This is a genomic window from Peptococcaceae bacterium (assembly GCA_024655825.1).
In the GTDB taxonomy this organism is placed as follows: Bacteria; Bacillota; Peptococcia; order DRI-13; family PHAD01; genus JANLFJ01.
The window spans coordinates 1-56996 of record JANLFJ010000020.1 but is presented as its reverse complement, the minus strand read 5'-3'; the positions used below and the strand labels follow the sequence as shown (position 1 = coordinate 56996).

At 48.7% G+C, this 56996-nt stretch carries 58 protein-coding genes, 1 pseudogene and 2 riboswitches; of the genes and pseudogenes, 8 read left to right on the top strand and 51 right to left on the bottom strand.

What is annotated here, in order from left to right; translation table 11 throughout:
* From NUV48_09305 to NUV48_09200, 22 genes are all read right to left on the bottom strand, one after another.
* Positions 1 to 481: DUF4372 domain-containing protein (locus tag NUV48_09305; protein ID MCR4442333.1), on the bottom strand; the 481-nt coding region annotated here is incomplete at its 3' end.
* 304 nt (positions 482 to 785) lie between these two features.
* A complete protein-coding gene (gene dctP / locus NUV48_09300; protein ID MCR4442332.1) occupies positions 786 to 1898 on the bottom strand; it encodes a TRAP transporter substrate-binding protein DctP in 1113 nt (370 codons plus the stop codon).
* 103 nt (positions 1899 to 2001) lie between these two features.
* On the bottom strand, positions 2002 to 3159 hold the full coding sequence (locus tag NUV48_09295) for a UxaA family hydrolase (protein MCR4442331.1): 1158 nt from the start codon (positions 3157 to 3159) through the stop codon (positions 2002 to 2004).
* A 53-nt stretch (positions 3160 to 3212) separates the two neighbouring features.
* On the bottom strand, positions 3213 to 3515 hold the full coding sequence (locus NUV48_09290) for a UxaA family hydrolase (GenBank protein MCR4442330.1): 303 nt from the start codon (positions 3513 to 3515) through the stop codon (positions 3213 to 3215).
* 42 nt (positions 3516 to 3557) lie between these two features.
* Positions 3558 to 4841, bottom strand: coding sequence for a TRAP transporter large permease subunit (locus NUV48_09285; GenBank protein MCR4442329.1), 1284 nt, complete (start codon positions 4839 to 4841; stop codon positions 3558 to 3560).
* A gap of 44 nt (positions 4842 to 4885) precedes the next feature.
* Complete coding sequence (locus tag NUV48_09280; protein ID MCR4442328.1) at positions 4886 to 5413, bottom strand: TRAP transporter small permease subunit; 528 nt, start codon at positions 5411 to 5413, stop codon at positions 4886 to 4888.
* 116 nt (positions 5414 to 5529) lie between these two features.
* Positions 5530 to 6381 (bottom strand): 3-hydroxybutyryl-CoA dehydrogenase, encoded by an 852-nt coding sequence (locus NUV48_09275; protein ID MCR4442327.1) that lies wholly within the window; start codon positions 6379 to 6381, stop codon positions 5530 to 5532.
* Positions 6382 to 6404: 23 nt separating this feature from the next.
* The gene (locus NUV48_09270) at positions 6405 to 7589 is read right to left on the bottom strand and encodes a thiolase family protein (GenBank protein MCR4442326.1); all 1185 of its coding nucleotides are present in this window, start codon (positions 7587 to 7589) and stop codon (positions 6405 to 6407) included.
* A 352-nt stretch (positions 7590 to 7941) separates the two neighbouring features.
* Positions 7942 to 9375 (bottom strand): 4-hydroxyphenylacetate 3-hydroxylase family protein, encoded by a 1434-nt coding sequence (locus tag NUV48_09265; GenBank protein ID MCR4442325.1) that lies wholly within the window; start codon positions 9373 to 9375, stop codon positions 7942 to 7944.
* A gap of 71 nt (positions 9376 to 9446) precedes the next feature.
* On the bottom strand, positions 9447 to 10004 hold the full coding sequence (locus NUV48_09260; protein MCR4442324.1) for a C-GCAxxG-C-C family protein: 558 nt from the start codon (positions 10002 to 10004) through the stop codon (positions 9447 to 9449).
* 20 nt (positions 10005 to 10024) lie between these two features.
* Entirely contained in the window at positions 10025 to 11206 is a 1182-nt protein-coding gene (porA, locus tag NUV48_09255; protein MCR4442323.1) for a pyruvate ferredoxin oxidoreductase, read from the bottom strand.
* 1 nt (position 11207) lies between these two features.
* Complete coding sequence (locus tag NUV48_09250) at positions 11208 to 11459, bottom strand: 4Fe-4S binding protein (GenBank protein MCR4442322.1); 252 nt, start codon at positions 11457 to 11459, stop codon at positions 11208 to 11210.
* A gap of 39 nt (positions 11460 to 11498) precedes the next feature.
* Complete coding sequence (locus tag NUV48_09245; protein MCR4442321.1) at positions 11499 to 12380, bottom strand: thiamine pyrophosphate-dependent enzyme; 882 nt, start codon at positions 12378 to 12380, stop codon at positions 11499 to 11501.
* A gap of 20 nt (positions 12381 to 12400) precedes the next feature.
* Complete coding sequence (locus NUV48_09240) at positions 12401 to 12958, bottom strand: pyruvate ferredoxin oxidoreductase subunit gamma (protein MCR4442320.1); 558 nt, start codon at positions 12956 to 12958, stop codon at positions 12401 to 12403.
* Between the two features lie 12 nt (positions 12959 to 12970).
* Positions 12971 to 13708 carry an SDR family oxidoreductase gene (locus NUV48_09235; GenBank protein ID MCR4442319.1) on the bottom strand — a complete coding sequence of 246 codons (738 nt, stop codon included), beginning with the start codon at positions 13706 to 13708 and terminating at the stop codon, positions 12971 to 12973.
* A gap of 94 nt (positions 13709 to 13802) precedes the next feature.
* Positions 13803 to 14570 carry a glucose 1-dehydrogenase gene (locus tag NUV48_09230; protein ID MCR4442318.1) on the bottom strand — a complete coding sequence of 256 codons (768 nt, stop codon included), beginning with the start codon at positions 14568 to 14570 and terminating at the stop codon, positions 13803 to 13805.
* A 41-nt stretch (positions 14571 to 14611) separates the two neighbouring features.
* The gene (locus NUV48_09225; protein ID MCR4442317.1) at positions 14612 to 15919 is read right to left on the bottom strand and encodes a TRAP transporter large permease subunit; all 1308 of its coding nucleotides are present in this window, start codon (positions 15917 to 15919) and stop codon (positions 14612 to 14614) included.
* 82 nt (positions 15920 to 16001) lie between these two features.
* The gene (locus NUV48_09220; GenBank protein MCR4442316.1) at positions 16002 to 16433 is read right to left on the bottom strand and encodes a TRAP transporter small permease; all 432 of its coding nucleotides are present in this window, start codon (positions 16431 to 16433) and stop codon (positions 16002 to 16004) included.
* A gap of 106 nt (positions 16434 to 16539) precedes the next feature.
* A complete protein-coding gene (gene dctP, locus NUV48_09215; protein ID MCR4442315.1) occupies positions 16540 to 17661 on the bottom strand; it encodes a TRAP transporter substrate-binding protein DctP in 1122 nt (373 codons plus the stop codon).
* A 17-nt stretch (positions 17662 to 17678) separates the two neighbouring features.
* The gene (locus NUV48_09210; protein MCR4442314.1) at positions 17679 to 18863 is read right to left on the bottom strand and encodes a UxaA family hydrolase; all 1185 of its coding nucleotides are present in this window, start codon (positions 18861 to 18863) and stop codon (positions 17679 to 17681) included.
* Positions 18864 to 18883: 20 nt separating this feature from the next.
* Entirely contained in the window at positions 18884 to 19219 is a 336-nt protein-coding gene (locus NUV48_09205) for a UxaA family hydrolase (protein ID MCR4442313.1), read from the bottom strand.
* A gap of 23 nt (positions 19220 to 19242) precedes the next feature.
* Complete coding sequence (locus NUV48_09200) at positions 19243 to 20433, bottom strand: UxaA family hydrolase (GenBank protein ID MCR4442312.1); 1191 nt, start codon at positions 20431 to 20433, stop codon at positions 19243 to 19245.
* A gap of 572 nt (positions 20434 to 21005) precedes the next feature.
* Here NUV48_09200 and NUV48_09195 point away from each other — a divergent pair.
* Positions 21006 to 21788: an IclR family transcriptional regulator gene (locus NUV48_09195; GenBank protein MCR4442311.1), complete on the top strand. Its 783-nt coding sequence runs from the start codon at positions 21006 to 21008 to the stop codon at positions 21786 to 21788.
* 210 nt (positions 21789 to 21998) lie between these two features.
* On the top strand, positions 21999 to 22808 hold the full coding sequence (locus NUV48_09190) for a BsuPI-related putative proteinase inhibitor (GenBank protein MCR4442310.1): 810 nt from the start codon (positions 21999 to 22001) through the stop codon (positions 22806 to 22808).
* A gap of 240 nt (positions 22809 to 23048) precedes the next feature.
* Here NUV48_09190 and NUV48_09185 read toward each other — a convergent pair whose 3' ends face one another.
* The 6 genes from NUV48_09185 to NUV48_09160 all read right to left on the bottom strand — a co-directional run bounded on the left by NUV48_09185 (position 23049) and on the right by NUV48_09160 (position 28169).
* Complete coding sequence (locus NUV48_09185; protein MCR4442309.1) at positions 23049 to 23360, bottom strand: polysaccharide deacetylase family protein; 312 nt, start codon at positions 23358 to 23360, stop codon at positions 23049 to 23051.
* A gap of 24 nt (positions 23361 to 23384) precedes the next feature.
* A complete protein-coding gene (locus tag NUV48_09180; GenBank protein ID MCR4442308.1) occupies positions 23385 to 24320 on the bottom strand; it encodes a protease complex subunit PrcB family protein in 936 nt (311 codons plus the stop codon).
* A gap of 145 nt (positions 24321 to 24465) precedes the next feature.
* A complete protein-coding gene (locus NUV48_09175) occupies positions 24466 to 24708 on the bottom strand; it encodes a MoaD/ThiS family protein (GenBank protein MCR4442307.1) in 243 nt (80 codons plus the stop codon).
* Positions 24705 to 26426 (bottom strand): aldehyde ferredoxin oxidoreductase, encoded by a 1722-nt coding sequence (locus tag NUV48_09170; GenBank protein MCR4442306.1) that lies wholly within the window; start codon positions 26424 to 26426, stop codon positions 24705 to 24707. The genes NUV48_09175 and NUV48_09170 overlap by 4 nt, the downstream gene beginning before the upstream one ends.
* A 104-nt stretch (positions 26427 to 26530) precedes the next feature.
* On the bottom strand, positions 26531 to 27448 hold the full coding sequence (locus NUV48_09165; GenBank protein ID MCR4442305.1) for a SufD family Fe-S cluster assembly protein: 918 nt from the start codon (positions 27446 to 27448) through the stop codon (positions 26531 to 26533).
* Entirely contained in the window at positions 27435 to 28169 is a 735-nt protein-coding gene (locus tag NUV48_09160) for an ATP-binding cassette domain-containing protein (GenBank protein ID MCR4442304.1), read from the bottom strand. The genes NUV48_09165 and NUV48_09160 overlap by 14 nt, the downstream gene beginning before the upstream one ends.
* A 196-nt stretch (positions 28170 to 28365) precedes the next feature.
* Here NUV48_09160 and NUV48_09155 point away from each other — a divergent pair, with 196 nt between their 5' ends.
* Positions 28366 to 28671 (top strand): metalloregulator ArsR/SmtB family transcription factor, encoded by a 306-nt coding sequence (locus NUV48_09155; protein MCR4442303.1) that lies wholly within the window; start codon positions 28366 to 28368, stop codon positions 28669 to 28671.
* 34 nt (positions 28672 to 28705) lie between these two features.
* On the opposite strand, the gene NUV48_09150 is transcribed toward NUV48_09155, so the two are convergent.
* The 14 genes from NUV48_09150 to NUV48_09085 all read right to left on the bottom strand — a co-directional run bounded on the left by NUV48_09150 (position 28706) and on the right by NUV48_09085 (position 44574).
* Positions 28706 to 29446: a ZIP family metal transporter gene (locus NUV48_09150; GenBank protein MCR4442302.1), complete on the bottom strand. Its 741-nt coding sequence runs from the start codon at positions 29444 to 29446 to the stop codon at positions 28706 to 28708.
* A gap of 3 nt (positions 29447 to 29449) precedes the next feature.
* Positions 29450 to 30097 carry a TrkA family potassium uptake protein gene (locus tag NUV48_09145; protein MCR4442301.1) on the bottom strand — a complete coding sequence of 216 codons (648 nt, stop codon included), beginning with the start codon at positions 30095 to 30097 and terminating at the stop codon, positions 29450 to 29452.
* 14 nt (positions 30098 to 30111) lie between these two features.
* Positions 30112 to 31482 (bottom strand): TrkH family potassium uptake protein, encoded by a 1371-nt coding sequence (locus tag NUV48_09140; GenBank protein ID MCR4442300.1) that lies wholly within the window; start codon positions 31480 to 31482, stop codon positions 30112 to 30114.
* A gap of 205 nt (positions 31483 to 31687) precedes the next feature.
* The gene (gene pyk, locus NUV48_09135) at positions 31688 to 33439 is read right to left on the bottom strand and encodes a pyruvate kinase (GenBank protein MCR4442299.1); all 1752 of its coding nucleotides are present in this window, start codon (positions 33437 to 33439) and stop codon (positions 31688 to 31690) included.
* 83 nt (positions 33440 to 33522) lie between these two features.
* On the bottom strand, positions 33523 to 34446 hold the full coding sequence (locus NUV48_09130; GenBank protein ID MCR4442298.1) for a 3-keto-5-aminohexanoate cleavage protein: 924 nt from the start codon (positions 34444 to 34446) through the stop codon (positions 33523 to 33525).
* 78 nt (positions 34447 to 34524) lie between these two features.
* Complete coding sequence (locus NUV48_09125; protein MCR4442297.1) at positions 34525 to 35628, bottom strand: C4-dicarboxylate TRAP transporter substrate-binding protein; 1104 nt, start codon at positions 35626 to 35628, stop codon at positions 34525 to 34527.
* A gap of 42 nt (positions 35629 to 35670) precedes the next feature.
* On the bottom strand, positions 35671 to 37008 hold the full coding sequence (locus NUV48_09120) for a TRAP transporter large permease (GenBank protein ID MCR4442296.1): 1338 nt from the start codon (positions 37006 to 37008) through the stop codon (positions 35671 to 35673).
* Entirely contained in the window at positions 37005 to 37547 is a 543-nt protein-coding gene (locus tag NUV48_09115; GenBank protein MCR4442295.1) for a TRAP transporter small permease, read from the bottom strand. Before NUV48_09115 ends, NUV48_09120 begins: the two co-directional genes overlap by 4 nt.
* 71 nt (positions 37548 to 37618) lie before the next feature.
* Positions 37619 to 38299 (bottom strand): cyclase family protein, encoded by a 681-nt coding sequence (locus tag NUV48_09110; protein ID MCR4442294.1) that lies wholly within the window; start codon positions 38297 to 38299, stop codon positions 37619 to 37621.
* A 391-nt stretch (positions 38300 to 38690) separates the two neighbouring features.
* Positions 38691 to 40526, bottom strand: coding sequence for a sigma 54-interacting transcriptional regulator (locus tag NUV48_09105; protein MCR4442293.1), 1836 nt, complete (start codon positions 40524 to 40526; stop codon positions 38691 to 38693).
* A gap of 130 nt (positions 40527 to 40656) precedes the next feature.
* Positions 40657 to 41631 (bottom strand): cyclase family protein, encoded by a 975-nt coding sequence (locus NUV48_09100; GenBank protein ID MCR4442292.1) that lies wholly within the window; start codon positions 41629 to 41631, stop codon positions 40657 to 40659.
* 23 nt (positions 41632 to 41654) lie between these two features.
* Positions 41655 to 42878: an acetate/propionate family kinase gene (locus NUV48_09095; GenBank protein ID MCR4442291.1), complete on the bottom strand. Its 1224-nt coding sequence runs from the start codon at positions 42876 to 42878 to the stop codon at positions 41655 to 41657.
* A gap of 42 nt (positions 42879 to 42920) precedes the next feature.
* Positions 42921 to 43817, bottom strand: coding sequence for a bifunctional enoyl-CoA hydratase/phosphate acetyltransferase (locus NUV48_09090; GenBank protein ID MCR4442290.1), 897 nt, complete (start codon positions 43815 to 43817; stop codon positions 42921 to 42923).
* 271 nt (positions 43818 to 44088) lie between these two features.
* On the bottom strand, positions 44089 to 44574 hold the full coding sequence (locus tag NUV48_09085) for a YhcN/YlaJ family sporulation lipoprotein (protein ID MCR4442289.1): 486 nt from the start codon (positions 44572 to 44574) through the stop codon (positions 44089 to 44091).
* A 172-nt stretch (positions 44575 to 44746) separates the two neighbouring features.
* Here NUV48_09085 and tmk point away from each other — a divergent pair, with 172 nt between their 5' ends.
* Both tmk and NUV48_09075 read left to right on the top strand, forming a co-directional pair.
* Positions 44747 to 45394: a dTMP kinase gene (tmk, locus tag NUV48_09080; protein MCR4442288.1), complete on the top strand. Its 648-nt coding sequence runs from the start codon at positions 44747 to 44749 to the stop codon at positions 45392 to 45394.
* A gap of 601 nt (positions 45395 to 45995) precedes the next feature.
* On the top strand, positions 45996 to 46382 hold the full coding sequence (locus NUV48_09075; GenBank protein MCR4442287.1) for a M23 family metallopeptidase: 387 nt from the start codon (positions 45996 to 45998) through the stop codon (positions 46380 to 46382).
* Between the two features lie 23 nt (positions 46383 to 46405).
* On the opposite strand, the gene NUV48_09070 is transcribed toward NUV48_09075, so the two are convergent.
* From NUV48_09070 to NUV48_09055, 4 genes are read right to left on the bottom strand one after another with little or no spacing between them, the layout of a single operon-like run.
* Positions 46406 to 47581: a Do family serine endopeptidase gene (locus NUV48_09070; GenBank protein MCR4442286.1), complete on the bottom strand. Its 1176-nt coding sequence runs from the start codon at positions 47579 to 47581 to the stop codon at positions 46406 to 46408.
* Between the two features lie 56 nt (positions 47582 to 47637).
* Positions 47638 to 49059: a HAMP domain-containing histidine kinase gene (locus tag NUV48_09065; protein MCR4442285.1), complete on the bottom strand. Its 1422-nt coding sequence runs from the start codon at positions 49057 to 49059 to the stop codon at positions 47638 to 47640.
* Between the two features lie 10 nt (positions 49060 to 49069).
* Positions 49070 to 49753, bottom strand: a complete 684-nt coding sequence (locus NUV48_09060) for a response regulator transcription factor (protein MCR4442284.1) — start codon at positions 49751 to 49753, stop codon at positions 49070 to 49072.
* 10 nt (positions 49754 to 49763) lie between these two features.
* Complete coding sequence (locus tag NUV48_09055; GenBank protein MCR4442283.1) at positions 49764 to 50492, bottom strand: aspartate/glutamate racemase family protein; 729 nt, start codon at positions 50490 to 50492, stop codon at positions 49764 to 49766.
* Positions 50493 to 50841: 349 nt separating this feature from the next.
* Here NUV48_09055 and NUV48_09050 point away from each other — a divergent pair, with 349 nt between their 5' ends.
* On the top strand, positions 50842 to 51504 hold the full coding sequence (locus NUV48_09050; GenBank protein ID MCR4442282.1) for an SOS response-associated peptidase: 663 nt from the start codon (positions 50842 to 50844) through the stop codon (positions 51502 to 51504).
* A 15-nt stretch (positions 51505 to 51519) separates the two neighbouring features.
* On the opposite strand, the gene thiE is transcribed toward NUV48_09050, so the two are convergent.
* The 4 genes and pseudogenes from thiE to thiS form a co-directional block, all read right to left on the bottom strand.
* On the bottom strand, positions 51520 to 52164 hold the full coding sequence (thiE, locus tag NUV48_09045) for a thiamine phosphate synthase (protein MCR4442281.1): 645 nt from the start codon (positions 52162 to 52164) through the stop codon (positions 51520 to 51522).
* A gap of 183 nt (positions 52165 to 52347) precedes the next feature.
* A complete protein-coding gene (thiH, locus tag NUV48_09040) occupies positions 52348 to 53451 on the bottom strand; it encodes a 2-iminoacetate synthase ThiH (GenBank protein ID MCR4442280.1) in 1104 nt (367 codons plus the stop codon).
* Positions 53452 to 53482: 31 nt separating this feature from the next.
* Positions 53483 to 54241: pseudogene (locus tag NUV48_09035) on the bottom strand (thiazole synthase).
* Positions 54242 to 54245: 4 nt separating this feature from the next.
* Positions 54246 to 54446 carry a sulfur carrier protein ThiS gene (thiS, locus tag NUV48_09030; GenBank protein ID MCR4442279.1) on the bottom strand — a complete coding sequence of 67 codons (201 nt, stop codon included), beginning with the start codon at positions 54444 to 54446 and terminating at the stop codon, positions 54246 to 54248.
* Between the two features lie 72 nt (positions 54447 to 54518).
* Positions 54519 to 54621: riboswitch (TPP riboswitch) on the bottom strand.
* Between the two features lie 167 nt (positions 54622 to 54788).
* A riboswitch (Lysine riboswitch) is annotated at positions 54789 to 54974 on the top strand.
* Between the two features lie 84 nt (positions 54975 to 55058).
* Here thiS and NUV48_09025 point away from each other — a divergent pair.
* Both NUV48_09025 and NUV48_09020 read left to right on the top strand, forming a co-directional pair.
* Positions 55059 to 55214 carry a hypothetical protein gene (locus NUV48_09025; GenBank protein ID MCR4442278.1) on the top strand — a complete coding sequence of 52 codons (156 nt, stop codon included), beginning with the start codon at positions 55059 to 55061 and terminating at the stop codon, positions 55212 to 55214.
* A 130-nt stretch (positions 55215 to 55344) separates the two neighbouring features.
* Positions 55345 to 55776 carry a thioesterase gene (locus tag NUV48_09020; GenBank protein MCR4442277.1) on the top strand — a complete coding sequence of 144 codons (432 nt, stop codon included), beginning with the start codon at positions 55345 to 55347 and terminating at the stop codon, positions 55774 to 55776.
* An 18-nt stretch (positions 55777 to 55794) separates the two neighbouring features.
* On the opposite strand, the gene NUV48_09015 is transcribed toward NUV48_09020, so the two are convergent.
* Complete coding sequence (locus tag NUV48_09015) at positions 55795 to 56832, bottom strand: nicotinate phosphoribosyltransferase (protein ID MCR4442276.1); 1038 nt, start codon at positions 56830 to 56832, stop codon at positions 55795 to 55797.
* Between the last annotated feature and the right edge of the window lie 164 nt (positions 56833 to 56996).

Genomic DNA, 56996 nt, shown 5'->3' with positions numbered 1-56996 from the left:
CAAAAAATCTAAGACCCAGATGTATCTTGATACCACCTTTGGTCTTTCTAAACTTAGCCCAAAGGAACTGGGAAAGACATAAGCTGATGGTCGTGGAATCAATTAGACGAAGACGTCCTAACCCTTGGCTAACGGTATCAACACCAATTTCTTTTCCGGCTTTAGCTTTGACGTCATTAAACAGCAACTGTAGAACTTTTGTTGGCAGTTCCCTTAGCTTGCGGGAAATCTGGGAAGCGCTGATGGAATCAAGGCCAATTGCTTCGCTAATCTTATCGTCATCTAGACTATGGCTGATATCCCGTAAACCATGGTGCTGTTCTAATTGAGCGTGAGCTATAAGTTCAATGAGTTGTAAGGTGTGCAGTTTCTTGGCGTATTTATCAACCTCCATTTGTTCTACTTGCGTCAGAAATTTTTCAGTTGAGATTGGTCCAAATAGTTGATGAAATGTGGATATTGTGGTATCCTTGCCTTGCATTTTGTTCTCCTTTATTTTAGAGATTTGGGCAAGAACTACCTTGTATCTCTATTATAAAGGATTTTTCTTGTTCTTCGCAATTATTGGCAAGTATCGGTCATTATTCTTCGATTATCTCGTGTATTCGTTGGTTGACAAACAGATTTTAATTTATTGCAACGCTAGTGAATTAATATAATTAATCAATCTCAGCAATACCAGCAAATAGGAGGGGTTATCAAAGACCCCCCCTTGGTTTAACTGTATAAATATTTACTATATTATTAAATTGACATTTGCCCAAGATCGGTCATATTGTGTCTTTCTAATTAAATAAACTGTATTTGGGTTGCAGGCTGTCCTCACGGTTTTTCCACTTCTTGATGAAATCAAGCTGATTGTCATATATTTTTTTGAAGGCAGCATCTTCTTGGGCATATTTTTCCATTATGGCTTTAGCCCGGGCGGCAATTTCTTTCTGTATGTCATCCGGAAGAACGAATATTTTTGTGCCATAATCCTTGTATTTTTGTAAACCATTAACATCCGCATATGAAAACTCAAGATAATCGCGCAGAGAAGCAGCCATAGCTTCATGTTTTAACAATTCCTTAAGGTCATCTGGAAGCTGGTCCCACTTGTTTTTATTGACTATGAGCAGGTTGCTGCTCAGAGGAGAATGAATCCCCGGTACGCCAATATACTTGGTAACTTCATGGAATCCCATATCCCAGTCGACACCAGGACCGCAGTATTCAAAAGCGTCAACAACACCGCGCTCCATGGCCTGATAAATCTCGCCGCCAGCCACGGTAATAACGGAAGCTCCCAGGCTCTTCATGACTTCGCCCCACAGTCCCATCGTGCGAAACTTCAATCCCTGGAAATCCTTCAGGCTTGTTATCGGTTTGTTGGAATGGCAAAACAGCTCGGCCGGAGCAGCAGTAACAACACCAATAACCTCAGCATTAAAGTCTTTGTACAGATCATTGGCCATAGTCATGCCGTCTCCCTTGTAAAACCAGCCAAGGTACTCAATGGCATTTGGTCCTCCCGGTGTGCCTGATGCGCCAAAAAGCAGCGCTTTTGCCCCCAGACGGCCTTGATCCATGGATGGATTAGGAGCCGCAATATCCAACACTCCTCCCTTAACGGCGTCCGTTACTTCATGGGCAGGCACTATGGCACCTCCGGCCTGCACATCGATAATAAGCCTTCCCCCGCTTGATTCTTTTACCGCTTGAGCAAATTGCTGCGCGCAGGTCATGTACGGGGTCCCTGCAGCAGCTGAAATCTGCATGGTCAACTTATAAGTTTTTGCCGCAGGCTCCTTTTCTCCGGTCTTGGCAGGTTCTTCTTTTTTAACTGAACACCCCGTAAGAACCATTGAAAAAACAAACAAAACAATGAACAAGGAACCCATTATTCTTTTTTTCACAGCTACCACTCCCCTTCATTTTAAAATGATTCTTCAGTGAACAACATTTTTTGTTACTCCTCGTTCATTTCTCCTGTATTAATCCATGGCATACCCCCTCTTTTTACATATGTACCCCGATATTCCAAATGCTTATGTTTCCATAACCAAAAACCTCGGCCTTCGACATTTTCCCCGAAGCCACTTCAATGATTTCATTAAGAATTATTTCCCCCCCTTCCTGGATGGTCATCCTCCCTTTGATAATCGCGTCAACACTCACATCTATATGGTCTTTCTTTACTTCAGCGGTTTTTGGATTACCGGTAACCTTGATGACCGGAGAAATACGCGTTCCTGCCGGCGAGCCGCCCCCTGTGGAAAAAACAATAACCTGGGCTCCTGCGGCATTTAGCCCGGTAAGCGCTTCCGGAGTCCTGCCGGGGCCATCCATAAAGAAGAGTCCTCTCCCGCAGGGAATTTCACCATACCCTATCACCCCTTGCAGCTGTTTACTCCCGGCTTTTTTGATGGCTCCCAATGATTTTTCTTCAATGCTTGTTATGCCCCCTTTGATGTTACCGGGTGCTGGATTAGCCCCTCTGATATCCATTCCGGATGCTTTTACCCTTTTTTCACAAAGCTCCACATAATGATAAAGCTTTTTTTTCACTTCTTCATTAATGGCCCTTTTGCTCAAAATGTGTTCCGCTCCGATTACTTCCGGCGTTTCTCCAAAAATAACCGTCCCTCCGGCTTCGATTATTCTATCCGCTGCAATTCCTGTTGCTGGATTGGATGAAATCCCAGACGTTGTATCGGTTAAACCGCACTTTATCCCTAAGGTTAAATTGCATAAATCACACGGTATTCTTTTAATTTTGGATACTTCATGTATCATATTTTTTAAGATGATATTTCCCCTGGCTATAGCCTGAAGATTTGCGCCTTCATCTTGAACCACCAAGCTTTCTACAACCTTACCTGTCTTTGCTATTTCATTCGCCAGGTAATCAGCCGTAATGGATTCACATCCCAATCCAACCACTAGTATGGCTGCAATATTGGGATTCTTCCCCAGCCCAACCAGAGTTCTCGCTGTCTGTTCTTTATCTTCCCCCAGCTGAGCGCATCCCTCCCTATGGTTCAAAACCAACACCCCCGGGTACATTTGTCCCAGGCGGTTAACCACATCATTTGCACACCCTACTGCCGGAAGAACCGCCACATAATTTCTGAATCCAAACTGACCATTGGCACGCTGATAACCCATCAGTTCCATGTTTTTCACTCCCGCAGCACATAATCTTCAGTGTTTAAACACATTCTGCCTGTTCAATCGTCTTTTGCCTCACTGCGTCCCCTCTGGCTGTCAACGTTGTGAACATGAACATGCTCACCCTTTTTGATATCTTTCGAAGCCTGCCCGATTATCTCGCCGTATTTGATGATCGGTTCGCCTTTGTCAATATCGCCAAGCGCGATTTTATGCCCAAATGCTATATCATCCTGAACTTTTAGAATGATTTTTTCTTTATCTGATTGCGCCTGGATAATCATCCCTTTCTTTACGTCGTCCAGCAATGTAGCCACATTATCCTTGGAATCAATAATTATTGCTTTTCCTTTGCTTTCCATTTCAAACCCCTCTTTTTTCTTGAATTATTCATACCATATGACTTAATTAAACTTTAAATTAGGAAGCCAAAGTATAATATTGGGAAAGGCTATAAAAAGAATAATAGCGATGGCAATCAGGCCCAAATATGGTATTATGCCTGAGATAATATCTTTAGTCGCAATACCCCACTCATCCTTGACAATTCCTTTCAGATAGAAAATGGCATAGGCAAACGGCGGAGTAATGAACGAGAACTGGAGATTGACGATAATCATCATCGCAAACCAGATAGGATCAAATCCCAGCACCTTAGCCAGAGGCGTAACAATGGGCACCATGATGAAAATTATCCCCAGCCAGTCAATGAACATCCCCAGCACAAAAAGTAAGGCCATAATAACAAAGAATGTTCCCCATTTTCCCAAGGGTATTGAGAGCAGAGCATTTGTCACCACATCACCGCATCCCATTTTAAGAAACAAGTTGGTAAACATCTTTGCTCCCCATGCAACCATTTGGGCAAGGCAGGATACTTTAACAGTACTCAAACACACGTCTTTTAACGCTTCCAAGGTCAATGAACGGTAACCGGCCGCCAGCAAAACAGAAGCCAGTGCCCCGACGGCAGATGCTTCCGTAGGAGTGGCCAAACCAAATATGATCGATCCAAGAACCGCAAATATCAATAACAAAGGAGGGAACAGCGAGGTTAAAAGCATCACTAACTTTTTCACAAAAGGAATCTGCCGTTCTTCAATGGAGACAGGCGGACCCAGCTCGGGTTTAATCAGGCAGCGCACATATACATAGAGGATATACAGCCCGGAAAGCAGCACTCCCGGTGTAAACGCCGCCATGAACAACTTGCCCACGGAAAGGGAAGCAGTAGGCCCATACATGACGATCATTACGCTGGGTGGGATGAGAATGCCTAAAGACCCGCTAGCGCAAATAGCACCACATATCAATTTTTTGTCATACCCTTTATTTAACATTGCAGGAATGCCAATCATACCCAGCATGATAACAGAAGCGGCAACAACACCTACACAGGCGGCCAGTATAGTCCCGATAATTATCGTGACAATAGCAAGGCCGCCTCGCAAGCCGCCCATCCAAATATAGAGCGTGTCAAACATTCTTTGGGTAATACCTGTTTTTTCTATCATCCCACCCATAAAAACGAAGAGAGGCACAGCCAGGAAGATGTAATCTCCCAAGATTGAGTAAACTCCGAGGCGAAACATTTCGAACACCTGCGGACCTTGGGTTAAAACGCCAACCGCCGCGGAAATCCCCGCCAAAGCAAAGGCGATGGGCATTCCGGCCAGTATTCCGGCCATCGCTCCTCCAAACATGATTATCGTAGTGAATTCCGGGGTAAATTCTAGCACTTTCCTTCACCACCTTCCGCGGAGCGGGTTTTCCGGTATTCAAGAATGTTCTGCAGAATATCTGCAATAAACTGGATTAGAAAGATTGTAAATCCAACAGCAATAAACAATTTGAACGGCCACAGGGGAGCATACCAGGTAGAACTGATATCTACCTCCATGCGCTGATAGGCTTGAAAAAAATCCATCCAAAACGTTTTAGTCAAATAAATATATACCGGCAAAAAAACAAGCAAACTGCTTATAGCATCAAAAAGCAATTTTATATTTGATGAATATTTCGCATAAAACAAATCAACGCGAACATTGCCCTTATGTTTTTGCAGGTAAGCTTGTCCTATCACAAAAAAAGTTCCGCCGATCATGTAGCTAAGAGTAAATGACCAAATTGTCGGCTTGTTAAAGAAATACCGCATAACAGTATCGTAGCAAATAGTAATGATCAAGATTGGCACAAGCCATTTTACAACTTGGCCCGTCCACTCGCTAAAAGCGTTAACAATTCTAATAAACTTGTGCATTCAATAACCCCCCCGATTATAAATAATCAATAAAATCTCAAGGCCTCTTATCTGATATTCCTCCCTTCCTGGCAAACTGCATTACCCGACTCATTTTTCCCAATCACCTCAAAATTTTACTTAACCGAATAGCTGAAGAAGCCCCTGCCTGTCTTGCGGCCCAGGTAACCAGCCCTGACCATTTTACGCAATAGCGGACAGGGCCTGTACTTGCTTTCGCCAAATTCCATGTGGAGGACTTCCATTACAGCCAGGCAAACATCCAGTCCTATCAAGTCACCTAGTGCCAGGGGCCCTATGGGATGGTTAGCTCCCAGCTTCATAGCCGTGTCAATTTCCTCAGCGCCGGCTGCTCCTTCCATCAGCAGGAAGGCAGCCTCATTAATCAAAGGGACCAGCAGCCTGTTTACGACAAAACCTGGTGTCTCTTTTACTCCCACCGGTACTTTATTCATCTTTTTAGTTAACTCTAAAGCTGTCGAAAATGTTTCCTCTGACGTTGCTGCGCCTTTTATCACTTCCACAAGTTGCATCACGGGGATAGGGTTGAAAAAATGCATCCCAATAACCCTGTCAGGTCGCGCAGTCACCGCACCTAATTCAGTAATGCTGAGACTAGAAGTGTTGGAAGCCAGAATAGCCGCCGGCTGGACAACTCTATCCAACTCCCGGTATACTTCTTTTTTAAACTCCATATTTTCTATCACCGCTTCGATGACAAAATCCGCGTCTTTGCCTTCTGAAAGCGCAGTAGTTCCTCTTATCCTTGATATTACGCCCTCTTTTTCTTCCCCAGAAAGTTTTCCCTTGTTCACAAGCCTGTTCAAGCTTTTTTCAATTTCAACCAATCCTTTTTCAATAAACCTGGTTTCCAAATCCCGCATTATCACTTCAAACCCGGATTGTGCTGCAAGCTGGGCAATCGCTGATCCCATTGTACCTGCACCAAGAACGAGTATCTTCTTTATCACAACGGCATTCCCCCGATTTATTAAACATCTCTCGTCCATAACGACGCCATGGCAGGCCCGCCTCCCACGCACAGCGAAGCCCCGCCTAATGTCAAGCCCATTCTCTCCATTTCATAATACAAAGTGACAATAATTCTCAGACCGGTACAGCCCACCGGGTGTCCGAGAGCAATACCCGACCCGTTGTGGTTGACTTTTTCCAGGTCGAGTTTCAGGCCGAGGTCTTCTTCGAGCATTCTTTTAACACCCAGCCACTGTGCGGCAAAGGCCTCGTTGATTTCCCAGTACTCAATATCGTCAAATAACAAGCCTGCCTCTTTTAAACATTTGGGAATAACCACGGCTGGTCCCAATCCCATTACCACAGGATCTACGCCTTCCGTACAAATATTAACCAGCTTCAGGAGAGGTTTAATACCTAACTCTCCAGCCTTTTCCTTAGACATAACGACGGCAGCAGCAGCCCCGTCATTAATGCCAGAAGCATTGGCCGCTGTGACAACGCCGTCTTTTTTAAAAACGGCCTGCAGCTTGCTTATTGCTTCCAGGCTGGCATCCCTGATGGGATGTTCATCTTCTTCAAAAAGGCTTACTCCCTTCTTGTTTTTAATCTCCACTGGTATGATTTCCCTCTTGAATCTCCCTTCTCTTATAGCCCTTGCAGCCCGATTATGACTCATCAGGGCCAACTCATCGCATTCCTGGCGAGTTATCCCGTACTTTGCCGCCACATTTTCGGCTGTTATTCCCATATGCCCTGGCACCAGTTCGTCGTGTAAGCCGTCATGAATCATCGAATCCTCAATCGTACCTGGTCCCATCCTGTAACCCATGCGTCCCTTGGGCAAAAGATAAGGCGCATTGGTCATGCTTTCTACTCCTATCACCAGACCGACTTCCGTTTTTCCGAGCATGATGTTTTGGCAGGCAATCTCCAGGGCTCGCATCCCTGATGCGCAGTTCTGGTTTACAGATACTGCACCGCTCCTGTGCGGCAGCCCTATTCTCATTCCTACCTGACGAGCCGGCAGCGAGCCCTGCATCCCGGTATAAAGCTGCCCCATAACGATTTCGTCCACCATCTCTGGTAAAATACCAGCTCTTTCAATAGCAGCTTTCCCCACAGTAATAGCCATATCCCGGGCACTTACGGCGGCAAGTCCTCCCATGAATTTGCCAATGGCTGTTCTGCAGGCGCTGACCATGACAACTTCCCGGTTTTTCACCCTATCCCTCCTGATCCCGATTGTTTTCTTCTCAGCTAAGTTATTGATTATAATCTCCAGTTTTGTCTTGACTTTATCTGCCAGTTCGGTCGTTTCGCAAGGAACATGGTCTACGTTATCACCGGCCACAACAACCACATGCCCGCAAAAATTCGGCCTTGCGGCACAATCTACCGGGCACCCGCTTACAATTAGCAGCACTTCATATCCCGGAGAATCGTAAAAAGAAAAGACTGAACCCGGCATCATTTTTTTCAGTTTCTCCACCAATTCCGGACCATCTATCCGAGGATTACAGTTGCCGCAGTATTTTACGCCAATAACTGCCATCTCATTCTTCTATATCGACCAGTTTTTTGGCCAACTGCTTTTTATGCTCAAGGTTTGCCTGGCGGGCCAGCATTACACGCTGCGCTTGCGGGGAACCCGCTCCATGCATACTTTCCACCAGGGCTGTGCCCCCAGTCATATTCTCTACAAGCCTGGCTAGGCGATAGCGCTTTTCTGCCGGTACACCTGCAACTCCTTTGAAGTATTTCTCCACATATTTTCCAAGCTCAGGATGCCGCAAGTCTTTCTCCGAGGGCAGTGTGGCGATAAATCCACCGGCAATGTCATGACTCAATCGGCAAATTTCATAAATATACCTTGTAATATTCTGCTTAACCACATTTGCCAGCAAAGGATCTACATAGCAGGCGCCCGACGGAAGTTTTCTTCCTTCTCCCGAACAGGCTAGAGAACAGCAGTAAAGAGTTTCACTGAGCTGAATCATCTCGATTATTTTGTCCTTTATGTGGGCCGCCTTAGCTACGCCGTTGTATTCAGCCAGTAAGGCGGAAGCGCCGATGATGACATCACTTAGACCTACCTTGCAGGCGCCGTAGTTTTGGCGATGAAAGGATGCAAACCGTTCCACCAGGATTCCGGCAAACTGGTATTCACCACACATAAACACCTTTTCCCATGGTACGAATACATCTTCAAGAACCGTCAAGCATTCGCCCCCCACAGCACCGAATTTAAAGTTGCCCTGATCAATACTATCCAACTTCCTGTCGTCATTGGTCTGGCGGCCAAAGATGTGGAGGACACCGGGGGCATCCACCGGCACAGCGCAGGAAACTGCATAATCCTTATCTTCTTCAGTCAATGCTGTCGTTGGCATAATCAGCATTTCATGGGAATTCACCATTCCCGTCATATGACACTTGGCTCCCCGTATAACTATGCCTTGATCGTTTTTATCGACCACCCGAACGAAAAGGTCCGGATCAGCCTGCTGTCCAGGTCTCAAGCTCCTGTCGCCTTTCGGATCAGTCATAGCCCCCGCAATCATCAAGTCTTTTTCTTGGACGTTCACCAGGTATTCCAAGAACCGTTTATGATAAATAGTCGCCAGTTTACAATCCATATCATAAGTAGTGGAATAAAGCGCATTTAAAGCATCAAACCCTACACACCGCTGGAAGCAGGAACCCGTATTTTGGCCGATCATTCGCAATAATTTTACTTTTTTTACCAGATCGTCGGGCGTCTGATGAATATGTGTAAACCGGTTAATTCTTTTTCCTGTAATATGCGATATCGTCACGCCCAGGTCCTCAAAGGCTGGTTCATTAGCTGCGTCGTAAGTAACTGCAGCCGAATTAATATGGGGTTGAATCGCGGGATGACCGACCACGCTGTTTATCAATACCCCTTGATAATAGACACGAGGTTTTAACTCCTTTAAACTCTCAATATATTCCCTTCCTGTCATCATTCTCTTTTATCTCCCCTTTCACAAGGCCGGTGTATTCCAACAACTGCACTTTTATATAACAACCCTGTAATTCAATTAGCGTTATGCTGTTTTTCCAATTCTTTAAGCATAACTTCCGCAATCATCCTTGTTGTTTTCCCAATAACATCCGTACATTTCGTCGTGTGACCGCCGGCCGCTTCAAAAGCGGGAAAATCCTTGTCCATGTCCAAAAGATTATAGGACCTGCCAAATATTGTCGTTTGAACCTCCCTGCAGTTAATCCCCTTGTATTCGTTCACGAATTTTTCTCTAAATTCCCGCACCAGCCTGCAAGCATTGCGGAATTTGGCTTTTCCAGTCTCAATATCGCCCTCCAGGTCCCGGTAAGACCTGCCAAAAAGAACGCCTAAGAGAAGTGCTCCGCCTGTATACGCCCCGCAAGCATCCCCCATTTGCCCTATCCCTGCAGCCATCCCTGAACCTGCTTTAAACAGAACCTCATCAAACCCAAGATATTCGACAAATGGCACTAGTACGCACTGACCGCAGTTGAAATAAATCTTCTCTGCTTCAAAACCGCGGTCATATAGTTTCTGAAAATTGTCCTTACTCATTTCCTTTAAAACGTTATAAATCTTATCCATCATCTAGCCTCCTCGTAATATTCTTAACGTAAATATTGTTCTTTCAAATCTATAAACTCTATATCCGGCACATTTCCCTTTTCCAGCGCTTTTTGCGCTATACCGACAATATTTTTTATGGTCTCTATCCTTACCTCCCTGCCGCCCATACCAGCAATACAACTTAGGACCATTGGCGCTGCTTTACTGGCAAAACCCGCCTTTATATCGGTAGCCAGCTGCCCGCCCTGACCGACCGAAATGCTTTTATCCAGTACGACTACAACTTTTGCCTGCTTTACAGCGGCAATAATTTCTTCCCCAGGGAAAGGACGGTATGCTCTTACTTTCAGCAGTCCCACTTTTATTCCATCTTCTCGCAGCAAATCGACGGCTTCCTTTATCGTACCTACCACCGAGCCCATTGCCGCGAGAATTATCTCCGCGTCATGGCAGCAATACTCCTCGATGAGATCGCCAAAATAATCACCGAAAACCTCTTTATATTCTTCAGCCGCTGCCTTGATCTTCTTTTTAGCTCTTTCCATGGCAAAATGCATCATCAATCTGAATTCGGGCACTTCATCATCAGCATAAGAGCCGTACGTTAAGGGGTTTTTCGTATCAAGCCGGTAAACTGGATCATAATCCGGCAAATAAGAATCAATACGTTCTTGGTCCTCAATTTTGATAGGTTCATAAGAATGGGTCAGGATCCAGCCATCCATGCAGACCATGACCGGTAATAAAACATCATGGTCCTCGGCAATCTTGAACGCCTGGATATGCGTGGCATAAGCCTCCTGGCTGTTCTCAACGTACAACTGGATAACTCCGGTATCCCTTAGAGACATAGTATCCTGATGGTCCGGCTGGATTGTAATGGGCGCTGAAACTGTCCTGTTAACACCTGTCAGGACAACCGGCAGCCTAGTTCCCGCCATAGCATAAAGAACCTCGGTCATGAGCAGTAACCCTTGCGACGAAGAAGCCGTATAGGAACGAACGCCTGTTGCACTTGAACCGTAAACGACCGAAGCCGCCGAAAATTCCGAATCTGCCCGTATATACTTTGCTTTTAATTCATCATCAGCCACCATTTTTGCCAGTTCTTCAACAATATGAGTCTGAGGGCTAATAGGGTAAGCGGAAACCACTTTGGGCCTGCAAGCCTTGACTGCCTGGGCAACAGCAATTGAGCCTTCCATAACAGATATTTTACTCACGCTATTTCCTCTCTTCCTGCATTTTTATCGCCCCTCTCGGGCATTCCTTGTTGCATATGCCACAGCCTTTACAATAATCATAATTAATCACGCATTTATTTTCCTCTATCGAAATACAGCTGTCAGGACAAAACAGTTCACAAATTCCACAACCGTTACATATCTCCGTGACATTCGGCCTGAAATCTCTCCAACTGCCGGTTTTATTGCTGCGAGCCCCTCCGGCCTTACACACGGCTCCTAAAGGCAGCATTTTAATACCTCCATTTGTCTCAACTATCATAAACAAGACTTAAATACCGTACCGACTGATGTTATAGTCACAAATTCTTTGCAGTTCTCTTATTACATCTTCCCTTTCTTTTTCATTGAAAAGATGCTTGAACCTGTTTTGCTTTTTTAAATACTGTTCTACTGGTTTTTTCCTGGCAATTTTTTTGACCATAATACTTTTTCCCTTTTCCATTTCAAAAATAGGAACCATCCCTGTTTCTACAGCCAGTCTGGCTATTTCTATGGTCTCGGAAGGTTCAAAACCCCAACCGATATTACATGGTGTATGCACTTGTATATATTTCGGCCCACGCATCTTTTTACCCTTGATTATTTTGTTCATCAGGTCCTGGGGATAAGCAATCGAAGCTGTTGCCACATATTCCACATCATGCGCCACAGCTATTGCCGGCAGGTCTTTTTTATTTTCGATTTTGCCGCAGGAAATCTTCCCGGGAGGGCTGGTTGTTGTTGAGGCTCCAAAGGGCGTGGCCCCGCTCCGTTGGACTCCAGTGTTCATATAGGCCTCATTGTCATAACAGATATATAGAATGTTGCTTTTTCTTTCAAACATTCCCGACATGGCGCCCATTCCAATATCGAAAGTACCGCCGTCACCGCTGATAACTGCAACCGTGCTCTTTTCTCCCAACATCTCTAAAGCAGCTTCTATGCCTGAAGCAACTGCTGCTGAATTTTCGAACAGCGAATGCATCCAGGGAACTTCCCAGGCTGACTGCCCGAAGGGTGAAGTAAAAGTTTCTACACAACCTGTAGCTGAAACTACAATAGTATCCTTTCCCAGCGCTCTCAGGATCAGTCTAAGCGCAATAGCCGCGCCACACCCGGGGCAGGCGCGATGCCCGGGAGACAGCAAGTTCAGTCTTTCAACTGCAGCCATGTTCAAAAACCCCCCATCATTTATTTCATTTGACATCTGCATACGTGTTCATAAGCTTTTTCGGCTGCGAGAACATTCATCTCGGCAACAGTACCATAAAATTTCTCCATAATGGCCTTCTTTATCGCTTCAATACTGAACTCGCCAGTAAAAGCAGCAAATGCTCCTAACAGCGCCGTATTCATGATGGGACGTTTCAACACTTCAAGGGCCAACTTGGTTGCGGGTACTGTTTTAACACGCAATTTTCCGGGTAATCCCAGCTCTCCTATTTCTTTTTCAGTATTGATAATGATCATTCCTTCGGGTTTAAGTCCGGAGGTAACGTCCACCACGTCAAGCAAAGTGATATCTTGAACAATAACGTAATCCGGTTCGTGGATTTTACTGCGCAGCCGGATGGGTTTTTGATCAATCCTGGCAAAGGCCTGAACCGGCGCTCCCCTTCTTTCCCCTCCGCCGCCTAAGTACGGAAAAGCCTGGCTGTATTTACCGCTTTGGAAAGCGGCAATCGCAAACAGCTCGGCGGTTACAACCGAACCCTGGCCGCCTCTGCCGTGAATCCTGATTTCTTTCAACAGCAACTCCTCCTATTCCATTAAAATCCCACCGTTAACATCAAAGACTGTTCCAGTAACCCAGTTGGATGCATTTGAGGCCAGATATACCACTGCCTCCGCAATATCCTCAGGCTTACCAAGCCGGCCAAGGGGAAACGAATCGGGGCTGATATCCAGGCCATCTGTCATTTTACTAACAACAGGCCCGGGAGCGACACTATTGGCGTAAACCCCATAAGGCCCTCCATCGCGGGCTATCCACTTAGCCAGGGCATGTAAGCCAGCCTTTGTTACAACATAATGGGCGCCTGATTTTATTCCCCCTATTTTACCGGCAACAGACCCTAGAAAAACTATCTTGCCTCCCCCTTGTTTTTTCATTATAGGTAAGACGCTGCGAACAAGTAGAAATGCACCAGTCAGGTTAATAGCCAGTTCCAGGTTCCATTCCTCCAGCGTGATTTTTTCAAGATGCGTAGGATGCATTATTCCCGCAGCATAGACTAAGATATCAATGCGATCATGCTCATTGATGATTGTACTCACGAGTGTTTTGATCTCTTCTTCTCTGGTTAAGTCACAGTAATACTCTAAAACCTTATTTCCCAGTTTTTCTATTTCGGCTTTGACTTTATCCATCCCAGCAACATCCGCCACCAACACATGAGCCCCTTCCCTGGCCAGCGCTCTGCAAATTGCGCTTCCTATGGAACCGCTTCCTCCTACGACCAGGGCCTTTTTATCCACTAAATTTACTGGACCGCTCACTGCCAACCGCGCCATATTTAAGCCCCCATTTCATGACCCTTATGATTCTTTGCTCAGATCAGATGCTTTAGAGTACTATAAAAATAATCTTCTTTTATATAAAGAATGACGTTAAACCACCGTCAATCAAGAGTGTATGCCCGGTAATATAATTCGCTAAATTCGAGGCCAGGAATAAAAAGCCTCCGACTACCTCTTCCGGCGTGCCCAAACGCCCGGCTGGCGTACGGTTGATCACTCTTTTCCTAAATTCCTCCGTCATAAAACCCTCGACAAGTTCGGTACTGATATAGGCAGGACCTACCGCGTTTACCTGGATATTGTATTTTGCCCATTCACAGCCAAGCACCTTTGTCAGTAAGACTATCCCTCCCTTGGTCGCACAGTAAGGCGCAGAATATGTGATCCCTTGAATGCCGCCGGCAGAAGCCATGTTGACAATTTTGCCGAAACCCTGTGGTATCATAATTTCCTTGGCAACCCGTGAACACATAAAGAACAGGGCTTTCAGATTTGTATTTAGAATACGGTCCCAGTCTTCTTCGCCAACATCCTCCGAAGGCATCCTCTTCGTAATCCCGGCATTATTAATTAAGACATCGAGCTTTTTGAACCTATGCTTAACCTCGGTTACAATCGCCTTGATGTTATCAATGCTCGATAAATCAGCTGTTATTACGTCAGCCTTGCCCCCCGCTTCAACAACCTCTTGCGCTGCGGTCTCCAACTGATCTCTTGTTCGGCTGACTAGTATTACATGTGCACCCAACGAACCGAAACCAATGGAAATGCTTTTTCCAATCCCTCTTCCCGCGCCGGTTACTAATACGGTTTTATTTCTGAAATCAAGTTGATAGTTCATTGCCTTTCTCCCCCTTGCATTACAAACATCCAATCTTTAATCTATTGGCTTAACATTGTATTGGGCAGCCATGTGGATATTTCCGGAATGAAAAACAGCAAGCCAAGAGTAACAGCGTCCATTAGTAAGAAAGGAATACATCCCCTGAATATTTTGCCAAGAGGCACATCGGGCATTATCCCATTAATTACGTAAACATTAAGTCCAAGTGGAGGCGTCATCAACGATACCTCGATCAACTTTGTCACCAGTATCCCAAACCAAATGCCGCTAAAACCCAGAGCTTTTATGACCGGAAAAATCACCGGCAAGGTTATGAACATCATGGAAAGGGTATCCAAGAACATCCCCAGGGGTATATAGGGCAGCAATAACAAGAAGACCAGCAAACGCGGCGAAATATCTAACCCCACTAAAAAATCAGTTAACGCTTTAGGTATCCCTGTCACTGTTAGACCTAGAGTAAAGAAAGCCGCGCACACCACTATCAGCATAAACATACAGGTCACTTTCGATGTGCTGGCTAAAGCTTGCCCCAGGCTGTTCCATTTTTTACTGGCGTTAATCAACAGCAGTATTAAAGCAGCCAGCGCGCCAAAAGCCGAGGCTTCATTGGGAGTAGCCAGCCCGGTGTAAATCCCGCCGACCACAATACCAAAAATGATTACGACTCCGTAACTTTGCCTTAAGGAAGAAAAACGCTCCCGCCAGGAGAATCTTTCTCCTTGCTGTGGCACCAACGTAGGATTTATCCTGCACCAGATGGATATGCCCACGCAGTATATCATTATTGAAAGAATACCCGGCAGAATACCGGCGATAAGCAGCTTCCCGATTGACTCTTCCGTAATAAGCCCATATATGACAAGTATACCGCTTGGAGGAATCATCACTGAAAGGGTTCCGCCTGCAGCAACCGCACCTGCAGCAAGCTCAATGCTGTAGTTATATTTTTTCATTTCGGGGATTGTAACTTTTCCCATGGCTGCTGCAGCGGCAATACTCGAACCTGAAGTGGCTCCAAATATTCCGCAGGCCGCAATAGTAGCCATGGCCAGACCACCTTTTATTTTGCCAAACCACTTGTTGGCCATATCAAAAGCGCTTGTGCTTATTCCGGCATAAAAAGCCAGTTCACCCATCAGGATAAACAGCGGTAAGACAACATAGGCCCAGTTAAAACCGGTATTATAAGGCACCGTCTGCAGGAAACCCCAGGTTATGTTCCATCCCTTTACGACAAGCAAGCAAAGAACACCTGATATCCCAAGAGATAGAGCAATAGGCATCCCTACGGCAATTAAAACCAAAAGAAGCACAATCATTAATACACCGACATATATTTCCATGACAAAGCCCCCTCAGTTCGTTTGGACACGCGGGGGTAATCCCGCTTGTCCAAACGAACCACTAGTTTAAAAACCGCAGTGATCACTTTCCTTTTTGTACGTTTAAGCAAGCAGCATCCGCAATAACATCAAGAAGAAACTGAAAACTGAGGAGAAAACAGCCAAGGGCAAGTATTATTTTAACCGGCCAGACAGGCAGTTTGGCTATACCCCATACTGTTTCCTGCAGCGCAATAGAGCGGCAGGCTTCAACAACACTTGCAGCAGTTATCAATGCAAAAAACAAGAAACATAAAAACCACACTGTGCATCCGACTATCCTTGCAGTTTTTGCTTTCATTCTCGAGGTAAACACTTCAACACATACATGTCCTCGTTCTGATTGGGTCCAGGCTAAACCCACGAAAATCACAATTACCATCAGCATTTCATTGAATTCAAGAGTCCCTTGGAGGGGATGAGCAAAATATTTTCTCCCCAGCGTATCAGGTACAATGGTAAAAACCATGAGCATAATACAAATCCCGGTGAGAACTGCGCAGTACTTGAGGAGTACCCGGTAGGAGACTAATACCTTTTGAAAAAAGCTTTTATCAGCCAAAACAGTTCTCCTTTCTTCCTTATTTAACAGCTCCATATTTATCAACAAATTTTTGGTAAGGGGATACATATTTGCTTTCTTTGTTATGCTTTTCTACAATCTCCTTCCATTTATTAAGGATATACGTTCCTTTAAGTCCCTTGTTATCCAGGTCTTTGGCCCAGTCGTCCCAAATTTTCTGGGCCACGGTATTCTTCAATTTCTCTTTTTCCATTTCGCTCCATATTACAACTTTTGCTTTACCTTTATAAGCTTCCTCAACCTTTTGCGACTCTATGCCTTCATACAGAGCAACATGTTTTTGAATAGCCTCTTGAGCCACTTGCGTCATAACCTTTTTTACATCTTCGGGAAGGCTCTGCCACTTATTTTCATTGATGACGAACCACATGCCGCCAAACTCTCCCATTCCCGTATCGATCATGTACGGCGCAACCTCATAGAGTTTATTCATTGTAGCCAGCGTAAAATCGGTAAGTGAATAGCCGTCAATAACACCCTTGGAAATACCGTCATACACATCGCCGAGCGGCAGACCAACAGGCACGGCACCCAATTTTTGCATAACAGCAGCTATAACATTCATACACCTAATCCTTTTACCTTTAAGCTTTTCCATGGAATCGATGTTTTGTTTAGCTCCAAGAATATTTGCCGCAACAGGTATTTCCGCCAGAAAATGGACGCCGTTCTTTTTGAACTCTTCTAAGAGCAGTGGTTCTGTGGTAAACATTTCATAAATGGCATTCATATAGGAATCCATTTTATCGCTCATAAAAGGAAGTACCTGCACCATGGACAAAGGCGTCAAATCAGCAGTATATGAATCAGGAGCAAGGACTATATCGGCCTGTCCGCGCCCACAACCCTTCAACAATTCCTCTCCTTTTAACAATATTCCTGAGTAGTACGTTTCGAAAACCACTTGACCGTTCGTTCTTTTTGTAACCTCATCCATCCACCACTTTGTGGTAAGGTTGTTTGAAAAGTCCTCCTTTAAATAACTGGCATAGGTCAATTTGATATTCTTTGGAGATTCTTTTGCTTCCTGGGCCTGTTCCTTCTTCTCGCTCGAACAAGCCGGCAACACCAGGGCCATGATCAGCGCTAAAACCAACAACATAATCACGGTTTTTTTCATTTTAACTTCTCCCTTCCTTATCTTTTTGAATCAAACAAATAATATTCCAGTCTCGGGTCCTTCCTATAAAACACAAATGATGAATAACCATAGTCCTCTATTTTTGTTTTTTTCCCGCTTGCTACCTCGATAATCTCGCGGAAGATCCTTTCTCCCACTTTCTCGATGCTTTCCTTTCCCCTCATAATATTGCTCGCATCAATATCTATATCAGCACTTACCTTATCTATCACTTGGCTATTGCCACACACCCTTATGGTCGGCGAAATAATATTTGAAAAACCCGCGCCCACCCCGGTTGTGAAGACGATTATCTGGGCACCCGCGGCCACAAAATGAGCAGCGGTCATAGCATCATAATGCGTTCCTTCCTGTAAATAAACACCAGACTGCCCAGGCTTTTCAAGAATTAACTGGTCATTTCTCAGCACACCTGCCAGCTGTGCGCTTCCAGTTTTATGCAGCGAACCAAAGGATTTTTCCTCGATAGTAGTAAGACCCCCTAGAATGTTGCCTTTGCACATGAATTCCATTTTCGCGCCATGTACATTGAACCTTTTATCTTCAGAAAGCACTAATTCCCTGATCTGTTCAGCTACTTTTTTATTGACCGCTCTTTTACATAGCTCTTCTTCTCCACCGATAGCCTCGATAGGTTCACTAAAAATAACTCTCCCTCCTGCTGCAACCAACCGGTCAACCGCGGCGCCCACGCTTGGATTAGCGGCAATTCCCGAACTTGTGTCGGAACCGCCGCATTTAACGGCAACAATCAATTCGGATACTTCCGCGTTTTGACGGACTAATTTGTCCGCTTCCGCTCTCATGCCGGCAGCAACCTTAATTCCTTTTTCAATAAGTCTTATTGTCCCCCCTTCCCTTGTGCAGCTTAAAACTTCCACTGGTTTTCCGCTTTTACTGATGCGTTCGGCAAGTATTTCAGGCCGTAAGCTTTCACAACCCATTCCCAACAACAGTACCGCAGCAACATTGGGGTTCTCGGCAACGCCAACCATATTATGAATAACCTGTTCATTTCCGACAACTAAGCACCCGTGATTCTGTGTAACTACCACTGAATCTCTGATTTTTTCAGAAATCTTTCTAGCTACCCCCTCAACGCAGTCAGTTACAGCCATAATCAAGACTATGTTCCTTACACCCACACTGCCGTCAGGCCTTTGATAACCCTTGAAAAGCATGCGCTCATCCCCTTCTTACGCTAAATCTTTTTATAGTTTATTTCCGCCAGCACTTCTCTTTTAACCGTTTCTGGTAAAACAACTCGCATACTGACAACATTATGTACATGAACAAGTTCACCCTGCTTAATTGTTATTAAGGCTTTCCCGATTTTTGCCCCGTATTTTATAACAAAATCATCCCCGGCAATCTCTGTTATGGCTACTTTATAGCCAAATGGTATTGATTCAATTGCTTTCAATTGGCCTATGTCTTCATTTTTTCTAGATAACAACTGAATAACTTCTCCAGCCGCAACGGCTTCCAGAGCAGTTGCAACGTTGTCAATATCCTCCATAACAATAGCCTTTTTCATCTTTCCGCTCCTTTCATTTGGGATTACATAAGCAAACCTGTTGCATAAAAATGCAATGGTTCGGAATAACTGCCGCGGATTTCCGTAACTACCAGTTTTCCGGAGGCCACAGCAATTATTTCGTCAAACAGTCTTCTCCCCACTTCCTCTATGGAAGAACTGCCCTCAATAATATCCCCCGCATAAACATCAAAGTATTTTAGCTCCGTTTTTTCCATTGGACTGCTTAAAATCTTAATCGTGGGCAGAATGTTCAAGCCGCAGGGAAATGCCGGCAGTCCCCGGAAACGTGCCGGTAATCCCCCTCCAAATATGAACAGCTGTATTTGTGCTCCTGCGGCAGCAGTGCCCAGGAACAACTGAGAGGTTAACGCCGAACCATCCATCAGGTAAAGACCCTTCCCCGCCGGGTTCACTGCATAATCCACCACGCCTTGAAGAGGGCCTGTTCCACATTTAACAATAGCCCCCAGCGATTTTTCCTCTAGGGTGGTCAGTCCTCCCTGGATATTACCAGGAGTAGGCTCGGATCCTCTAATGTCAACCCCGCTTCTTTTTATCTCGTCTTCCAGTTGAGACACCATTTTTAACAGTTTTTCTCCCACCTCTGGAGATGACGCTCTCTTCGCCAATACCTTTTCGGCGCCCAGTATTTCTGCTGTTTCGGAAAAAATGACAGTACCTCCATGAGCTGTCAGGATATCGGCAGCTTTTCCTGCTGCGGGATTTCCCGCTATCGCTGACGCGGCATGAGAACCCCCGCATTTAATCCCCATGGTTAGCGAGGCAACATCACATAATTCCCTTTCAACTGCTGATGCTTTGCGAACCATGTCAGATAATAGTTCCCGTCCCCTTAAAATCGTTTGATCAAAGTCTCCCGTTCCATCTATAGTAACTACTTCCACTGGCTTTTTCGACTTGCTTATTTCATGGCCTAAATCCTCAGCAGCCTTTTTTTCACAACCGATACCAGCCATCAGCACGGAAAATACGTTTGGATTTGTTCCCAGCCCGATTATTATTCTTTCCGCTCTTTCGATGTCCTGCCCAATTCTAATACAAGCATGATCATGTAGAAGCGGCAAAGCCCCTTTGACCCCACGCGCAATTTCAGCTGCTATTTCGTTTGCACAACCCATGGCTGGTATAACCGCCACATGATTCCTAATTCCCACCGTGCCGTTTTCTCTCATGAAACCCATAAATTTCATAATATTTTATCCTCCCGTTTTTCCCCTCTTTTAAGCCGCAAATCTAATCCACCATATTTTGTAAATGCATATCTAGAAAACTTTATTCCATTTTCTTATTACTCAATGAGTTGATATTAATTTTTAACAACGCATCCATGGTTTTAAGCAACTCTTAATTGTTTTAATCTGGCCTTTTGTTTCAAATAATCTCAACTTCTATTGTTATTTTATAAATTGTTTCCCTAATGCTTTTCTTGTTGGTGCCATATTTCGGTATGCTGTATTCCATTTATATAATGTTATTCTCTGTATATATGAAATTTCCTTCTTCATTTAATTATTTTTTTTAATTTGTATCAGTATTATTTTCTCGTGATATTACTATATAGTTGGCAAGCAGCCAGCTTTATTCCAAATTAATAATAAATAGAGCGTGCAATCTTCGCCTTTTCGTATATCGGCTAATAAATTTATTTATATCGATAGTTTATGACGAGAAGAATATACGATCACACTAGATATTCCATTTAACTCATAGTATAATAATGAGAAATGGAGATATTAATTCTACATGTAAGGGGTCGATAGGTTTGGAATATAATGATAATAAATATTTAATTCAAACGTTGACGAAAGGTTTAACGGTATTTGATTGTTTTAAAAGCGACATGGAAGAATACGGTATCACAGAATTGAGTTCTCTTGTTGATATGCCCGAAAGCACTGTACAAAGAATAATAAACACCCTTGAATTCAAGGGCTATATTTATCAAAATCCAAACACTAAAAAATATCGTCTAGCGTTAAAACTGTTGAAAATGGATAATTCCATCAAACACATGACCCTGTGGATAGAAAAAGCTAAAAAGCACACGACTTATCTAAATGAACAGTGCGACGAAACGGTGAACATCGCCATACGCGATGAAGACCAACTGGTCTACGTAGCAAAAGTGGAAACACAACACCTTCTCAGACCCACTTTCGTGGTAGGTGCACGTTATCCGCTGTACTGTACGGGCCTAGGCAAGTGCCTCATTTCGGACTTCCCGGAGGATAAACTGCCCTACCTGTTCCCCTACACTTTAAAAAAAATGACACCCAATACAAAAACAGACCTGCAGGACATAATAAAAGACCTGCGCAAAATTAAAAAGGAAGGTTATATTATTGACGATGAAGAATTCCAGCTTGGCCTTTATTGCGTTGCCGCACCAATTTACGGGTTTCAAAAGGTGGTGGCAGCGCTTAGTGTCACAATTCCTAAGGTTAGAGTCAATACCGACAATAAGGACAATCTTATTCAACTGGTTATTGGAACCGCTCAAAATATTACTAACGAATTCAAGCAAATTTTTGAAACTCCAGAGTAATCTTAAATTTCGACTCTAACGGAAACATCATATGTAAATGAAACATACCAAAAAGAGCTGGCCAGACAGGCCAACTCTTTTTCTATCCTTAATATAAAATAGCATTCCTCCACAAATTACCTGAAACTTTTTACAACAACAGCAGTCTATTTCTTTTAAGAGGTGCCAGAAAGGCAGCCTGATAAACAAAAACAATGGAGGTATCGCCAGATGAAATCATTCGCTAAAGCAGCAGCACTAATACTGCTGTGCGCCCTTCTTCTTTCCCTTTTCACCGTTCCCGCCGCCGCCCAAACGAAACCCGGTTACCCCTATGTTTACCCTGCTTATCAAAACAGGGGGCTCTCCTATGACCTGAAGCACGACAGCTCCGCCGGCGAACTTGTTTTCACGGTCACCAACAACACATTTTGGCCGTACTACCTGAGTTATTCGAGCGGCAAACAGTTTGATCTGGTTGTCTATAACGACCAGGGACAAAAGGTGTGGCGTTATTCAGACGGCCGTACCTATACCCAGGCCATACAGAACGAATGGCTCTATCCCTGGCAGGCCAAAACCTTCAAGGCGAAATTACCCAGGCTCAGGGCCGGCAAATATATCGCTTACGCTTACTTCTACGGCCGTGGGAACAGCAGCCCGGCTGCTTACGCGCAGTTTACTGTAAATAACGGCATTACCATTGGCGGACTTGAATTCAATGCCTGGTACAGTGGAGGAACCCAGCCCAGGATCGTTTTGTCGGTATATAACCGGACAAATAACACCGTCAGGCTGGAATACCCGACGGGGCAAAGATACGAAGTGATCGTCCTCGGCAGCAGCGGCTATTACTGGCGGTATTCCGCAAACCAGTCCTTTGACCGGTCCCCCCGCAGCGAAGACCTGAAAGCCGGTGTATACAGGTCCTACTACATCTACCTGCCCGATATGCCATCCGGCAGTTATACAGCTTACGTTTATTTCCTTGACCGCACCTATAAAGACCTGGTTGACTGGGTAAAGTTCACCGTCAACTGATAAAAAAGGACCTTGTTCTAGATCATCTGCTAAACACTTTTCTTCATCCGCAGTTTTCCCATTTTCCTTTAAGTTTCCGCTTCCCGTTAACAGGCAAAAAACAGGCTCACTGTCGCCAGACAAGCGCATTCAGCCTGTTTTTTCGTCAGGTAAAACACCCAGGTGTCAATAAAGGGGCTGTGCTCTTACTTCAAGTATTCCCGGAACAGTTTAAGGGTTATAAACCATACCTTTTCAGTTTCAAGGGATTGTCGCCTTTTCTAACCTTTTGATTACCTGTAACATTATGCAAAACGTGCGTATGGCTTGCAAATTTGAATACATCTTTAAAATGGGATAGGCATAGATATAGTTGGACTGGTAGCCGTCGTCAAAAGTCAGCAGCACGCTTTTTTCCGGCAGGTTCTTCCTTCCGCAGACAAAGTCTTCCAGCTCCTGTAATGTTGTCCCGCTTTCAACGGCTTCCGAAACAGGGACCAGGCTGAGATTAATCAAAACTGCCGCTGCTGCCGCCAACACTTTTCTCAATGCTGCCGCTTTTATTCTTTTCACGCTTTCACCCGCCGTTATCCCGCTCTATTGAACCACTTTGAAATCAACGATTTTCAGGCTTTCTCCCTCTTTTACATACTTTATTGTTACAGGCGTCCCGGTTTTAACTTCGTTACTCTCAAAATATGTCCTAAGCGGATCTGACAACCTGAAGGCGCGCGGAACTCCCTGTATCTTTATCTCCACCGAATTGGCGTCAATCTGTCCCACATATTCGCCAGACGCCTCTTCTTGCTGGATGAAACCGGAAAGATTCACCATCTTCGTTATTTCCCACTGTCCGTCTTTGGTCCTGACGCAATCGAAACTAACCGGATCGTTTTCCTTAAACTCCTGGTACTCCGGGTTTTCCTTTTCAAACATTTTTCTAACTTCGTCCGATAGTTTAAAAACGGTCATCTTAGAGGTTTGAGGAAAGTTCACGCTTTTATCCACGCTGATTTCCACAAAGTTATTATCGGCCAGTCCTATATAGACCCCGTTGATGCCGCTGAACCTGTCAGGATAATTCTCTCCCTTTCTTTCCGCTCCGCCCATATCCAGCTCGACCCGAACCGTTATCTCCTCTTTTTCCTTTAATCTGAAAAAAATGTGGGGATAAGAGACTGCCGTCCCAGTTTTCTCATCTTCCTTGGGCGGTATCAGCCTAGCATAAAAGATCACCATGCCGTTTTCCCGGAGCGCATTGACAATGTCTACCGAATAACCAGTCGAAGGCATTTCCCCGGCGCAAACCAGCACATACTTATACCCGTCCACAAAGCTAACGCTGTGACTGAATCTCACGCGGTAACTTTCCTCGTACCATTTTTTCAGCTCTTGATTCTTTAAACCGGCAGGGTCGAGCACCTCGATCTCCACGTCGCCAATTTTCTTGACCTGGTTTCCTTTTTGGCCGCACGCTGCAAAACTAACCACTAGTATAACCGCCAGCGCTATTGCCGCCAGCCTTTTCAGCATTTCAACCCCTCCTGCCTGCGCGCAATACTATACCTTAATTATACACCGGGGTCAAAAAAACCTGCTTGTTTTCTGCTTTCCCGCGGCTTAATTTATGGCATTTTTGGCAGTATCAGCAAACAGGGTCAAAAGCCGCAGGCATTGTTTACCCGCCCGAGATCACCGGGAAGACTTCAACCCTGTCGCCTTCTTTTAAAACACGCGTGGGGTCGGCCTTGCTGCCGTTCACAACGACAAACATGATCTCATTTGCCGGCAGCCGCAAAACGTCTGCCAGGCTGGCAGCGCTCAACCCGTCGGGGACCTTGATTTCAAACCACCCGTGCCTGAGCTCCTTGTCAAGACATATGTTCAAAGAAGAATGAACCCTGACTTTTAATTCCATCATTTTTTCCAATAATCATCATCCCAGAACAACTTGTAATGCTCCTTGGGTATGTCGGAAACGGCGTTATGGGGAGGAATGGCTTCATACATCATAAACTCCGGCATTCTGTCGTCATACCCGTTAAAGCCGGCCCTGGTATTAAACTCCCTCTCCGTAAGGATAACATCCTTCCCCAGCTTGTTAATGAATTCCACGGTATGCTCCGTTCCATAGACGGCGTTTAGCATCTCCACCAGGTAAAGCAGGGCTTTCATCCCAGCAGTTGTAACAAACATGCATACCCCCAGCGTATCAACAGCCGCCATTCTCACCTGGGTGCTGCGGGACAGTTCCATCTGCCCGTTGGGGTCGAGCTGGTTTACCTTGGCCCTGGTCGTCACCCCTGCCGTATGGTCCGCACCCATCGGCGAGGTGGCATAAGTTACCGACATCCCTTTGATGGAACGCGGTTCGTGGGCGGCAATGCTCTGACCTTTGGCGACCGGCGCCCGCAGCGACTTGAAAATCCTGGCTGTTACGGCAGCGCCTTCACCAAGCACCTTCCCCAGCAGGGTGCCGCTCCCCACCTCTTTGATCAGGCCGGCGGCCGCCGCGGCATCCCCGAACCTGGCCAATCCCAGGTCCATGTATACGCCAAGCGCCGCGCCGATCTCGATGGTATCGATCCCGTAATCGTTGCATAAATAATTCAGTTCGGCTATTTCGTCGAAATTGCCAATGCCCAGGTTGGAACCGAGCATGGCGATGGTTTCATATTCAAAGGAAGCGACCTTCTTTTTGCCGTCCTTGCCGGCGAAAACGTTGGAAGACCTGATCAGGCATCCCGGCATGCAGGCATGGGTCGGCGTCCCCTCGCCGCCCCGTTCGTTTATTACATCATAGAGCTTCTCTCCGGTGATTTCCTCAACCTTGTCGAAGGAGCCGCTCCTGAACGCATATGAGGTCATCCCTCCCAGCTCGTTGATGGTGGCAATCAGGCCCGCCGTTCCGTACAGCGTATAGGCTACGCTCGTCTGGTGGCTGGTCCGCAGCAGTTCGGCGTATGCCTTCACAGTTTCATTAAACTTTTTAGGGTCTTTTATTTCCTGCCGGAAGTCGCCGTCGTTTTCCACAACCACCGCCTTGAGCCCCTTGGAGCCCATCACCGCTCCCAGCCCGCCGCGCGCGCAGCATCGGCTGGGATTGCCGTCTTTGTCCACATTAACTATCGCCGCCGACGACATCAGCATTTCACCGGCCGGACCTATCATCGTCAGGCTTACATCTTTGCCGTACCTGGCGAACAGTTTTTCCGCCAGTTCATGAACCCCCATCAGTTTATATTCGGCGGCGTTCTCCAGCCGAATCCGGTCCCTGCCGATATGCAATACGTAAAGCTCTTCCCGGTTTTCCGGCTTGTCTTCAATAATCACGGCCCGGAAGCCCTGCCCGGCCAACCTGAGACCAGCGATACCGCCGGAATTCGCCTCCTTTATGCCGCCGGTCAGGGGGCTCTTTCCGCCGGCGGAGAATCTTCCCGCGCTGGAAACATTGGGGAAGGCCATCGGCCCGTTGGCAAAGACCAGTTTGTTGAAAGGACCTAGCGGCTCGCAGGCGGGAGGCACCTCTTTCAAAAGCACCTTGGCGACCAAGCCCCTGCAGCCGTACAACTCCCATTCCCTGGGCAGTTCTTCCTTAATTGTTGCCTTTGTCCTCATATTTACCCGCAGGATTTTCATGGTTAACCTCCAATAAGCATATTTTTCACTGAAGTCATAGCCCTAAAAGTTCTCCCGCCAATTGCCCGCTTTATTGCCTTCTCCGATCAGGAATCAGCCGGCGGCTATTTTAAAAACCCTTGCAGGATCGTCTCCTCCGCTTCCTTCTCCGTCAAGCCGAGAGACATCAGCTTGATAATCTGCTCGCCGGCGATCTTGCCGATGGCCGCCTCATGGACCAGCTGGGCATCAGCGTGATGGGCCGCGATCTCCGGTATGGCCCTCACCACGGCCCTGTCCATAATGATTGCGTCGCACTGCACGTGGCCCCGGCATTTGGCAAAGCCCGCCATGCGGGGATAAAAGACCTGGCTTGATTCCTCCTGGGCCACCGAGCGCGAGACGATCTGGGCGGCCGAGTTCTCGCCTACCAGTTCCACAAGCATTTCGGATTCCGCCTGCTGATTGCCGTGCGTCAGCAGCCTTTCCGTAATGACGATATGCCCGTTCTTGTGTATTACCGCTTCGGTGCGGCGTTTAGTGGAATCGACGCCTTTGATCTGAACCAGTTCAAATTCCGCATAACCGCCCTCTTCTATTTCCACCACGGTTTTGGGGTTAAGAACCCGCCCCCCCGTCCCTTCTCCTTCGCCGTAATGTTTTTCCACATAGCGCACCCTTGCCCCCCTGCAGATGATAAAATCATGGATGCCGTCGTGCTGGGACTTGCGAGCGCCAGGGTTGTGGATGCCGCAGCCAGCGACAATCAGGACATCGGAACCTTCGCCCACGTAAAACGTGTTGTAAACCACATCTTCCAGGCCGGTTTCCGTGATGATGACGGGGATATGGACGCTTTCCCCTTTCGTGCCCGGTTTTATAATAACGTCGATCCCCGGCTTGTCCTCCTTGGACCGTATTTCTATATTGGCCGTCGACTCGCGGCCCATCCCCTCCCCGTTCTTCCTGATGTTATAGGCTCCCCTGGGAATATCGTGCAGACCTGCTACCTCTTTAAGTATTCTTCTCTCAACGGCATTCATTTGCTCCGACCGCCCTTTCCAGGCAATTTTTGCTGCAGTCGCACTCTTGCAGGATCCTGGCAAGAAGCTTTTCTTTCTCCCCTCTTTCCTGCACCTGCCCTTCGGCTACTAAGATGATCTCGTCGGCCAGTTCGAGTATTCTCTCCTGGTGAGAGATTATTACCGTCGTCTGCTCGTTACTGGCATGGATCCGGCGGAAGGTTTCAGTGAGGCGGCCGAAACTCCACAGGTCTATCCCGGCCTCCGGTTCGTCAAAGATGGCTATTTTCAGCTTCCTGCCCAAAAGCGTAGCGATCTCCACGCGTTTTAACTCCCCGCCGGAAAGGCTGCCGTTTACTTCTCTGCCGGTATAGTCCTTGGGGCACAGGCCCACATCGACGAGCTGGTTGCAGCCGGCGGCAGTCTTCTGTGAACCGCCGGCCAAGTGGAGAAGTTCGCCTACCGTAATCCCTTTGAAACGGGGAGGGTGCTGGAAAGCAAAGCCGATACCACGCCGGGCCCTTTCCGTAACACCAAGACCGGTAATGTCTTCTCCGTCCAGGACAATCCTTCCCGCAGACGGCTGGTAAATCCCCATAATCACCTTGGCCAGCGAAGATTTGCCCCCCCCGTTGGGCCCGGTTATAACGTAAAACTTCCTGTCCTGAAGCGTCAGGTTTATATCCTTCAAAACCGGGGTATCATCTTCGCCGTTATACGAAACGTTTTGCAGTTCAAGCACAGCGTTTGCCTCCTTGTCGATCCTTTTTCCACGATTTGCTCGCCTGGCGTTTACACGATTATTTTCTCAAAAAGATAATTATCCGTCCAGAGACAATAAAAGTAATTGCTATATTTATTTATTTGGTTTATCATAACTGTAGCGAATATTTCATGAATTTTATAAAAAAGTATTAAAAACCAAAGGGGTTGAAATTATGCCTTTGACCATGAAAGGAAAACAAAAGAAGTTGCTGGAAACGAAAGCCGAACTGCTGAAATCCCTTGCTCATCCGATTCGTCTCTGCATAGTGAAGAACCTCATCGACAGCGGGGGCTGCAACGTCACAAAAATGCAGGGCTGCCTGACCATGCCCCAGTCTACTATTTCTCAGCACCTGAGCAAACTGAAAGCTTACGGCATAGTTGAAGGAAAAAGGTCGGGAACAGAAATCACATACTATGCCATTAACCAGGACGCCATTAACGTGGTAAAAACCCTTCTCCCCGACGTTTCCGAATAACCAAAAAAGACCCGGCATAAACCGGGCTTCTTTTTTATTTTACGCCCAAAGCCATAATTATTCCCAGCACTATTCCAATATTCGCAAAGTGACTATGAGCGTGATGGCTTAAAGGAATCAGTTCATCGCTGACGATATATATCATTGCTCCCGCGGCAAAGGCCAAGGAAACCGAGATGAAAAAGCCGGAAACGGAAACCAGGCTGCTGCCAAGAACCGTTCCCCCAAGAGTGGCTAGCCCCGTCAAAGTGGTAATAAATACGATTTTCATCCTGTCCATCTTTCCCAGGCAAAGGGGCATGGCAACACTTAACCCTTCGGCAATGTTGTGGATACCGATGGAAAAGGCGGTGTAAAAACCAAGCTGCGCCGAAACCTGGTTGCTGGCCCCTATAGCGATCCCCTCCGGAAGGTTATGAAAAGCAATGCCCAGGGCGATGAAACTGCCAAGCTTCATATAAATATCGCGCTCGGTTTCGGTTTTATGAATATGAGGAAGAAGCATGTCGACAAGCCATAAAAACGCGGCTCCCCCTACAATCCCGGCAAAGCAGGTGGCCAAATCCCCGGCGGTCACGCTTTCCGGAATAAGGCTTAAAGTGGAAATGCCCAGCATGATGCCGGAAGCAAAACCTAAAGAAAAAGAAAGCGCTTTTTTCGAGGGATTTTTAATAAAAACGGCAATGAGGGCTCCCACTCCCGTAACCAGTCCAGCCAAAAAACTAAGCAGCAATATGGAAATAAGAACCACCCCTTCCTTTTCAACCCTCCGCAAACTCTAATCCTGCAGCCTGGCCAGGTCTTCATTTTCTCCGACCACGATCAAAATGTCTTTCTCTTCAAGAACGGCCCCGGCTCCGGGAGCAATTACAACGGTTCCGGCTTTCTTTATGGCCATTACGCTGATCCCGTAGCGAGCCCGTAAATTCAATTCGCCCAGCGACTTTCCGACAAACCTGGAGGGAGTCATTGTTTCCAGAACGCTGTAGCCAGGAGCCAGCTCGATATAGTCCATGACGTTAAACGTTACCAGGTTGTGGGCCAATCTTATTCCCATGTCCTTTTCCGGGAAAACGATTTTATCGGCGCCGATTTTTCCCAATACCTTGCCGTGCAGCGCGTTCATGGCCTTGGAGACCACAAACTTGACCCCCATTTCTTTTAACATTAGAGTAATTAGAATATTGGCCTCAATATCGTTGCCTATGGCTACGATGACGACATCGAAATTACGGATGCCCAGGGCTCGCAGCGTCTCTTCCTCGCGAGCGTCGGCCTGCACGGCATGGGTTACCGAATTTGCGACCTCCTGGATATTGCTTTCTGCATTGTCGATGGCCAATACGTCATGTCCCAGTTCACTCAGGGTTAGGGCCACACTCTTCCCAAAACGGCCCAGGCCAATCACGGCAAACTGTTTTCGCATGCGCTTCTTTCCTCCTAGCCTATCAGAATCTTTTCTTCAGGGTACTTGATATGGGCAAGCGAAATTTTTCGCTTTTGCGCCAGGGCATAGGCCAAGGTTACCGGGCCTATCCGCCCGGCGTACATGGTAAAAATGATGACAGTTTTACCTGCCGCAGTCAGCTGGGGTGTAACGCCCGTTGAAAGGCCGACCGTCCCGAACGCCGAAACAGCTTCAAAGAGGAGGGGAAGAAAACCCGCTTCTTCCGTCATGGTCAACACTCCTGTCACGACAAGGACCAGGACAAGAGCCGATAAAGCTACTGCCACAGCCTTCTGGATAATTACAGGGGGAAGCGCGCGCTCCCCGATTACTACTTCCACTTTTCCCTTAAAACTGGCAGCAACGGATGCCGCTAGCGAAACAAAGGTGGTTACCTTAATCCCGCCCCCCGTGGAGCCGGGGGCAGCCCCAATGAACATGTAAACGATCAGCACAAGCAGAGTGGTATCCCTCATTCCGCTGATCGGCAAGGTGCTGAATCCCGCCGTACGCGGGGTGACTGCCTGGAAGAAAGAGGCCAGCACCCTGTCCTGAGGTTCCAGTAAAGCCAGGGTTTTAGGGTTACTGTACTCCAGAATCAGGATAGCAAATGTACCGAATATGATTAAGGCAGCCGAAGCGATTATCACCAGGTGTGAATGAAGGGACAGCTTACTTTTGCGTTTGGCGTAAAGTTCAGCAAGGACTACAAAACCCAGCCCGCCCGTAATTATCAAGGCCGCCACCACCAGGTTTGTCATGATATCACCGGCATACGCCTCAAGGCTGCGGAAATCTCCAAACAGGTCAAATCCGGCATTATTAAAAGCGGAAACAGCATGGAAAATACCGTAATAAACTGCTCGACCGGGTCCCAGTTCCTTCCACCAGGCCAGGCTTAACAGCACCGCGCCTGTGGCCTGGATTACAAAGGCAATTTTCATCACATGCTTGGCCAGGCGAACAATCCCTTCCAGCGAGAGCTGGTTAAGCGCCTCCTGCAGGAGAATCCTTTCCTTGAGCGTTATCTTTCTCCCCAATAAAATGGCAAATAGTGTGGCGAAAGTCATAAATCCCAGCCCGCCAATCTCAATCAACAGAAGTATGACCAGCTGGCCGAAGGCAGAAAAATACGTGCCCGTATCCACAACAACCAGGCCTGTTACGCACACCGCCGAAGTTGATGTAAAAAGAGCATCAATGAACGGCAGACCCTTTCCGTCGGCCGACGAGTACGGCAGCGACAAAAGTGCCGCCCCAATAAAGATAACAGCTATAAAACCAAGGGCCAGCATCTGGGCAGGCGTGAAAATCCCCTGCCCGTCGGGCTTGTTTTTTTTCAACTCAATTTGCACTTCGCGCACATAAATTCCTCCGAAACATCCATAAGGCCAACAAGCCTACGACTTATTATACCTCAGATACGGCCCCCGTCAAATGCTTCCATAACTTATATCTTGTATCGAAACCGTTGTTTTAATCTAAAAAGAAGAAGAAAGCAGACCATTTTTCACCTGCCCTCTTCCTCTTCCACCATCTCTAATTGTTGCGTGCTCAATCAACACCCTTTTACAAAGTCCTGGCATTTCCCCTGTAAATAATTCCGCTCGCCGGATTTACCGTAACAACCTGCTCCTGGCTTAAAACCGTTGTGGCTCTCTCCACTCCGACAATAACCGGGATTCCGAGTTCAAGACCAGCAATGGCCCCGTGAGAGGTTAGCCCTCCCTCTTCCGTTATCAACGCCACGGCTTTTTCCAGCGCAGGCACAAAGTCCCTATCGGTAGCAGTTGTCACCAGGATATCGCCCTGGTTTATCCTTTCCAGTGCTTCTGCGCCCGTCCCGGCAACCAAAACCCTGCCGGAAACCGAACCCCGGCCAATGCCCGTGCCCCTGGCCAGCACTTTGCCGGCGGTATGAACCTTGATCAGGTTCGTTGTCCCGGGAATGCCGGAGGGAACCCCGGCCGTTATCACGACCAGATCACCGTCTTTGATCAGATTCGCTTCCAGGGCCGTATCAATGGCTGATGAGATCATCCCGTCGGTAGATTTGTGGTCGGTGCCCAGCAGCGGATAGACGCCCCATACCAGGAGAAGCCTCCTGCATACGCACTCGTCCGGAGTCACAGCAACAATCGGCGTCTTGGGGCGGTATTTGGAGACAAACCTCGCCGTGGAACCCGATTTTGTCGCGGTTATTACTGCCGAAGCCCCCAGGTTAATGGCTATGCTGCAGGTCGCGAAGCTTATCGCTTCCGTTGTGGACCCGGCAGCCGGGCCCACCCTGTCTTTGTTCCGCTCGCTTAAGCTCAGCGATTCCTCGGCGCGGCAAGCGATCCGGGACATCGTCTCCACCGCAAGGACAGGGTATTTGCCGCTGGCCGTTTCGCCCGAAAGCATGATGGCATCGCTGCCGTCATAGATGGCGTTGGCCACATCGCTCGCTTCAGCCCTGGTGGGCCTTGGGTTCCTGGTCATGGAATCAAGCATTTGGGTAGCCGTTATCACCGGTTTGCCCGCCAGGTTGCATTTTTGGATCAGCATTTTCTGGACAACCGGAACCTCCTCAGCAGGGAACTCAACGCCCAAATCCCCCCTAGCCACCATGATCCCATCGGAAACCTGGATTATTTCATCTATATTATTCACTCCCTGCCGGTTCTCTATCTTGGATATTATTTGAATGTCGGACTGAAGTTCTTCCAGTATTTTGCGGATGGCTAAAACATCAGCAGCGGACCTGATGTAGGATGCGGCAATAAAATCAACCCCCTCTTGGACGCCGAAAATAATATCGGCATAATCTTTCGCCGACAAGCCGGGCAGGTTAACGTTGACCTGGGGGATGTTAATCCTTTTCCTGTCGCTGATTTCACCCCCATTCTCCACCACGCAGGAGATTTCGGCACCTTTAACCCTTTGCACCCGCAGGGAAATTAAACCGTCATCCAAAAGAATCCTATCGCCTTCTTTGACATCCCGCGGCAAGCCAGCATAGCTCACACCGATCCTTTCGGGCGTACCAAGGACATCTTCTGTGGTAAGCACTAATTGCTTCCCTTCTTCCAGCCGGACAGATCCGCCCTCCAACAGCCCGATCCGTATTTCGGGTCCTTTGGTATCCAGCATGACGGCCACAGGTATCCCCGTCTCCAGGGATGCCTGGCGAATACTGACCAAGCGTTTCTGGTGCTCCTCATGAGACCCGTGGGAGAAATTCAGCCGAGCGACATTCATGCCCTTCTTGAGCATTTCTTTAAGTATTCCCAGCTCTTCGCTGGCCGGTCCTATAGTGCAGATTATCTTCGTTTTCCGCATTTTAACCTCCTAAATAAAGTGCAAGAAGCACGCCCCCACGGGCCTTTTATCATCCACATTCAATATGCCTGATTATGCCAGAATTAAAAGTTTACGTTTTCCGACCCTTTCAGACCAAGGATCTGGCGCGCTTCGTCAGGAGTCGCCGGTTCAATTCCCAATTCCCTGGCAATCCGAATGATTTTGCTTACTTGTTCCGCATTGCTTTTGGCTTTAACGCCCTTTTCCAGCCAGAGGTTATCTTCCAGTCCCACGCGAACATGGCCGCCCATGGCCAGGGCTACAGTACCAAGCTTGAACTGGTTCTTGCCCGCTACGCCTACGGACCACTGGAAGTCTCCGATGGTCTTGCGCGCTGTTTCCGCCAGATAAACAAGATTTTCAACAGTTGCCGGTATACCGCCTAAGATTCCCATGATGAACTGGAGATAGACGGGCCTTTTGAACAGCCCGCGCTCCAAAAGATGAGCCAGATTGTTGATTTGTCCCACGTCATATATCTCAAATTCCGGCTTGGTGCGGTTTTCATAAAATGTTTTAAGGTATATCCGCAGGGATTTGAAAGTGTTGGGGAATATCTGCTCCTCAGTCCACTCCAGGTGTGGTTTTTCCCAGTCGAACTTAAATTCCGCGATCTTTTCCGCCAGGGGGTGAAGAGCGAAATTTATTGTGCCGCCATTGCATGAAGCCAATTCCGGCTGCAGTTCCGTGACGGGGGATAGTCTTTCTTCAACGGGCATTGTTGGCGCTCCGCCGGTGGTTATACAAACAACCATGTTGCACCGTTTTTTAATGCTCGAGGCTACTTCCCTGAACATTTTCAAGTCGGTAATGGGTTTGCCGTTCAGGGGATTTCTTACATGGATATGGGCGACAGCGGCACCTGCTTCGAAAGCCCGCACGGCCTCGTCGGCTATCTGTTCTGGGGTTATCGGTAAATACTCGGACATGCTGGGAACGTGAATAGCTCCGGTAATAGCAGCAGTGACTATTCTTTTATCGCTCATTTCGATTCAGCTCCTTTTGGTGGTTGAACGGCCCGGGTAAAGCCCCGGGCCATTCTCCGGTAAAAACGTCTGCCGGTATTACTTGATCTCCCACTTGCGGGGGAATTTATGACCCAGGTCTTCGAGATTCTTGATGTAAGAAGCCCAGATCTTCTTGCCTGGATAACCCAGTTTCTCGGCTTCTTCCGCTTTCTGTTGAGGAACGTTGGGGATTGCAGCAGCCCATTTCGCTTTCTCTTCATCAGAGAGCACATTAACCTTCACGCCCGCCTGCCTCATTTTTTCCAGGGCATCTATATCATATTGCTTCGCCATCTCCGCGGACTTGATCTCGTATTCCTTGCTGACTTCAATAAATATGTCCTGTACTTCTTTGGGAAGCTTGTTCCAGACATCCAGGTTGACGGAAATCCCCTGAATCGCGTCTGCCCCGAAACCTACAATGGTATAATATTTGCCAACCTCGTGCAGTTTGAACCTGTATGAAGAGTCCGGCCACATGATCCAGCCTTCATAAACGCCGGTTTGCATAGCGGTGTATGCTTCATTTAAGTTGGACTGCACGGGAATGGCGCCTGTGCCTTCCAAAAGGGTCAAATTTGGACCGGCTGCGGCAATCTTGCGCCCTTTCAGGTCCGTGACCTTGCTCACCGGGAAGGTGGTGATAAGTTCATAACTGCCGGTGGGACCAAGGGCCAGGAATTTCTGGTTATACTTTTTCCACAGGTTGTCATACACCTCTTTGTTTTCGTCCATGACCTTCCTCGAGGCCTTGGTAACCAGTACCGGATCCGAACTGGCAAAAGGCACGTAGTAGTTCATATTCATCAAAAACAGTTTGGCAGGTTCGAAAGCAAAGGAGTTAACGCAAACATCCAGCAGGCCGGACTGGGTAGCTCCCAATGCCTCGGCCAGTTTGGCCACTGTCCCCCCGTAAGCTTCCGTCCACTTGATCCGGTAGTTGGTCTTCTCCGCCACCCGCTTGGCGATTTCAGGCTGGAAGTACTCGACGGCAGCCTGGGTATAGGTCATGCCGTTTGCCGGGTGACCGCCGCCAATTTTCAGTTCGATGGTCTGCGGGCCGGCCGGTTCAGCTTTCTTTTGGCCGCCGCACCCTGCTGCCAGGCCCATGGTGAACAACAGGATCAACAACAAGCTTACCGTTTTTTTCCATCTTTTCACAAAACTCTCCTCCTTAATTTTTTTATGATAAAAACTACACGCTCACATTAAACTTGGCAGCCATGTGGATAAAACGGGGAAGGCGATAACAACCAGCACGCCGATAGCCATCATCAGCAGGAACGGCAATGAACCCCGGAATATATCCTCCAAGGCCACCGCATCGCCCAGGGTTGCCTTCATGGCAAAGGCAACCATGCCAAACGGCGGGGTCAGCAGTCCCATTTCCGTCACCATAACCATAACGATGCCCAACCAGAGCAGGTCCCACTGGAAATGCGCGGCTATAGGCAAAATCAAGGGAACCGTCAAGAGAAGAATTGAAGTGGAATCCAGGATGCACCCCAGAATAAGCAAGAGAATACAAAGCAGGAACATGACCACTCCGGAGCTTACATTGGATGCAGCCACCTGGTCGCCTAACCATACTACCAGCCCGCTCATGGACAGCATCCGCGAATACATCTGGGCGGTGATAAGCAGGAAAAGTATCGTCGAACTGGTGGCCGCGGTTTCAAGCAGCACTTCTTTAAGCTGCTGAAAACTGATTTTTTTAAAAAAGGCCACGACCATAGCTCCAAGAGCGCCTACCGCACTTGCTTCCGTCGGTGTGAAGAGACCGCCCCAAATCCCGCCCAAAACCAGGATAACCAGGATGAAAACAGGTAGGGACTTGACGGCCGTGATCCCGAACTTTTCTCCCTCCGCTGCGGTTTTTGCTTGTTCCGCAGCGGCAGCGGTGTCGCCGGCGGCCTTTTTTCTCCCGGCTATTTCCGGCTTCACAACGCTCATCGTGACAATCCCGATACTGTAAATTAATGCCAGCACAACGCCGGGCATGACTCCTGCCACAAAGAGTTTGCCGATCGACGCCTCTGAAAGCATGCCGAAAATAATCAACAAAACACTTGGCGGGATCAGCATACCCAGCACCGAGCTCCCTGCAACGGCTCCCACGGCAAATTTTTTATCGTAGTTTAAACGGACCATTTCCGGCAGGCTGATTTTGCTGAATACGGCGGCGGAAGCAACGCTGACCCCCGTCACCGCGGCAAATACCGCATTGGCGGCCACGGTTGCTACTCCCATTCCCCCCGGGAGCCTTTTCAGCAGATAGTTCGACGCGCTGAACAAATCCTTGGCTGCACCTGAATTGCTCATAAAGGCGCCCATCAATATGAACAGTGGAAGGACGGCAAAGACATATTCCCTAATTGCTTCAAAAGAGGTTGTGGCCAATATGGCCAGCGCTACGGTGAGTTTTCCGGACATGAGCCAGACGCCGATGAAACTCATTACAGCCAGGGAAAAGCCTATTTGGACTCCCAAGATTATCAGGATAAACAGGAGAACTATTGTAAGTACGGCTATCGAGATCATAGCGGTTCCACATCTCCTTTATTGTCATCTGGCCGCGGGGCTTTTCCCAGAAAATAACCGAGCAGCTTTACGACCTTGCTAAAGCATTGCCAGCTCGACAGCATCGCGCCAAAAATCACGATCCACCACAGGGGATATGTGGGTACCCTTAGAGCCCCTTCCCCCTGGAAATCCTTGATCTCCCAGGCCAGCAACATCGGTTTCCAGCTGGCAATCACAATGCCGATAAAAAGTATTCCCCCGATTATACAAGAAATAAGCTCTACTGCATCGCCTGCCCCGGGCGGCAGCTTGTCCTTAACCATAGTTGAACGAACATGCCGCCCCTGGTAAGTTGCCCAACCCATCATCAAAAAAGCCAACCCCGCTATGGAATTCTGCACAATTTCCGGCGTGCCTTTGATGGGGCTGTTAAAGAACAGCCTGCCTAAAACGTCCGAATTGACTAAAACCATTACGCAGAAAATCCACACTGCCCCGATATAACTTGATACCGCCGCTATCTTTACCATCAACCTGTCAACAAATTTTAAGCCCAAACGATTCCCTCCCCCCATCATTTTCACCGGTTATCCTTGGACAATATTATATCCTCCTGCCTGCCGGCTCATCATTCATCCAGAATGGCTACCGCCCTGATGGGCGAACCGGTACCTCCCCTGATCTTCAGCGGGAAACCAATGAATTTGAACCTTTTGCCAACCACAGGCCTCAGGTCGCCCAGGTTTTCTATGTTCAGCATAGACCTTTCGCGGCAGGCGACATGAGCCGGGAAGGTCCTGTCCTTTGGCGTGTCAATGCTGGGGGCGTCAATCCCGATGTTTACAATACCCTGGTCACAAAGCCAAAGAGTCCCTTCCCTGTCCAGCCCCGCATAGTTGGTCAGCCATTCCGGGGTGTTGTAACGCCTGGGATAATGCCCTGTGTAGAGGATTACGGTGTCACCCTTCTTGATGGTGAGGCCGGCTTTTTCGCAGGCTTTTTGCAAAACACCTTTTGTTATGTATTTACCCGGTTCCACTTCGGAGACATCCAAACACAATCCGTCGGTATAAAACTTCTCTAAAGGAATTTCATTAATAGCTGGTGCACCGGGCGTGGGATCGATATGGTTGATGGCATCAACATGGGTGGGGCCGTGATCGCACATCATTATACCCTTGGACATCCAGGAATAGCCGTTGGCAGCAGTGCTTTCATGGGTATCATGATCCCAAATTACAGTTTTGATGTGGCCTGGCCAAACAGGCATCCCCTGATAGATTTCCTGCGACAAGTCGATTATTTTCACCAACTTCAATCTCCCCTTTATATAATATGGATAACAGTGTTGCGGTCCTTCAGCCGCGCCTCCTAACCGGTGTCACCTCCCCGGTATAGTGAATCTTCCCGCCGTCTATTACTTTTGCAAATAACATGCCAAACCTTTGAGCATGTTAAATAACCGCCCTGCAAACGCCAAAAGGGTATATATAGAATAACCGGCGTGAATAATTGTTTACTTTTTGTTCCTTCCGTTAATTATGTATACATTTTGTGACCAATGAAATATCCGGCGCAGCGCTTGCTGCTCCCTCCGCCCCGGATCTGCCAGGAAACAGTTATAAAAACACCACCCCTGGTAACGGGTGGTGTTTATTTTTTGTAACACCGGCTTCAGACTCCCGTAAAACTGCTTTATACTAGATGATCCCGTGTTTCTTTGCCTTATAGTAAAAAGCCCTGCGGCTTAAGTTCAGGATTTTCATCGCCTTGCTTTTATTGTTCTCGGATTCCTGTAAAGCTTTGATAATCGCCTGTTTTTCGCATTCCATCATGATTTGCTCCAGGGAGGAAGCGCCGCCGAGAATAAGGACAGGATTCTCACCTTCGTATTCCTGGTTTTTTCTCAGGTAAGACGGCAGGTGATACGTCTGTATTACTCCCTCCTCGGCCAGGACGGTAGCCCTTTCAATGACGTTGCTCAACTCCCTGATGTTTCCCGGCCAGTTGTAATTGTTTAGAATCTGCAGGACTGCGTCAGAGACCTCAAGTTTCCTGTTATATCGCTGGGAATACTGCTCCAGGAAAAAGTCTACCAACGGGGGTATATCCTCCTTCCTGTCTCTTAAGGCGGGAATAATCACCGCCACCACATTTAACCGGTAATACAGGTCCTCCCGGAATTGCCTTTTCTCGATCATCTTTTCCAGGTCCCTGTTGGTTGCGGCTATAACACGGACATCAAGCTTGCGGCTTCTGGTCCCGCCCACTCTTTCAACTTCCATTTCTTGCAGCACCCTCAACAGTTTAGCCTGCATATAGCTGCTCATGTCGCCCACTTCATCAAGAAAAAGGGTTCCCCCGTTTGCCAGCTCGAATTTCCCCGGTTTGCCACCGCGCCGGGCCCCGGTGAAAGCCCCCTCATCATAACCGAAAAGCTCGCTTTCCAGCAGAGCGTCAGGCATGGCGGCGCAGTTCACACAAACGAGAGGACCGTTCGCCCTGGGGCTGGAGTAGTGAATCGCTTTGGCCACCAGCTCCTTACCCACCCCGTTCTCACCGCGTATCAGGATTTTACAGGAAGTGGGCGCTGCTTTCGCGGCAACAGCCAGGGCCTCTTTCAGGGAGCTGCTTTTACCCACGATTTTGTCAAAGGAAGGAGGCAGCGGCTCCCTGCAGTACAGCTGGTCCTTCAAATATTCGGCCAGTTGGGTGGTATGTTCCAGCTTTTCATTCAGCTTCTGCAGCTGGGTAAGGTCCTGGATAATACATACAGAACCGACCAGCGAATCATCTACGATGAGTGGCAGGCAAACGACCTCCAGGTGCATTCCCGCCAGGGAAGAAAGCTTCTCTTTGCAGGGTTTGGATTCCTGGAGGGTCTTTTCTATGACCTGGGCAAGCCCGTCAATAGAAACATTTTGCCCTACCAATTGCCCGATTTCCCAGCCGCAGATCTTGGCATAAGGCGAATTGGCGTAAACCACTTTTCCGGCCATGTCAGTAGCCACTATAGCTTCCTTGAGGTTGTTGAACACCAGGGAAAACTGCTCGTAAATGCTGGCCAGGCTGCGCAGTTCCAGGGCGAAATCCTTAATCTTCGACATCTCTCTGACCAGGGCTAGAGATCCCATCAGGTTATTCTCAGAATCCCGGAGAGGTTTATATTTCGGCCTCACCTTGGCCCCGGTCTTTTCAAAATAAATCTCATCAATACAATCCTGAAGACCTGTTTCCAGCACCTTGAAATGCCCCGTTCCCGGGAACAAATCTCCTACAGGCTTGCCAATAATGTCTTCTTCTTTAAGATTGTGTATTTTTAAGAATTCCTTATTGGCAAAAATTATTTTTTTATCTTTGTTTACAAAACAGATGCCTTCGTTAATCGAATCCAGAATGCTCACATAAATGGCATTCTTGTAACTCAATTCCTGTAGAAGATTGATAATCTCTGATGCGGCAGGGGAAAGCATCACCACATTGGTGTTATGCATATTGTCCTGTTTCTCTTTTTGGATCAGGCTTTCGACAAACATTATCTATCCCCCCGCTTGCCGTACTGCCAGATTCAAATATTACGTTACCGTTATATGAGTATATTCGTTCCGGTTTAATTAACTCCTGCTTATATGGACAGAATTTATTCTATCAATTGTTTCAATTGTTTCATTTTATAGCCAGCGGGTTCACCGGCGAGCCTGCGCCGTTAGTAAACGGTAGCGGCGGTGCCACCAGCAGGAATTCGTATCTGCCGTCCGCAGCGCAGTCAGCGGCCAGATCGTCCAGGTAAAACATTTCGCCCATCGTAATACCCAGCATCGGGATGGCAAGCCAATGCCAGGGCTGGAGGTAATCATCGCTCCGGTTCGGGCGCACCTCCACACCCCATGTATCGGTTGCAATCGCCGCCACTTCCTTTTCATGAAGCCAGGTGAGAGTCTCAAATTCCAGGCCGGGTGCGTCTCCACCGGCAAATTTTCCCCACACGCCCGATTTGAGATGCTTCCCCAGCTGGCCGGTCCTGACCAGGACAAAGTCTCCGCGTTTAATCTCCACGTTAAAGGCCTGAGCGCATTTATCCAGGTCTTCGTTGGTGATTCCCTGCCCTGGTTCCATCGAGTCGCACTTCAGATAACGGACCATATCAAGAAGAACTCCCCGGCCCACCATCTTTTCTTTAGTTTTTTCTATACCGCACTTCTCACAGCCAGAACTGTTTACATGCCTGGCTGAATAACCGTTCCACATCACAACCTGACGGTTGTTGTTCTCATCAGTGTATTCATAAAAGATGTGGCCCAGGGCGTCCCAATGGGTGGCGCACTGCAGCGGCATGGTCACCATATCGTCGGCATAGCGGAGTTTCAAGTAGTCCTGTACGCCCAGAATAGCGTCGGTTCCCGTGAAGATCATGCTTCTTACGGGATTATTCCTTCCTCTTTCACCCCACTGCGGCCCGTTGGCATCCAAGGGAATGGCCAGGGAAAACACTTTCCCCTTTTTAACCAGCGAGGCTGCCGAAACAATATCTTCTGGAGCAACGTAATTCAGGGTGCCCAGTTCATCCTCTGGCCCCCACTTGTTCCAGTTCTTCACCTTTTGAGCGTAGTGCTCCATTTTTGCTTTGTCAATTTTAGTCATGATAATCCCCCTTCGATATTTTTCTAGGATAGTTTCCCGGCCTTCAGTTCGCGGATGACCCTGGCCGTTTCCCTTCCCACGATTTTGCCCTCATTAGCCGGAATCACCAAAACCAGGACCGCCGAATCGCCGGTGGAAATAACCCCTTCCTGCCTTGTCTTCTTATTTTTTTCCGGGTCGAATTTTATCCCCAGGTAACCAAGCCCATTTAAGACATCTTCTCTTATCCGCCAGCCGTTTTCTCCGATCCCCCCCGTAAAGGCAAGCACGTCAAGCCCATTTAGAGCTGCGGCATACGCTCCAATATACAGTTTAAGCTGGTACTTGTACACTCTCAAAGCAAGGCTCGCCCCGTAATCACCTTTTTCTTGCGCTTCTTCCAAATCCCTTATGTCGCCGCTCAAGCCGGAGATGCCTTTCAGCCCGCCGTTTTTCACCAGTATATCCGCCAGTTCTTGTGGTTTCATTCCCTTCTTGTCCAGCAAATAAAAAATTGCGAAGGGGTCCAGGTCACCGACCCGGTTTGACATGGGCAGGCCGCATTGAGCTGAAAAACCCTGACTGGCATCGATAGACACCCCATCTTTTATGGCGCACAAGGAGGAACTCCCTCCCAGGTGGCAGGAAATCAATCTTAAAGGTTTCTCCCTGGACCACCATCTTTCGGCGACCCGTTCAGCGATGAACCGGTGAGAGGCCCCGTGGAAACCATACTTCCTCACCCCCAGGCCTTCGGTCCATTCCCTTGGTATGCCGTAAGTCCTGGCATAATCCGGGATATTCTGGTGAAACCAGGTCTCAAAGACAGCCACCAGGGGTGTGGCCGGAAGGATTTCCCTGAAAAAATTGATGGTATCGATATACGGCCTGTTATGGGCCGGGACGACGATGTTAATGTCCTCCATCGCTTTGATCACGCTATCGTCAATTAAGACTGCCCCGCTAAGTTTTCCCCCGTGGACGGTTTTAAAGCCCACCCCGCTGATCTCCTCTATGCTCTGTACGACTCCAACCTTGGGGTCCGTCAGCAGTTCCAGCGATAATTTGACAGCCTGGGCGAAGTCTTTAATGCTGCGGGCCATTGAAATTGTTTTTCCCCCCGACCCGTCATCTTTAACATACTGGAGAGCGGCATTTTCGCCACCGATGCGGTCTATTTTCCCGTCGGCAATAAACTCGCCCGTTTCCGGATAGTATAACTGAAATTTATAAGAAGTGCTCCCTACGTTCGCTACCAAAATCTTCATAAAATCATACCTCCCTGTTATTAGCGTCGTTTTGCCATCCAGTCAAGCAGACAAGACTACCCCTAGGGCCATGGAATTTATCTTCGTATCGGCGTTATCGGAACGCGAAAGAAGAATGATCGGCACCTTGGCGCCCATAACAACGCCTGCGTTCCTGGCTTGGCCGAAATAAATGATTGCTTTGGTCAAAATATTGGCCGCTTCGATATTAGGAGCAATAAGAATATCGACCTGCCCCGCTATTGGTGAAGAAATGCCTTTCTTGGCCGCTGCCGCGGCGTCCAGGGCCACATCCAAGGCGATTGGTCCATCAATAACCGCCTCTGTTATCACCTGGCGTTGATTCAACATTTTTATTTCGTGTGCGTCGACAGTTGCCGGCATCGCCTCGCTGACCGATTCATGCGCCGTCAGGGCAGCGACTTTCGGCTCGGCAATTCCCAGGGCATGAGCCACAGTAATGGCATTGCGGCAAATATCCACTTTCTGTTCAAGAGCGGGAGCGATGTTGATCGCCGCATCGGAAACGAACATGAACCGGTTAAAAACGGGAGAATAATGAACATTCACCTGGCTAAGCAGCCTGCCCGCCCTAATCCCTGTTTTGCGGTCCAGGACGGCTTTGATCAGGTCCGCAGTCTGTATCTTGCCTTTCATGATCAGATCCGCTCCGCCCTTGTTTATTAAATCAACTGCTGCCACGGCGGCCTTGCCGCTGTCCGCCTCGTCGATAACTTCATCTTCATCCAGGCAGTATTCAAGCGCCCTGGCTATTTCTTTCAATTTTTGCGCATCGCCGATCAGCACAGGTTTAACGATCCCTCTCTTTTTACAATGATCCACCGCTTTAAGGATAACGTCGTCATGGGCCAGAACCACCGCAACCTTTTTCGGCCCCACCTGCCGGGCGAGTTCCTGCATTTCATCAAAATCACGCATCAACAACAATTCCTCCCTCACTAAACAATTGTTAGCTTCTCGGACCAAAGCCTTACGTGTGCAGCCCGCTTCCTGGATCACCGTCACCTCCTCATGAGTTAATCAACCCTGTTATCATAATTTTATTGCAAGTATTATGCCAACCATTGAACCGGGGTTAGTGTTTCTTGCTGCGGGGAAAAATCAAAGGGAACAGGTTGTTAATCCCGTTCCCCCAATCAAATCTTTTTCCAGATGCTTTTTTGCCGTTTAGCCCATCTTCACCAGCCGGTCATTTAGTGGACGGCGTGATCCTCCGGCCGATCTCGTTCAACTCGTCCAGAAAACCTGAAACCGGCTTGCCCGCGGCTATATCGCGCGCAATTTCCTTCAGGCGTGTCACCATATCGGCGTCGGCAGTTACATAAACCGTATCCACCGACTTATCCTCGGCTTTTACCAGGCGCGTTATTTCATTCTTTACCGCGTTGGTGAGCTTATTGGCAACACCTGCTTTTAGGTCCACTCCCACCCAGGCCTTATTGTCGGCAAGAACCACCGTGGCCGTATTGATTTCTTTCATCGCGCTGATTTTATCCGCGATTGTCCTGGCCTTTGCCATTTCCTCGCTGTCACGGGCAGGAGCCGGCTGAGCAGGCGAGGGTGCCGGCGTCACCGGTCCCGGTCTCCTGAGTTTGCTGCAGGCAGCCGATGAAAAAATGATGAAAGCCGCCATCACCAAAGCTAGAATTATGAAAGCCACATTTTTCCTGTTCATTTTTACTGGTTGATTCCTCCCTTCCTTCATTATTTTACAATTAGTATGGGCGCCGGCCGGCAATAATATGTGTGCGTTTCATAAACACTGCACCGGAACATGTGAAGCAAAAGAGGATTTTGGACGGTGAATAAAGAATTCTTTTTTCAGATAACCCGGAGGAAGTGTAAACATGACTGCAAAAGGAAAATTTATTGTCCTGGAAGGCGTGGATGGTTCGGGAATCTCTACCCAGGCCGGCTGCCTGCGGGAATGGATGGGAAAAAACGAGGTCTCTTTCGGGCGCACCTATTTCACCAAAGAACCGACCGACGGGCCGGTGGGCAGTTTGATTCGCCTGGCGCTGGCCAAACGCTTGAAACCCCTGGATGAAAGAGTGATGGCCCTGCTCTTTGCCGCCGACAGGATGGATCACCTTTGCTGCGGCGGCGAAAACGAGCAGAAGGAGGGTATAATATCCCTCCTGAAAAAAGGGTTCAACGTTGTATCCGACAGGTACTACCTGTCCTCCTTCGCCTACCAGTCTCTGCAAGTGGAACTGGAATGGCTCCGGCAGATTAATTCCCATTGTCTAAAACCAGACCTGACCATTCTTCTCGAAGTCCCCGTGGAGGAGGCCGCCCAGCGGAGGTATAAATCCCGCATCCACGAGGAATTGTACGAAAGAACAGATTACCTGACCAAAATCGGCGCAAACTATGCGGCGACAGCCAGGCTTCTCCAATCGGAAGGTGAAAACATAGTGGTAATTAACGGTTCTCGTAATCAAGAGCAGGTTTTCGAAGACATCAAAAAAGCCATCTCCGCTTTATTCTCCTGATAGCGCCCTTTTTTATCCTCAGCAAGGGGAGCATTAAACCATGACCATAAAAAAACCAAGGCTTTTGCTCATTGCCCTCGCCGTGCTGCTTCTTTTCCCGTTTTTTTCCGGGTGCGCGGGAAAAAACAGAAAAATAGAACCACAGCCTCCCGCCGGGCAAGAGGAAGTACAGGAAAAAGCCGCGGCAGCACCGCCGATGTTGCTTGTCTCCAGCTATTCCGTTTACCCTGGGGACTACCTGGTTCTTTACCTGGAAAACGGGAAAGAGACAGACGAAATAACCGCCAGAACCGGCCTGGGTAAATACACCCCTTCTTTTGCTCCCTACCGTTTTGGCCTGGTGGCTTTTTTGCCGGTCCACTACACCACCAAACCCGGGGAATACAATCTTTGTGTAAAAATAATAAGGTCTGGAGAAACAGTCCTGGATAAGCAGGAGAGTATTACCGTCAAACCCAAGGAGTTTCCCTCGCAGTATTTGAAAGTTTCCGCCGGCCTGGAGGCAAAACGCGACCCCGGGCTCTGGGAAAAAGACGCCGTCCACATCGGCAGGGCCAGGTCCGCCAGCGCAAAGCAGCCCTTGTGGGACAGCAATTTCATTATGCCGGTGGAAGGCAAGATTACCACGGAATTCGGTCTTATCCGCTATATCAACAACGTCGAATCCGGCCGCCACTCCGGCCTCGACATTGCCGCCGGCAGAGGAACGCCCGTCAAAGCGGCAAACAGCGGGACGATCAATCTGGCCCGGAAACTCAACGTCACCGGCAACACCGTCATCATCGACCACGGGCTAAAACTCTACAGCACGTACTGCCATATGGACAAAATCCTCGTCAAAGAGGGGGAAGAAGTGAAAAAGGGGCAGGTTATCGGGCAAGTCGGGTCAACGGGGTTTTCAACAGGCCCTCACCTTCACTGGAACATCAGCATTGGGAGCACCTTCGTCAACCCCTGGCTGTTTTTGGACAAAGACCCATTAACATAAAGGAGGAGTTTCCCCCTCCTTTATTATTTCCTTTCCCCAATTGTCACTGTCACATAAATGGTGGCTTTATTCCGGTGAACCAGCAAAACGACCTTGTCGCCGACTTTTGACTCGCTTACCGCCTTCTGCAGGTCTTGGGGTGATGCTATTTTCGTCTTATTGAATTCAAGAATTATGTCCCCTCTTTTCAGGCCGGCCTTGTCAGCGGGCGACCCTTCCTGAACCGCTCCTACAAGCGCGCCTTCCGTATTGTTTAGCCCGAAGTACTTGGCCAGGTCTTCCGTTAAGGGCTGCATGTATATACCGAGCCAGGGGCGAACCACCTTTCCCTTTTCCAGCAGCTGGTCAAGAACCTGCATTACCGTTGAACTGGGGATGGCAAAACCTATGCCCTGAGCCTGGGCGTTGATCGCCGTATTGATTCCCACTACTTCTCCGTCCAGGTTCAAAAGCGGGCCGCCGCTGTTACCGGGGTTGATGGAAGCATCTGTCTGGATGAGGTCTTTGTATTCGTTTCCATCGATGTTAATAGGTCTCCCCTTGGCGCTGATCACCCCAACCGTCACGGTGTGGTCCAGGCCGTACGGGTTTCCGATGGCAATTACCCAGTTCCCCACTTTTGTCTTATTGGAATCGCCCAGTTTAAGTATGGGCAGTTCTGAACCGGCCTCAATTTTCAAAACGGCCAGGTCAAGTTCGGCATCGGACCCCACCACTTTCGCATCATAGGGTTCAGGCCGGCTGGTCAGGTAGACCTTCACCTCGTCGGCGCCCTCCACCACATGGTTGTTGGTCAGAATATAGCCGTCTGTCGAGATGATGAACCCGGACCCTAATCCTTGCTGGATACGGGGCTGCGGGTTGATCCGGAAGCTGTCGCCAAAAAACTGCCGGAAAAACGGGTCGTTGAAAAACGGATTGGCGCCGTCCCCGCTGCTTTTGGCGGTAGTTTCTATTTTAACGACAGCCGGGCCAGCTCTTTCCACAATTTTTTGAATGGCATCAGCCCCGAAGAATGCTGAGGCGTCCTGAGAAGGCGCGCTTTCAGGCTGCTGCGTTTCGGCCAAAGCAGGCCGCGCAGCGACCCAGGGAACATCATAACCTTTCACGGCTATGACTGCCCCCGTAAACAAAACGCCCCCTAGAAAAATAAGGAGAGTGTAGACAACAAGCAATTTGTTAACACGCAAGCGTTCCATACTCCAAAACCTCCGTCCTTATTTTTTATCACAGATTAATATATATCACAATATCCTTAGAATAACCTGAGAAGAGGGACCAATATCGTAAAAACCGACCCCCGGCCGTACTCGCTTTTCACGGTTATTTCCCCGTGATGCTGACCGGCAATCCAGCTGGCGATAGCCAATCCCAGGCCAGTCCCCTCACCTGTCCGCGATTCTTTTGCCCGGTAAAACCTCTCAAACAGGTGCGGTATATCTTTTGGGGGTATACCCTGCCCTTCGTCCTCGAAAACAAGGGCAAGTTTTTCTCCCCTTCTTTTTGCCGAAAACAATACTCTTTTCCCGCTTGGCGTGTACTTAAAAGCATTATCGAAAAAGATCAGAAGCATCTGCTTGAAATAATCGGCGTCTGCTTTAATGACCGCACCGCTTGCCTCCTCCAGGTCCGTTTCAAATACCTGTCCCTTCACCAGGTACCGCGCCTGTCTTACAGTGTCTTCCAAAAGCGGCGCAATATCCACCGGCGAGAGTTCCAAGTTGAATCCGGCATCGGCCCTGGCCAGGGTTAAAAGCTCCTTTACCAGGCGCGAAAGCCGCCTTGTTTCCGAATCAATATCCGACAGCACTTCCTTTTCCAACTGGATGTCCCGGCCTTCCTCGCACAATTTGCGCAAGAAATCGACGTTGCCTTGGATGGAGGTAAGCGGTGTTCTCAATTCGTGGGAGGCGTCAGCCACAAAACGCTGCTGCGCTAGCAGCGAAGCGTTCAAACGCCCGTATGCCTCTTCCAGGCTCTCCAGCATGGTATTGAAGGTTACCGCCAGTTCTCCCAGTTCATCTTTGGGCCCCTCATATTTTACCCGCCTTCGGAAATCTTTCTCCTCGCCTATCGCCCTGGCCTCTCCGGTCAGGTCTTCAATAGGCTTCAAGACCTTGCCCGACATAAACCATCCCAGGAACAGCGAAATAAAGAGCGAAACAAATCCTCCCAGGATTATTATCCCCCGCAGCCGGGCCAGGGCCAGCGTGACCGGCTTCAAAGGGCGGGCCACCTGCAGGATGCCGACAAGTTCCCCGCCGAGAAGCAGCGGTTTGACCACCATCCGCAATTTTTCGTTTTGCACGCTCAGGGTGACAAAGCTCTTTTTCTCCCTGACCAGTTCTTCCTTAATATTGTAGGGGGCTGGAAGCGTATAATTGCCGAGGTTCTGGGATTTAACGGCAATCTCCCCGTTTCCGGCCATAACCTGGAGGTAGACGTCGGGAGCCGCAAAAACCTCCACATCCGGAAGGACGATCTGTCTCAGGAAAAACGGCAGTGTGCCTACAACCCTGGTCGATTTAAGGACTTCGTCCGCCTTGTTTTCCAGGTTCCGGTCTATTTCGGCAGTCAGGGAATAATCCAGGAGCAAATAGACGGCGCTGCCCAAAACCAGGAGAATAACAAGCAAAAGCCCGGTATACCATAAAGTTAAACGCCAGCGTACAGGCATCAGTTTCCCCCTATTCTTTCAAGACATATCCCACACCGCGCACGGTATGAATGATCCTTTTTTCTCCCGCTTCTTCCAGCTTGCTTCGCAGGTAACCGATATAAACCTCCAGAACATTTGATTCACCTTCGTAGCCGTAACCCCAGACGGAATCCATCAACTTTTCCCGTGTCAGCACCTGGCCGGGGTGTTTCATAAACAGGAGCAGCAGTTCGAATTCCCTAGCGGTCAGTTCTATATCTCTCCCGCCGCGGCGGACTTGATAAGTTTCCGGGTTCACTTCCAGGTCGCCAAATTTTAACTGAAGACCATTGTTTTTACGAAAACGGCGCAGCAGGGCGCGAACCCGCGCCAGCAGTTCTTCCAGGGCAAACGGTTTGACCAGGTAATCATCGGCCCCGCAGTCCAGACCCCTCACCCGGTCTTTTACCTCGTCCCTGGCCGTAAGCATAAGGACCGGCGTATCCATGAACTTTTTCCAGTGCTGGCAGAACTCATATCCGTTCATTTCCGGAAGCATAATATCCAGGATGATCAAATCCGGCTTTTCCTTTTGCGCAATGTCCCACCCCATTATCCCATCTTCCGCAGTAAATACCCGGTAACCGGAGTAAGACAGGCTCCTCTGAAGCATGCTCCTGATCTTGGGATCATCATCGATGACCAAAATCTTATTCGCTTCCAAAACAAACATCCCCTTTTGGTTACATGAACCCTTGGTAATCATGCCTTACAACCACCGAATATACATAGTTAATCAACGTGACCGCGTCAAAAACAGGCAGGTTTACGGCTTCCTGTACGGCTTTGGCAAAAGGAGGCATGTTGGTGCATTCCATGACGATGGCGCCAACCCGTGGATGTTTTGTCTTCAACCCTTTGGCCGCCTCGATCATTTCCTGCCTGCACTTTTCCACGTCAAGATCGGGCTTGCCGTCAATGAAAGCGCCGGTAAACTCCGGGGCATCGTCCATACCGGCAACAACAACAGGAATACCGGAAATCCCCGCCCCGGCAAAATGTCTTTCCGTCAGGGACTGCACCCTGGCCGTCAGTATGCCAACCTGCTGGGATTTACTTATCACGGCATAAGCCAGCGGTACCTGGAGCAGACTGGAGCTGAACACCGGCACGTTCACCGCGTCGGCCATCTCCCGTTGGAACATGGCAAGAAACCCGCAGCTGGTGGTAATAGCCCTTACCCCTTCCTTTTCCAGTTCCCTGGCAGCCTCAATAAACGGCTGCAGCAGGGCGGGATCAGCCTCTTTCACCACCTTTTGCGGGGACGCGCCTTTCACCACCTTATACCTTACAGGGAAAGAGAAGGTGCTGGCATTTCCCACATCGCCGGGCAACCTGGGAAAGGCTGTCTCCAGCATGATTATTCCTATGGCCTCACCATAATTGGTCCTGCCTCCAAAAACCCTGGCCATTTTTCTCCTCCTTAATCTCCATTCTTACTTATTCGTCTCTGGGCACGATGCTTAATAAACAGCCGGAAGTCATCATTTATCATCGGTATAAAAACTTTTCACTTTAAATATAATTATACACTGTTAATCTCTGCAAACATATGTCTTTTAACTTCAGATATTTTTCCGTCAAGCCGATCAATGCAGTATTTCAGCTTCATGAGTTTATATTTGTTAACGGTAATCATCATCTCAAGCTCCCACTTCGAAACAGAAGCAAAGGTGAAGCTAAATTGCTGATCCTTAAAATAAAAAATAGACGCTCTCAAAGTTTTCGGGAGCGTACTAACAGATACATGAGGTGATTCTTATGTGCGGCCGGTTTACCACGACCATCGACCGGGAACAGATAGAGCGTTACTTCAAGATTGCAAGAGTCGACGGCGAATACGCCCCGCTATATAATGCCGCCCCTGCCCAGAATATCCCGGTCGTGCTGGAAGATGGAGCGAGAAGACTGGCCTTTTACCGCTGGGGCCTTGTCCCTTCCTGGGCCAAAGACCCTGCTGTCGGGAACAGATTGATCAACGCGCGGGCCGAAACCCTGCTGGAAAAGCCAAGCTTCCGGCGCTCATTCCTCCAGAGGCGCTGTCTCGTGCCTGCCGACGGTTTCTTTGAATGGAAAAAAGAGGGGGCCAATAAAACACCTTACCGCATCATCATGAAAGACGGGTCGCCTTTCGGCATGGCCGGCCTCTGGGAGGTCTGGTCTCCTCCCGGGCAAGAGCCGCTGTACACCTGCGCCATCATTACGACAGGGGCCAATTCCCTCCTCCGCGGCATCCACGAGCGGATGCCCGTAATTCTTACCCCCGAAAACTATGACCTCTGGCTCGACCCGGCCGTTCAAAGCCCGGTCCTCTTAAACCGGCTGCTTGCGCCTTACCCCGCGGAACTGATGGACTTTTACGCCGTATCCCCGCTGGTCAATTCTCCGCTCTACAATACGCCCGAGGCCATCAAACCGGTTTGAACAGGGCAAGGTATGTCAGCTTCCCGCCGGCAGCAATTTTTGTATGCTGGCGATTTTTTGTTTTATGTCCCTTGCGCCCACTATTTCGGTTACCATGGCCACGCACCTGGCCCCTCTGCTTACGACCTCGGCGACGTTTTGTTCTTTGATGCCTCCGATGGCCACGAAAGGGATACCGATGTTCTTGACGACATAGTCCAAATACTCCAGCCCGACAGGCGGGCATACATCCTTCTTCGTCTTGGTCTCGAAAAGCGGCCCCACCCCGATATAATCTGCCCCGCCGGCAGCAGCTTCCTGCGCTTGCCGGGGCGAGTGGGTGGACACCCCGATGATCATTCCCTCCCCTGCCAGCTTGCGGGCTTCGGCCAGCGGGATGTCTTCCTGTCCCAGATGTATCCCGTCGGCCTTCACCAGCATGGCGAGGTCAATATCATCGTTCACGATAAAAACCACCCCGGCCCTTCTCGTCAATTCCCTTATCTCTCGGCACTCGTTCAATTTTTCCCTCATCTTCTTGTCTTTTTCCCTGTACTGGATGACCTTTACGCCGGCTTCCACCATCTCTTTTACCACTTCAATATTGCTCCGGCCGAGCGAATGCTCCTGCGATGTCAGGCAGTACAGGCCGGCAGCCGGAAAAGCTTTTTTCCTGGGCATAATATTTATAAAACCGCTGCGGACGAAATTAACGGCGCAGTTGGAACCCAGCCCGCCGGCCCCGGCAATGCCTATCCTGGCCGCTTGGATTTTTTCCAGCCGTTCACAGCCGATAAAAGCAGCCAGCGAATTTTGAAAACGATTCATTTATTGTCATCTCCAGTCAAGGCGATTCACACTTGATCACAGCGGGTGCCAGTCCTTGAACACCGGCTGGTAACCCAGCCTGCAAACCGCTTCTTTCATTTCGGTAACCGTCCTGTGATCGGCTATTTCAAACTGTCCCGTCTCTTCCTCGCCCTTGGTGCGTCCCCCCACGACAGTGGTCGAGCCGGCGGACATTTTCGTCACCCCGAGCCTGATGATATTGTCTCGGAAACCGGCCTTTTCCCGGGTAGAAATTGTTATCCCCGCCCTGGGCATAAACAACCTGAAGGCTGCCATTATCTGGACAATATTTTTGTCTGAAACCTCACAGCCCGGTTGGAAACTGCCGGCATGAGGCCTCAGCCTGGGCAGGGAAACGCTGATTTCCACGTGCGGGTATTTATCCTGCAGGTACCTGGCATGCAGGCCCGTCAAAAAAGCGTCCCGCCGCCACTCGTCCAGTCCCAGCAAGGCGCCGATATTTACCGCCCTCATGTAAGCCCGGCAAGCCCTCTCAGGAGCATCAAGCCTGAACCGGAAATCCTTTTTCGGTCCCTGAAGATGAAGCCGGTCATAGAGCTTCTCGTTATATGTCTCCTGGTATATGGTCAGCGCATCGACGCCCGTCTCCACCAGCCAGCGGTATTCATCCTCAGTCAGTGCAAAGATTTCGATGGCTATGGACGCAAAGTATTTTTTCAGTATTGTGACGCATTTCCCGATATACTCGACAGGAGCAACGTTCCGGGCGTCGCCGGTAAGCAACAGGATATGCTTGAGTCCCGTCGCCGCGATGACCCTGGCCTCTTCTTCGACTTCATCCAGGGTAAGCTTCCTCCTTTTTATCCGGTTGGCCCTGTTAAAACCGCAGTAAAGGCACTGGTTTTGGCAATAATTAGATATGTAGAGGGGCGTAAAAAGCAAGACCGTCCGGCCGAAATTCCGGACAGTAAGCCAATGGGCTTTCCTGGCCAGCGGCTCAAGATGCTTTTCGGCTTTGGGAGACAGCAACGTAAGAAAATCGAGGCCGGTTAATTTCTCCTTGCCGGCTGCGTTTTCCAGCTTTCCATCCGTAAGGCTGTCAAAAAAACCCTCATAATCAAAATCGCGGTATTTCAAAAGCTCTTGATAAAAACTCATTGTTCACTCCTTCTTCAATTCGATTTTCATACAGAAAACCGGTCAGCGGCGAAGATGCGCGGGCCGTATCCTGCGCTCCTCCAAGCCCCGCCAGGTAGGCCTGCCGGCCGGCGCTGACCGCTTTCCCGAAAGCCTCGGCCATCAGGACGGGATTGCCGGCGCTGGCTATCGCCGTATTCAACAGGCAGGCCGCAGCTCCCATTTCCATGGCTTCACAAGCATGGGAAGGCCTGCCTATGCCGGCGTCCACAATAATGGGGAGTTCGATCTCCTTAATCAGGATCCTGAGCAGTTCCTTGGTCTTGAGCCCGCGGTTCGTGCCGATAGGAGCGCCCAGGGGCATTACCGCCGCCGCCCCGGCCTCCGCCAGCCTTTTGGCCACCATCAAGTCAGGGCTGATATACGGGAAAACCTTGAACCCTTCTGCCGCCAAAATCTCCGTGGCCTTAACGGTTTCATACCCGTCCGGCAGCAAGTGCTTGTTATCGGAGATCACCTCAATTTTCACCCAGTCCCCGCAGCCCGCCTCCCTGGCCAGCCGGGCAATCCTCACCGCCTCGGCAGCGTTTCTCGCCCCGGACGTGTTCGGCATTATCCTTACGCCTTCAGGTATATAATTCATCACGTTATCCGTTGAACCGAATTCCATCCGCCGCAAGGCGACAGTAATAACCTGGGCTCCCGATCTCCTGATGATTTCCGGGATAAGAGAATCAGAGGCGTACTTTCCGGTTCCCACGAACAAGCGGCTGTTAAGTTCAACCCCTCCGATTACAAACCTGTCCCTCATACCATCAACCTCCTCCCACAAGCCTTAATATTTCCAGGATATCATTTTCTTTCAAGGTTATGCTGGTCCACTTCTCCCTTTTGACAATTTCCTGGTTGAGCTCGACCACGATGCCATCCGGCGCGTTCTCTTTATCGGCCAGGAAATCGGCAAGCGCGGTTCCACCAGGCAGCGGCATCCTTTTACCGTTTACTGTTATTTCCACATCGTCACCTCCCTTCGCCGGCTGCAGCACCAAAAATAAGGCTTGCCCGAAGGCAAGCCTGGATAATGCGGAAAACTCCCGCGTTCGCTTCCCTACGGTGGTACTAACCACATCAGGTTCAAAGGGTTAGGATCAGTCCTTCTCAGCCTAATAACAGGCACCCCTAGCATTATTCAATTATCTTTACTGTTTAATTATATTTCAAATTTTTCCATTTGTAAATGCTTTTAATTACCTCCACCCTTCATTCCATATTTTTCATTTTTTACCATTTGCATTTATCGTTGATATATGGTAATATTGCTTATAATTTAATAGTAAAAATACCTCACTCTCTTTCCGGGGTGAGGTAGAGGCGCGGTGTCTATGAGTAACTGTCCTGAGTCCGGGAAACAATGAAGGGCAGAAAAAGGAGCCACCGCCGAAGCCCTGCAAGCCCGAGTTGCGGAGGCTGGGACTGCATCGAACAGGTGCAGGACTGTCACCAGGGGCATACTCCGTGCGTCCTGGTGGAGCGCTATCTCACAGGAGAAAGGAGGGACGTGTGGCGCTTAAAAGCTTCAGTTCCTTGAAGCTTTTCTTGTTTCCCACATTATAAGGGAGGAGGTATTTATGGTGTGCGCATACTGCGGCAACCCCCTTAACGGCCATGCCTTCGAGCTGGTGATTAATGATACGGTTCTTTCACTCTGCGACGAAGAGTGCGCCATTTTATACCATCAGGAGCAGCAGCAAAAAAACTTTCGGACATGGGTAAAAATCCGCTAATGAAATGTCAGCATAACAAAACCCCGTGTGTTCAGCTCAAACGGGGTTTTGTTATTTATTATTGTGATTATTGTCTGTTTTTTTAGTATAATAAAAGCGTAATATAAATATTCTAAAGGGAGGGTTAAAAATGTTAAGCAAGAAATTTCCGGAATTAAGAATCGGTTTGTCTGCCTCAGTTCAGAAGCTTATCACCAGAGAAGACACGGCTTTGAATTTTGGAAGCGGCGCTTTAAAAGAACTTCTTGCCACACCAACCCTCACCGCCCTCATGATCGAAGCATCCGTTAAAGCTGTGGACCCGCTTCTCCCGGACCGCTATATAACGGTGGGGAAAAACGTCAGCATAACCCATTCCCATCCCACCGCAAGCGGAATGACGGTCACAGTGACCGCAACGCTCAAAGAAATCAATCGCAACCGGCTGCTCTTTCAGATCGATGCTTTCGACGAACTCGGCCCGATCGGCTCCGGAAGCCACGAAAGATACATCGTGGACTATGACGCTTTCATGGACAAGGTTAAGGAAAGGTGCAAGCCTTTGGAAGCCAAAGTAAAATAAAACCACCCCAGGGTGGTTTTATTTTATTCTTTTCAGGCGTTCATTCGGGGTAATGCCGGGAATACGGCCCCGCTTGGCAATGGGCCTGCCGTCAACTTCTTTTAAATCCATCGTCATGTCGATGGGAGAAGCCCCTGAAATATAGCTGCCCACACCGAAAGCATCAGCACCCGCTTCCTTGAGCTGGACAATTCTTTCCGGGTCCAAACCCCCGGAAACGAAAATATTGACATGCCCAAACCCCGCCTGGGCCAAACGGCACCTCACTTCCCTGATCAGGGCCGGAGTTACCCCGCCCCGCTCGCTGGGCGTATCCAGCCGTATGCCGTGCAGGTTCCGGCCAAGCGCTGCAGCAACCAGAAGCGCTTCTTCCGCTTCGTCTTTAAAGGTGTCTACTAATACCGTCCTCGGTTCTCCAGGCGGCATAATTTCGTGGTAAGCCCGGGCGACCTTGACGGAATCGCCCATTATCAAGAAGACAGCATGCGGAACGGTCCCGGAAGGCTCTTTGCCAGCCAGTTTAGCCGCCAGGATGCAGCTTGCCCCATCTACCCCCCCTACTATCGCCGCCCGTTCCATCACCGGGGCAACGGCCGGATGAACATGGCGCGCGCCGAAGCAGAGAACCCTTTTTTCGCCGGCCGCCTCTTTTACCTTTCTGGCCGCAGTCGCCCACCCGCTGGAACTGGCCAAAATACCAAGAACGGCGGTTTCGTATATCCCAAAATCGCTGTACTTCCCGGAAATACGCATAATCACCTCTTTGCTGGCAAAAGCTTGTCCTTCTTCCAGGGCCCACACTTCCACCGGAGAGTCGCGCAATAGCCCCAGGACCTCGGGGACTCCCGCCATAATACCCTCACGGCGTGGAAAAATCTCCGCCACCGCCCGGGTCTCCTCCAACCCTCTTTGGGCCAGTATTTCCTGGGTTTTGATAAAATAGATGTCCGTAGTAGCCCCGCTTATTATTTCCTCATGTTGTGCTGAGAACAGTCTCCGCTCCTTGTCCACCTGCAAACTCTTAACCTCACCCAGGGTTTTCAGCTTTTCACTCATCGTTTCCCTCCGGCACCAGTATATTTAGCGAAAATGCAAACAGGGAATTAATAAGACCAGCAGCGATGTGCGGCTTAAGCCGCCCGTTTTTTTATATATTCTCTTATAAACAGGAGTTATGCAGTTGATGGAAAATAACACCAAAGCATAATCAAAAAATATTT

Coding starts and splice junctions, on each gene's coding strand:
- NUV48_09245 (MCR4442321.1), bottom strand. CDS start 12,380: ATGGCTGCAGTTGAAAGACTGAACTTGCTGTCTCCCGGGCATCGCGCC.
- NUV48_09290 (MCR4442330.1), bottom strand. CDS start 3,515: ATGGAAAGCAAAGGAAAAGCAATAATTATTGATTCCAAGGATAATGTG.
- NUV48_09220 (MCR4442316.1), bottom strand. CDS start 16,433: ATGCTCATGGTTTTTACCATTGTACCTGATACGCTGGGGAGAAAATAT.
- NUV48_09170 (MCR4442306.1), bottom strand. CDS start 26,426: ATGAAAATCCTGCGGGTAAATATGAGGACAAAGGCAACAATTAAGGAA.
- NUV48_09050 (MCR4442282.1), top strand. CDS start 50,842: ATGTGCGGCCGGTTTACCACGACCATCGACCGGGAACAGATAGAGCGT.
- NUV48_09190 (MCR4442310.1), top strand. CDS start 21,999: ATGAAATCATTCGCTAAAGCAGCAGCACTAATACTGCTGTGCGCCCTT.
- NUV48_09120 (MCR4442296.1), bottom strand. CDS start 37,008: ATGATCTCGATAGCCGTACTTACAATAGTTCTCCTGTTTATCCTGATA.
- NUV48_09130 (MCR4442298.1), bottom strand. CDS start 34,446: ATGAGCGATAAAAGAATAGTCACTGCTGCTATTACCGGAGCTATTCAC.
- NUV48_09265 (MCR4442325.1), bottom strand. CDS start 9,375: ATGATGACAGGAAGGGAATATATTGAGAGTTTAAAGGAGTTAAAACCT.
- NUV48_09225 (MCR4442317.1), bottom strand. CDS start 15,919: ATGGAAATATATGTCGGTGTATTAATGATTGTGCTTCTTTTGGTTTTA.
- NUV48_09165 (MCR4442305.1), bottom strand. CDS start 27,448: ATGAATGCCGTTGAGAGAAGAATACTTAAAGAGGTAGCAGGTCTGCAC.
- NUV48_09090 (MCR4442290.1), bottom strand. CDS start 43,817: ATGCGTGATTTTGATGAAATGCAGGAACTCGCCCGGCAGGTGGGGCCG.
- NUV48_09095 (MCR4442291.1), bottom strand. CDS start 42,878: ATGAAGATTTTGGTAGCGAACGTAGGGAGCACTTCTTATAAATTTCAG.
- NUV48_09025 (MCR4442278.1), top strand. CDS start 55,059: ATGGTGTGCGCATACTGCGGCAACCCCCTTAACGGCCATGCCTTCGAG.
- NUV48_09250 (MCR4442322.1), bottom strand. CDS start 11,459: ATGCTGCCTTTAGGAGCCGTGTGTAAGGCCGGAGGGGCTCGCAGCAAT.
- NUV48_09280 (MCR4442328.1), bottom strand. CDS start 5,413: ATGCACAAGTTTATTAGAATTGTTAACGCTTTTAGCGAGTGGACGGGC.
- NUV48_09085 (MCR4442289.1), bottom strand. CDS start 44,574: ATGAACAGGAAAAATGTGGCTTTCATAATTCTAGCTTTGGTGATGGCG.
- NUV48_09180 (MCR4442308.1), bottom strand. CDS start 24,320: ATGCTGAAAAGGCTGGCGGCAATAGCGCTGGCGGTTATACTAGTGGTT.
- NUV48_09145 (MCR4442301.1), bottom strand. CDS start 30,097: ATGCGAAAACAGTTTGCCGTGATTGGCCTGGGCCGTTTTGGGAAGAGT.
- dctP (MCR4442315.1), bottom strand. CDS start 17,661: ATGAAAAAAACCGTGATTATGTTGTTGGTTTTAGCGCTGATCATGGCC.
- thiH (MCR4442280.1), bottom strand. CDS start 53,451: ATGAGTTTTTATCAAGAGCTTTTGAAATACCGCGATTTTGATTATGAG.
- NUV48_09105 (MCR4442293.1), bottom strand. CDS start 40,526: ATGTTTGTCGAAAGCCTGATCCAAAAAGAGAAACAGGACAATATGCAT.
- NUV48_09295 (MCR4442331.1), bottom strand. CDS start 3,159: ATGGAACTGATGGGTTATCAGCGTGCCAATGGTCAGTTTGGATTCAGA.
- NUV48_09200 (MCR4442312.1), bottom strand. CDS start 20,433: ATGAAATTTATGGGTTTCATGAGAGAAAACGGCACGGTGGGAATTAGG.
- NUV48_09175 (MCR4442307.1), bottom strand. CDS start 24,708: ATGATGGAATTAAAAGTCAGGGTTCATTCTTCTTTGAACATATGTCTT.
- NUV48_09070 (MCR4442286.1), bottom strand. CDS start 47,581: ATGGAACGCTTGCGTGTTAACAAATTGCTTGTTGTCTACACTCTCCTT.
- NUV48_09075 (MCR4442287.1), top strand. CDS start 45,996: ATGCCGGTGGAAGGCAAGATTACCACGGAATTCGGTCTTATCCGCTAT.
- NUV48_09055 (MCR4442283.1), bottom strand. CDS start 50,492: ATGGCCAGGGTTTTTGGAGGCAGGACCAATTATGGTGAGGCCATAGGA.
- NUV48_09285 (MCR4442329.1), bottom strand. CDS start 4,841: ATGGCCGGAATACTGGCCGGAATGCCCATCGCCTTTGCTTTGGCGGGG.
- NUV48_09065 (MCR4442285.1), bottom strand. CDS start 49,059: ATGCCTGTACGCTGGCGTTTAACTTTATGGTATACCGGGCTTTTGCTT.
- NUV48_09015 (MCR4442276.1), bottom strand. CDS start 56,832: ATGAGTGAAAAGCTGAAAACCCTGGGTGAGGTTAAGAGTTTGCAGGTG.
- NUV48_09205 (MCR4442313.1), bottom strand. CDS start 19,219: ATGAAAAAGGCTATTGTTATGGAGGATATTGACAACGTTGCAACTGCT.
- NUV48_09230 (MCR4442318.1), bottom strand. CDS start 14,570: ATGAACTATCAACTTGATTTCAGAAATAAAACCGTATTAGTAACCGGC.
- thiE (MCR4442281.1), bottom strand. CDS start 52,164: ATGCCCAGGAAAAAAGCTTTTCCGGCTGCCGGCCTGTACTGCCTGACA.
- NUV48_09060 (MCR4442284.1), bottom strand. CDS start 49,753: ATGTTTGTTTTGGAAGCGAATAAGATTTTGGTCATCGATGATGATCCC.
- NUV48_09020 (MCR4442277.1), top strand. CDS start 55,345: ATGTTAAGCAAGAAATTTCCGGAATTAAGAATCGGTTTGTCTGCCTCA.
- NUV48_09260 (MCR4442324.1), bottom strand. CDS start 10,004: ATGATGGATAAGATTTATAACGTTTTAAAGGAAATGAGTAAGGACAAT.
- NUV48_09270 (MCR4442326.1), bottom strand. CDS start 7,589: ATGGTCAGCGCCTGCAGAACAGCCATTGGCAAATTCATGGGAGGACTT.
- NUV48_09100 (MCR4442292.1), bottom strand. CDS start 41,631: ATGACTAAAATTGACAAAGCAAAAATGGAGCACTACGCTCAAAAGGTG.
- pyk (MCR4442299.1), bottom strand. CDS start 33,439: ATGCGGAAAACGAAGATAATCTGCACTATAGGACCGGCCAGCGAAGAG.
- NUV48_09155 (MCR4442303.1), top strand. CDS start 28,366: ATGCCTTTGACCATGAAAGGAAAACAAAAGAAGTTGCTGGAAACGAAA.
- tmk (MCR4442288.1), top strand. CDS start 44,747: ATGACTGCAAAAGGAAAATTTATTGTCCTGGAAGGCGTGGATGGTTCG.
- NUV48_09210 (MCR4442314.1), bottom strand. CDS start 18,863: ATGCTTTTCAAGGGTTATCAAAGGCCTGACGGCAGTGTGGGTGTAAGG.